General features: G+C 41.3%; 58 protein-coding genes and 1 pseudogene (2 of these 59 cut by a window edge). 9 read left to right on the forward strand and 50 right to left on the reverse strand.

From position 1 onward, the window contains the following. From ACYVD3_RS18880 to ACYVD3_RS18920, 9 genes are all read right to left on the reverse strand, one after another. On the reverse strand, positions 1-493 hold the 5' portion of the coding sequence (locus ACYVD3_RS18880; RefSeq protein WP_460644035.1) for a DNA-3-methyladenine glycosylase. 113 nt of this gene lie to the left of the window's left edge; the window shows 493 of its 606 coding nt (coding positions 1-493); the start codon lies at positions 491-493; the stop codon falls past the left edge of the window. A gap of 63 nt (positions 494-556) precedes the next feature. After that, a complete protein-coding gene (locus ACYVD3_RS18885; RefSeq protein ID WP_460644036.1) occupies positions 557-1,663 on the reverse strand; it encodes a DHHW family protein in 1,107 nt (368 codons plus the stop codon). A gap of 11 nt (positions 1,664-1,674) precedes the next feature. Next, the gene (locus tag ACYVD3_RS18890) at positions 1,675-3,105 is read right to left on the reverse strand and encodes an MBOAT family O-acyltransferase (protein ID WP_460644037.1); all 1,431 of its coding nucleotides are present in this window, start codon (positions 3,103-3,105) and stop codon (positions 1,675-1,677) included. Further along, entirely contained in the window at positions 3,083-3,625 is a 543-nt protein-coding gene (locus ACYVD3_RS18895; RefSeq protein ID WP_460644038.1) for a hypothetical protein, read from the reverse strand. Before ACYVD3_RS18895 ends, ACYVD3_RS18890 begins: the two co-directional genes overlap by 23 nt. A gap of 247 nt (positions 3,626-3,872) precedes the next feature. Next, the gene (locus tag ACYVD3_RS18900; protein ID WP_460644039.1) at positions 3,873-4,277 is read right to left on the reverse strand and encodes a VOC family protein; all 405 of its coding nucleotides are present in this window, start codon (positions 4,275-4,277) and stop codon (positions 3,873-3,875) included. A 174-nt stretch (positions 4,278-4,451) separates the two neighbouring features. Next, on the reverse strand, positions 4,452-5,180 hold the full coding sequence (locus tag ACYVD3_RS18905; protein WP_460644040.1) for an MBL fold metallo-hydrolase: 729 nt from the start codon (positions 5,178-5,180) through the stop codon (positions 4,452-4,454). A 25-nt stretch (positions 5,181-5,205) separates the two neighbouring features. Further along, positions 5,206-5,742 (reverse strand): dCTP deaminase, encoded by a 537-nt coding sequence (gene dcd, locus ACYVD3_RS18910; RefSeq protein WP_460644178.1) that lies wholly within the window; start codon positions 5,740-5,742, stop codon positions 5,206-5,208. Between the two features lie 72 nt (positions 5,743-5,814). Continuing rightward, positions 5,815-6,237: a GNAT family N-acetyltransferase gene (locus ACYVD3_RS18915; RefSeq protein ID WP_460644041.1), complete on the reverse strand. Its 423-nt coding sequence runs from the start codon at positions 6,235-6,237 to the stop codon at positions 5,815-5,817. Positions 6,238-6,395: 158 nt separating this feature from the next. Beyond that, complete coding sequence (locus ACYVD3_RS18920) at positions 6,396-7,088, reverse strand: aspartate/glutamate racemase family protein (RefSeq protein WP_460644042.1); 693 nt, start codon at positions 7,086-7,088, stop codon at positions 6,396-6,398. Positions 7,089-7,508: 420 nt separating this feature from the next. Between ACYVD3_RS18920 and ACYVD3_RS18925 the strand changes: the two genes are divergently transcribed. Further along, positions 7,509-9,191 (forward strand): flavin monoamine oxidase family protein, encoded by a 1,683-nt coding sequence (locus ACYVD3_RS18925; protein WP_460644043.1) that lies wholly within the window; start codon positions 7,509-7,511, stop codon positions 9,189-9,191. A gap of 321 nt (positions 9,192-9,512) precedes the next feature. Here ACYVD3_RS18925 and ACYVD3_RS18930 read toward each other — a convergent pair whose 3' ends face one another. The 6 genes from ACYVD3_RS18930 to ACYVD3_RS18955 all read right to left on the reverse strand — a co-directional run bounded on the left by ACYVD3_RS18930 (position 9,513) and on the right by ACYVD3_RS18955 (position 14,725). Further along, complete coding sequence (locus ACYVD3_RS18930; RefSeq protein WP_460644044.1) at positions 9,513-10,076, reverse strand: methyltransferase family protein; 564 nt, start codon at positions 10,074-10,076, stop codon at positions 9,513-9,515. Between the two features lie 101 nt (positions 10,077-10,177). Further along, a complete protein-coding gene (locus ACYVD3_RS18935; protein WP_460644045.1) occupies positions 10,178-10,477 on the reverse strand; it encodes a hypothetical protein in 300 nt (99 codons plus the stop codon). A gap of 103 nt (positions 10,478-10,580) precedes the next feature. Continuing rightward, complete coding sequence (locus tag ACYVD3_RS18940; protein ID WP_460644046.1) at positions 10,581-11,138, reverse strand: GNAT family N-acetyltransferase; 558 nt, start codon at positions 11,136-11,138, stop codon at positions 10,581-10,583. A gap of 177 nt (positions 11,139-11,315) precedes the next feature. After that, complete coding sequence (locus tag ACYVD3_RS18945; protein ID WP_460644047.1) at positions 11,316-11,912, reverse strand: hypothetical protein; 597 nt, start codon at positions 11,910-11,912, stop codon at positions 11,316-11,318. Positions 11,913-12,494: 582 nt separating this feature from the next. Continuing rightward, positions 12,495-13,505 (reverse strand): FkbM family methyltransferase, encoded by a 1,011-nt coding sequence (locus ACYVD3_RS18950; protein WP_460644048.1) that lies wholly within the window; start codon positions 13,503-13,505, stop codon positions 12,495-12,497. A 56-nt stretch (positions 13,506-13,561) separates the two neighbouring features. Beyond that, a complete protein-coding gene (locus ACYVD3_RS18955; protein ID WP_460644049.1) occupies positions 13,562-14,725 on the reverse strand; it encodes a DMT family transporter in 1,164 nt (387 codons plus the stop codon). A gap of 107 nt (positions 14,726-14,832) precedes the next feature. Between ACYVD3_RS18955 and ACYVD3_RS18960 the strand changes: the two genes are divergently transcribed. Further along, entirely contained in the window at positions 14,833-15,492 is a 660-nt protein-coding gene (locus tag ACYVD3_RS18960; protein ID WP_460644050.1) for a cyclic nucleotide-binding domain-containing protein, read from the forward strand. Positions 15,493-15,524: 32 nt separating this feature from the next. Here ACYVD3_RS18960 and ACYVD3_RS18965 read toward each other — a convergent pair whose 3' ends face one another. From ACYVD3_RS18965 to ACYVD3_RS19015, 11 genes and pseudogenes are all read right to left on the reverse strand, one after another. Continuing rightward, positions 15,525-16,265 carry an SDR family oxidoreductase gene (locus ACYVD3_RS18965; protein ID WP_460644051.1) on the reverse strand — a complete coding sequence of 247 codons (741 nt, stop codon included), beginning with the start codon at positions 16,263-16,265 and terminating at the stop codon, positions 15,525-15,527. A 67-nt stretch (positions 16,266-16,332) separates the two neighbouring features. Further along, positions 16,333-16,935, reverse strand: a complete 603-nt coding sequence (locus ACYVD3_RS18970; RefSeq protein WP_460644052.1) for a class I SAM-dependent methyltransferase — start codon at positions 16,933-16,935, stop codon at positions 16,333-16,335. Positions 16,936-17,039: 104 nt separating this feature from the next. Continuing rightward, positions 17,040-17,531, reverse strand: a complete 492-nt coding sequence (locus ACYVD3_RS18975; RefSeq protein ID WP_460644053.1) for a flavodoxin family protein — start codon at positions 17,529-17,531, stop codon at positions 17,040-17,042. Positions 17,532-17,582: 51 nt separating this feature from the next. Further along, positions 17,583-17,756, reverse strand: coding sequence for a hypothetical protein (locus ACYVD3_RS18980; protein WP_460644054.1), 174 nt, complete (start codon positions 17,754-17,756; stop codon positions 17,583-17,585). 18 nt (positions 17,757-17,774) lie between these two features. Continuing rightward, positions 17,775-18,341 (reverse strand): PadR family transcriptional regulator, encoded by a 567-nt coding sequence (locus ACYVD3_RS18985; RefSeq protein WP_460644055.1) that lies wholly within the window; start codon positions 18,339-18,341, stop codon positions 17,775-17,777. A 141-nt stretch (positions 18,342-18,482) separates the two neighbouring features. Then, positions 18,483-19,001 (reverse strand): annotated as a pseudogene (locus ACYVD3_RS18990) (MFS transporter); the annotation flags it as partial. Between the two features lie 125 nt (positions 19,002-19,126). Next, positions 19,127-19,882 (reverse strand): MerR family transcriptional regulator, encoded by a 756-nt coding sequence (locus ACYVD3_RS18995; protein WP_460644056.1) that lies wholly within the window; start codon positions 19,880-19,882, stop codon positions 19,127-19,129. Between the two features lie 89 nt (positions 19,883-19,971). After that, positions 19,972-20,520: a flavin reductase family protein gene (locus tag ACYVD3_RS19000; RefSeq protein ID WP_460644057.1), complete on the reverse strand. Its 549-nt coding sequence runs from the start codon at positions 20,518-20,520 to the stop codon at positions 19,972-19,974. A gap of 316 nt (positions 20,521-20,836) precedes the next feature. Beyond that, positions 20,837-21,751, reverse strand: a complete 915-nt coding sequence (locus tag ACYVD3_RS19005) for an aldo/keto reductase (RefSeq protein ID WP_460644058.1) — start codon at positions 21,749-21,751, stop codon at positions 20,837-20,839. 151 nt (positions 21,752-21,902) lie between these two features. Further along, positions 21,903-23,081: an iron-containing alcohol dehydrogenase gene (locus ACYVD3_RS19010; RefSeq protein ID WP_460644059.1), complete on the reverse strand. Its 1,179-nt coding sequence runs from the start codon at positions 23,079-23,081 to the stop codon at positions 21,903-21,905. Between the two features lie 35 nt (positions 23,082-23,116). Then, complete coding sequence (locus ACYVD3_RS19015) at positions 23,117-23,968, reverse strand: aldo/keto reductase (protein ID WP_460644060.1); 852 nt, start codon at positions 23,966-23,968, stop codon at positions 23,117-23,119. A 158-nt stretch (positions 23,969-24,126) separates the two neighbouring features. On the opposite strand from ACYVD3_RS19015, the gene ACYVD3_RS19020 reads away from it, so the two are divergent. Beyond that, positions 24,127-24,525, forward strand: coding sequence for a MerR family transcriptional regulator (locus tag ACYVD3_RS19020; protein WP_460644061.1), 399 nt, complete (start codon positions 24,127-24,129; stop codon positions 24,523-24,525). 149 nt (positions 24,526-24,674) lie between these two features. Here ACYVD3_RS19020 and ACYVD3_RS19025 read toward each other — a convergent pair whose 3' ends face one another. Continuing rightward, positions 24,675-25,058, reverse strand: a complete 384-nt coding sequence (locus ACYVD3_RS19025) for a NifB/NifX family molybdenum-iron cluster-binding protein (RefSeq protein ID WP_460644062.1) — start codon at positions 25,056-25,058, stop codon at positions 24,675-24,677. Positions 25,059-25,157: 99 nt separating this feature from the next. Next, complete coding sequence (locus ACYVD3_RS19030; RefSeq protein WP_460644063.1) at positions 25,158-25,535, reverse strand: DUF134 domain-containing protein; 378 nt, start codon at positions 25,533-25,535, stop codon at positions 25,158-25,160. A 226-nt stretch (positions 25,536-25,761) separates the two neighbouring features. Here ACYVD3_RS19030 and ACYVD3_RS19035 point away from each other — a divergent pair, with 226 nt between their 5' ends. From ACYVD3_RS19035 to ACYVD3_RS19050, 4 genes are all read left to right on the forward strand, one after another. After that, a complete protein-coding gene (locus ACYVD3_RS19035; RefSeq protein ID WP_460644064.1) occupies positions 25,762-25,977 on the forward strand; it encodes a helix-turn-helix domain-containing protein in 216 nt (71 codons plus the stop codon). Positions 25,978-26,059: 82 nt separating this feature from the next. Then, complete coding sequence (locus ACYVD3_RS19040) at positions 26,060-26,401, forward strand: GIY-YIG nuclease family protein (RefSeq protein ID WP_460644065.1); 342 nt, start codon at positions 26,060-26,062, stop codon at positions 26,399-26,401. 2 nt (positions 26,402-26,403) lie between these two features. Beyond that, on the forward strand, positions 26,404-26,676 hold the full coding sequence (locus ACYVD3_RS19045; protein WP_460644066.1) for a DUF2087 domain-containing protein: 273 nt from the start codon (positions 26,404-26,406) through the stop codon (positions 26,674-26,676). Between the two features lie 18 nt (positions 26,677-26,694). Further along, a complete protein-coding gene (locus tag ACYVD3_RS19050; protein WP_460644067.1) occupies positions 26,695-27,390 on the forward strand; it encodes a CatA-like O-acetyltransferase in 696 nt (231 codons plus the stop codon). 8 nt (positions 27,391-27,398) lie between these two features. On the opposite strand, the gene ACYVD3_RS19055 is transcribed toward ACYVD3_RS19050, so the two are convergent. The 12 genes from ACYVD3_RS19055 to ACYVD3_RS19110 form a co-directional block, all read right to left on the reverse strand. Next, on the reverse strand, positions 27,399-27,677 hold the full coding sequence (locus ACYVD3_RS19055; RefSeq protein ID WP_460644068.1) for a YciI family protein: 279 nt from the start codon (positions 27,675-27,677) through the stop codon (positions 27,399-27,401). A 299-nt stretch (positions 27,678-27,976) separates the two neighbouring features. After that, complete coding sequence (locus tag ACYVD3_RS19060) at positions 27,977-28,939, reverse strand: hypothetical protein (protein ID WP_460644069.1); 963 nt, start codon at positions 28,937-28,939, stop codon at positions 27,977-27,979. 349 nt (positions 28,940-29,288) lie between these two features. Then, positions 29,289-30,323, reverse strand: coding sequence for a substrate-binding domain-containing protein (locus tag ACYVD3_RS19065; protein ID WP_460644070.1), 1,035 nt, complete (start codon positions 30,321-30,323; stop codon positions 29,289-29,291). A gap of 167 nt (positions 30,324-30,490) precedes the next feature. Continuing rightward, complete coding sequence (locus tag ACYVD3_RS19070; protein ID WP_460644071.1) at positions 30,491-31,516, reverse strand: ABC transporter permease; 1,026 nt, start codon at positions 31,514-31,516, stop codon at positions 30,491-30,493. Positions 31,517-31,521: 5 nt separating this feature from the next. Beyond that, positions 31,522-33,018 carry a sugar ABC transporter ATP-binding protein gene (locus ACYVD3_RS19075; protein ID WP_460644072.1) on the reverse strand — a complete coding sequence of 499 codons (1,497 nt, stop codon included), beginning with the start codon at positions 33,016-33,018 and terminating at the stop codon, positions 31,522-31,524. Positions 33,019-33,319: 301 nt separating this feature from the next. Next, positions 33,320-34,162 carry an SMP-30/gluconolactonase/LRE family protein gene (locus ACYVD3_RS19080; protein ID WP_460644073.1) on the reverse strand — a complete coding sequence of 281 codons (843 nt, stop codon included), beginning with the start codon at positions 34,160-34,162 and terminating at the stop codon, positions 33,320-33,322. Beyond that, positions 34,152-35,018, reverse strand: coding sequence for a helix-turn-helix domain-containing protein (locus tag ACYVD3_RS19085; protein ID WP_460644074.1), 867 nt, complete (start codon positions 35,016-35,018; stop codon positions 34,152-34,154). The genes ACYVD3_RS19080 and ACYVD3_RS19085 overlap by 11 nt, the downstream gene beginning before the upstream one ends. A gap of 104 nt (positions 35,019-35,122) precedes the next feature. Further along, positions 35,123-35,812: an RraA family protein gene (locus ACYVD3_RS19090; protein WP_460644075.1), complete on the reverse strand. Its 690-nt coding sequence runs from the start codon at positions 35,810-35,812 to the stop codon at positions 35,123-35,125. Positions 35,813-35,821: 9 nt separating this feature from the next. Then, positions 35,822-37,492, reverse strand: coding sequence for a dihydroxy-acid dehydratase (ilvD, locus tag ACYVD3_RS19095; RefSeq protein WP_460644076.1), 1,671 nt, complete (start codon positions 37,490-37,492; stop codon positions 35,822-35,824). 1 nt (position 37,493) lies between these two features. Continuing rightward, positions 37,494-38,261, reverse strand: a complete 768-nt coding sequence (locus ACYVD3_RS19100; RefSeq protein ID WP_460644077.1) for an SDR family NAD(P)-dependent oxidoreductase — start codon at positions 38,259-38,261, stop codon at positions 37,494-37,496. A 299-nt stretch (positions 38,262-38,560) separates the two neighbouring features. After that, positions 38,561-39,961 (reverse strand): DEAD/DEAH box helicase, encoded by a 1,401-nt coding sequence (locus ACYVD3_RS19105; protein WP_460644078.1) that lies wholly within the window; start codon positions 39,959-39,961, stop codon positions 38,561-38,563. A 31-nt stretch (positions 39,962-39,992) separates the two neighbouring features. Then, complete coding sequence (locus ACYVD3_RS19110) at positions 39,993-41,465, reverse strand: DEAD/DEAH box helicase (RefSeq protein WP_460644079.1); 1,473 nt, start codon at positions 41,463-41,465, stop codon at positions 39,993-39,995. 277 nt (positions 41,466-41,742) lie between these two features. Between ACYVD3_RS19110 and rsmH the strand changes: the two genes are divergently transcribed. Beyond that, entirely contained in the window at positions 41,743-42,792 is a 1,050-nt protein-coding gene (gene rsmH / locus ACYVD3_RS19115) for a 16S rRNA (cytosine(1402)-N(4))-methyltransferase RsmH (protein WP_460644080.1), read from the forward strand. A gap of 155 nt (positions 42,793-42,947) precedes the next feature. On the opposite strand, the gene ACYVD3_RS19120 is transcribed toward rsmH, so the two are convergent. The 7 genes from ACYVD3_RS19120 to ACYVD3_RS19150 all read right to left on the reverse strand — a co-directional run bounded on the left by ACYVD3_RS19120 (position 42,948) and on the right by ACYVD3_RS19150 (position 50,245). After that, positions 42,948-43,751, reverse strand: a complete 804-nt coding sequence (locus tag ACYVD3_RS19120) for a hypothetical protein (RefSeq protein WP_460644081.1) — start codon at positions 43,749-43,751, stop codon at positions 42,948-42,950. A gap of 202 nt (positions 43,752-43,953) precedes the next feature. Further along, positions 43,954-45,237, reverse strand: a complete 1,284-nt coding sequence (locus ACYVD3_RS19125; protein ID WP_460644082.1) for a 4Fe-4S dicluster domain-containing protein — start codon at positions 45,235-45,237, stop codon at positions 43,954-43,956. 308 nt (positions 45,238-45,545) lie between these two features. After that, positions 45,546-46,067 (reverse strand): nitroreductase family protein, encoded by a 522-nt coding sequence (locus ACYVD3_RS19130; RefSeq protein WP_460644083.1) that lies wholly within the window; start codon positions 46,065-46,067, stop codon positions 45,546-45,548. Positions 46,068-46,299: 232 nt separating this feature from the next. Beyond that, positions 46,300-47,274 carry an iron-hydroxamate ABC transporter substrate-binding protein gene (locus tag ACYVD3_RS19135; protein ID WP_460644084.1) on the reverse strand — a complete coding sequence of 325 codons (975 nt, stop codon included), beginning with the start codon at positions 47,272-47,274 and terminating at the stop codon, positions 46,300-46,302. An 88-nt stretch (positions 47,275-47,362) separates the two neighbouring features. Next, positions 47,363-48,397: a FecCD family ABC transporter permease gene (locus tag ACYVD3_RS19140; RefSeq protein ID WP_460644085.1), complete on the reverse strand. Its 1,035-nt coding sequence runs from the start codon at positions 48,395-48,397 to the stop codon at positions 47,363-47,365. Further along, a complete protein-coding gene (locus ACYVD3_RS19145) occupies positions 48,394-49,527 on the reverse strand; it encodes a FecCD family ABC transporter permease (protein WP_460644086.1) in 1,134 nt (377 codons plus the stop codon). The genes ACYVD3_RS19140 and ACYVD3_RS19145 overlap by 4 nt, the downstream gene beginning before the upstream one ends. Next, positions 49,454-50,245 carry an ABC transporter ATP-binding protein gene (locus tag ACYVD3_RS19150; RefSeq protein ID WP_460644087.1) on the reverse strand — a complete coding sequence of 264 codons (792 nt, stop codon included), beginning with the start codon at positions 50,243-50,245 and terminating at the stop codon, positions 49,454-49,456. The genes ACYVD3_RS19145 and ACYVD3_RS19150 overlap by 74 nt, the downstream gene beginning before the upstream one ends. Before the next feature lie 252 nt (positions 50,246-50,497). Here ACYVD3_RS19150 and ACYVD3_RS19155 point away from each other — a divergent pair, with 252 nt between their 5' ends. After that, on the forward strand, positions 50,498-51,532 hold the full coding sequence (locus tag ACYVD3_RS19155; RefSeq protein WP_460644088.1) for a helix-turn-helix domain-containing protein: 1,035 nt from the start codon (positions 50,498-50,500) through the stop codon (positions 51,530-51,532). 18 nt (positions 51,533-51,550) lie between these two features. Here ACYVD3_RS19155 and ACYVD3_RS19160 read toward each other — a convergent pair whose 3' ends face one another. From ACYVD3_RS19160 to ACYVD3_RS19170, 3 genes are all read right to left on the reverse strand, one after another. Next, positions 51,551-53,398, reverse strand: coding sequence for an ABC transporter ATP-binding protein (locus tag ACYVD3_RS19160; RefSeq protein WP_460644089.1), 1,848 nt, complete (start codon positions 53,396-53,398; stop codon positions 51,551-51,553). A 3-nt stretch (positions 53,399-53,401) separates the two neighbouring features. Next, positions 53,402-55,120 (reverse strand): ABC transporter ATP-binding protein, encoded by a 1,719-nt coding sequence (locus ACYVD3_RS19165; RefSeq protein ID WP_460644090.1) that lies wholly within the window; start codon positions 55,118-55,120, stop codon positions 53,402-53,404. An 80-nt stretch (positions 55,121-55,200) separates the two neighbouring features. Next, positions 55,201-57,671: the 3' portion of a PEP/pyruvate-binding domain-containing protein gene (locus ACYVD3_RS19170; protein ID WP_460644091.1), read on the reverse strand. It continues 79 nt past the right edge of the window; 2,471 of the gene's 2,550 nt are visible here — the last part of the coding sequence; its start codon lies off the right edge, out of view; the stop codon is at positions 55,201-55,203.

Raw genomic sequence — 57,671 nt, forward strand, 5'->3', positions numbered from 1 at the left:
TGCCTTCTTCAAAATACACCTGATCACCGCATAAGTCCATGCCGTTAAAGCTTCTGTCCAGGGATAATGCCCTGCACAGCTTTCCCGGCCCATTTAAAAAACCTTTGCGCTGGCTCTTAGACAGCTCCTCATAGGGCTTTCCATATCTGTTTTCTGCCAGCCGCTGGATTCCCTCCAATGGTTCGGCTCCTCTTATTAAAACCGCCTGGGGAATGCCCTTTTCCCTTGTCACCACGTTAAAACAGAAGTACATCCCATAAATTTGAAACATATAGGCAAAACCAGGGTCTCCATACATCACTTCCACCCTTTTAGTCCTCTTTCCTCCGTACGAATGGGCCGCCTTATCCTCAAGGCCCATATATGCCTCTGCCTCCACAATCCTGACCGAAATTCTCTTTCCTTCCCTTTCGTGGACAAGCACCTTTCCTAATAGATCCCTGGCAACCAGGATGGAATCCCTGTTATAGAATTCTCTGTTTAGCTTTCTCATCCCGCAATTCCTCCTTTCGAATTATAATGTTCATAAGCCTTTGAAAGCAGGTTTTGATCCGGCCTATTTAAGCATTGCACTGGAATTTAGCACCGAAGTACTGTATACAAAAAGCACGTCCTGATCATGAAAGGTTACGTAATCACCGATCAGATCACTGGAAATGTAACGGATATCAATCATGGTCACTTTGGAATAACCGTCAAGCAAAAGCGGCGCCAGGCTGCTTCCGAAGGAATCCCGGAATATCACCAGCTCCTTCCCGTTTTTTACACCGGGATTGTCAATTACCAAAAGGGCCGCCGCACCGGATAAATACACATCATAAGGATCATTTCCCAAAAGCTTTTCCCTATCATAAACGGGAGTAGTTTTCCCTGTTTCCCAATTATATACCCTGCAATCATCAATAAGGCCGCTGGTAAGGTATTTTATTTTATCCGGCTTCATAGGCAGGGCAGAATGTCCGTAATATACTCCGTAAAAAGGGTTTTCCACTTCTATCTCCCTGTACTCCCCGGCATGTTCTGTCTCTGTTCCCAACGCCCTCTTAATTTTATCTGCCACCTTAACAAGACGTTCCTGCTTCCAGTGAATATCTGTCTTATAGTAATCATCAATATCTAAAATATCCCATATACCGATGTACTCCCCAAAGCCTGTATTTTCCTTCATAATTTCCATCAGCTTAAAGTAATCTATGGAAGGATAACCGTTTGTTTGTGAGAGAAAATACCCCTTATCAGGAACAATGGTAAGGTATGGTTTTATATTCTCATCCTGCATATATTTTTCATAAAGATACTGAAATTTATCCGCCGCCCTTTGGATCGAAGCTTCATTTAACGGGTATTCGATTTTTACGGCATAGCCATCCTCCATATAGATGCCGTTATTATCTTTCTGCCCCAATAGATAAAACCTGACATACGCCTTTGCTGTTCGGAATAAAAAGCGACATGGAAACTGGTCCTTGGCATACTGTTCAAAATCCTCCATAAAATCCCCCGTAACCACACTTTTTAACGTGAATTCCGGAAACCCGGCCAGCCTTCTTCTTTCGCTGACTGAAATTTCATGAGTTGGCGAAAGCCAGGAAGAAAGAGCCAGAAGAAGCCATACTGCTCCAACCAGAACCACCAGGATCCGGTTCATTTTTTTATCCTTCATTCCTGCCCTCCCTAAAAACGAAAATACAAAAACGGATTAAAAGAAGCGTCTATGAGATAAGCCGTTGTCAGCAAAAGCAGCACCACGCAGACAACAGGCTCCGCCCCGTTGAGGACGGCGGCTCCATAAGGTATTTTACCAATGCGCCCTATGATTTTCCTGGGTAAATCCGTGCTTCCTATGACAGCTATGATAAATACGACCAGATAGCTTCTTAAGTAATAGGCTGACTGGACGCCTGCAAAGGGCAATCCGTTCAGTCCGAACATAGAACGAAGCCGCTCTGCCGATACTGGCAGATCCGGAGCATCGAATATGACAAAGCTTATTATGACAAAGAACATCACATATATATGGGAAATGGCTTTGGGCATTTTCTTAAGGAAACTGCCAAGCCACAGCTTCTCCATCATCAGAAGAACGGCAAAAAGCATTCCCCAAATGACAAAATTCCATGAGGCGCCGTGCCACAGACCGGTGAGCAGCCATACCAGGAAAATGTTAAAAAGCCAGCGCATCCTTCCCACACGGTTTCCTCCTAAGGGAATGTACAGGTAATCCTTAAACCAGGTTCCCAGGGACATATGCCACCTGCGCCAGAATTCCGTGATGCTTCTGGAGATAAAGGGATAATTAAAATTCTCCTGAAAATCAAAGCCAAACACCTTGCCTAAACCAATTGCCATATCACTGTATCCGGAAAAATCAAAATAAATCTGTAACGTAAAGGCCGCAGCGTAAAGCCAGTAGAATAATACGTTTTGTTCCCGGGAATCTGTAAAGATCCTGCACAATTCCCCAAGTGTATTGGCGATCAGCACCTTTTTTGAAATCCCAAATAAAAACCTGCGCATCCCCATGCGGGCTCTTTTTAAGCTGTGCTCCCTTTTTTCCAGAGCTTGTGCAATATCCGTATATCTTACAATGGGTCCTGCGATCAACTGAGGAAAAAATGCCACATAGGCAGCCAATGCCACCAGGTTCTTCTGCGCCTTCGTGTTTTTACGGTAAACATCAATGGTATAGCTGAGGATCTGAAAGGTATAAAAGCTGATGCCAATGGGAAGGACCGTTTTCACCATTGGGACTGATAATCCGGTGAGAGAATTAAAGTTCGCAATAAAAAAATCCGCATATTTAAAATACCCCAGCATTCCCAAGGAAAAGACCAGGGAAGCAACCAGCCATGCCCTTCCCCATGGGGAACCGGAATATCGTTGGATCAATAAGCCAAGAACATAATTTACCAGGACGGACAGGACCATAAACAGGATATACCCAGGCTCTCCCCATCCGTAGAAAATAAGGGAAGAAAAAAGCAATACACCGTTTTTCAGCCTTTTCGGACATACAAAATATACGCCTATAGCCAAAGGCAAAAAATAATATAAAAAGGTTATACTTGAAAATACCATGCCATTACTTTGATAACTGAACGTCAAAATCCCTTCCGCACATTTCCCGGAAGGCATCCACAAGCTTTTGTGAGGTGACGTTATCTTTCATGGCGGAATCAACCATAACAAGCATTACCAGATCATTGTAGGTAACCACCTGCATATCATCCGCCATGACACAGATCCACTTCCTCTGATCAATACCATCCCGCATATCCTTTGCAACCTGTTCTGCATCGCTGGTATCCTTAACACGGACCAGCACAAGAGAATAGGCCTGGGAGCTGATCAATGCCTCGGACACAACGGCTTCCTTTATTTTAGAAGCGTCCTCCAGGCCCATGTTATATTTCACCATATCTTTATTTGTTAAATCTATGGTTGTATTTTCCACATTCAGATCGGCCTTTGCTTTTTCGTAAACCGTCTCAATGATGGCAGTTAAGTCTCCATTGAGGACCTCCTGCTCCTTACCGCCGCTCTCTGTCTTTTTACAGCCCGCAAGGAACACCATAACCATGGCTGCCAATATAAATACTGCTGATATTTTGTTTTTCGTCTTCATGAATATTTCCTCCATTTTTCACTGAATTAATACGATATAAGAATTTGATACTTCCCATCCGTCTCCGGGGTTAATGCCTCCATAAATAAAAATCGTCCCTTGTGAGGACGAGTCCGATTCATTGGCTGAAACATTACACCAGGTGCTTTGACATCCTTACCGGCTCACATAACACAGGGAGCCGGTAAGATCATCTTCAAATGCCAAGGATTCCCGGAAAACTCACCTTGCCGCGGCAAGGCCCTATCTATTTCAATGCCGTGAACATCCAGTTGATGCCATACTTATCCCGCAAAGACCCATGGAGAACCGCAAAAAATGACGGGCCAAGCTCCATATATATTTCTCCGTCCTGCTTTAATATGCTCCATGCCTTTTCCACCAGCTCAGCATCCTTTGTTGTAATGGAAACATACATATTATCGCCCCTGGTACTTTTTTTGGAGCTGTCGGCACACATGAGTTCCATACCGTCAAGGTGCATCCGGGCATGCAAAACCAGATTTTTATCTTCATCGGAAATAGGAAAAGCGGGATTTGGCGGCATGTCGCCATATTTTTGCATCTCAACGATCTTCCCGTCAAATGCTTTTTCATAAGTTTTAACTGCCTCTTCACAGTTTCTGTTAAACATCAAATAATGTCCCAGCATGGAAAAACCTCCTGTTTTTATCTGTTTCATGTGATTATTAGTCATAACTGTTATTTTCTGCTTTCCCTTTTTAAATATACCATGAAAACAGATGATCGCATACAAAAAGATTTCTGACAGATTTCTTAAGCCCTGTAAGATGCCGCCCACGCTTTTCATGGGCTATTTACGCTATCATGAGTTTTCCTGGCGTTCCAGAAGAGAATGCATGATGCTTAAAACCTTTTCCTTACTCATGGGCTCGGTATGACCCATGACACAAATATCAAAATCAAATCCTTCCATTGCCCCGATCAAGGAACGCAGTTTGTCCTTATCTAAAAAGCAGTTATTATAATAATCCACCCCAACCGCATCTCCAATAAATAACACTCTTTCCTCAGGGATGAATATGCAGACACAATCTTCGCTATGGGGAGACTCCACATGATGTAATTCTGCGGCAACATCTCCCAAATCAATCTTCATGGCTTTTTCGAATGAGACATGGGAAGTCACCACCTGTATCTCTGCAGGCAGGGGGTATTCTTTTCGGATGCAGGTGTCAGCAAATTCAATCTCAACCTTTTCATCCAGTCTCTTTTTCATCTCAGAATCCGTCCATTCCCACCTTGCCATTTCTCTTAATTTATCATTTGTCTTCTCATGAGCGATGGTGATCCCTTCCACTGAATGCATCCCAAAGGTGTGATCCCAATGCCAATGAGTGACTGCAATCATATCCGGCTTTTTTAAGCCTTCCCGATCCAGAGCTTCATGAAATGATTCAATATGTTTTTGGGAATTGCCTGCATCTACCATTAATGAATATTTCTGCCCTTTAACATATCCAAGAACCGGCCTGTCGGCCTCTTTATCATACATGCTGTAAAAAATCCGATCTGTCAACTGTCGAAATTCCATAAATAAAATTCTCCTTTCAAAACCATCACGTTGTCTCTTTATCCATAAACACCCTGGAACCTGTTGCACCCTTTTGTCCCTGGTATTTTCCCTGATAGGGATTTAAAGCCATCTCATCCATCTGCGCAAAAACAAGCTGTCCCACCCTGCGGCCGGATTGCAATTCTATTGCACAGCGATTGGCATTAAATAACTCAAGAGTGATTTCTCCTTCAAACCCGGGATCAACCCAGCCTGCATTTTGGATAAATAAGCCCATCCTTCCAAGTGAACTCCTGCCCTCTACAAATGCCGTAAGGTTATCAGGCATCACGAAATATTCCAATGTAGTGGCAAGGACAAACTGTCCCGGGAGAAGAAGATACTTATCCGCCTGGATCGTTTTATATCTGATTTCATTTTGCATTGTAATGATCCCATTGGGTGAGTCTTCAACAACACTAAATGTAGTTCCAAGGCGAATATCCACACTTGCCGGCTGTATTTGTTCTTCCTCAACAGGCTCTATTAATAGTGTTTTTTCTTTTAACATTCTGATAATTGTTTTATCCGATAAAATCATAGTAAAATCCTTTCTTTCCATAATATCAATAAATCCCAGCCCAAGGCTGCAATAGAAACCATAAACCGGATTTTAGCAATTGCTGTTCTCTTTGCTCTGCCTCCGCACCATTCCGCATTTGTCTTCCGGCAGGTATTCAAATTGGTGCTTATGGTAGAGCAGGTCAGCCGGGCGGTTTGCTATCAGGCAGATATAGCTGTCTTCATGAGTATTCTCTTCAAAGTAACCGTCAATGGCCTTCATGATTTCCTCCCCATAGCCTCTCCGATGATACTTCTTATCTACCATAATATCACTTACAATGTAAGTGATACCTCCATCCCCCGCTACCCTGCCAAATCCCACCAGTGTTTTATCATACAGGCATACTGTAAACAGGGAATTTCTTAAGGCGGTCTGACTTCTGTTTAAATCTTTATTTCCCATACCGGAACGTAACCGGAGGCTTATGTAATCCTGGGCTGACGGAACTTCATAAACTATTTTTATATCCATTTTTTATCCTCCACAAACCTGTGATTTTATAAAAGAAACATCTTTGCAGAATACGGAAATAAGTTGATATTTATGTTTATAACAGATCATCTTTGGTAATGGCTGTTTATTCACAGTTAATATTTCCACCACTTTTTAAACACGCGAAAAAATGGTATTTACCCTTCTAAGGATAGCCTTGCAGCCTTTTCCCCATGGATCCGCGCCGTATCAAAAACAGGCAACTCCACATCCTTTTGCTGAATCAACAGGCCGATTTCCGTACACCCCAGAATTACCCCCTGTGCGCCTCGCTCTGCAAGGCCCTGGACAATATTGAGGTATTTTTCCTTTGATGCCTCTGAAATAATTCCCAAACATAATTCATTATAAATCACATCGTTTATGGTCTCAACTCCCTGTTCATCTGGAATAAGAACCGTAATTCCTGCATTTATCAGCTTTTCCTTATAAAAATCCTGTGTCATGGTATACTTTGTTCCCAGCAATGCGACCTTTGTAATGTTATGGCGTTGCAATTCGTCTGCCGTTGCCTCAGCGATATGTACAATGGGAATGTTGATGCTCTTTTGGATCTGGGGGACAACCTTATGCATGGTATTTGTGCAGATCACAATAAAGTCTGCTCCTGCTTTTTCAAGATTTTCAGCCACTGTTGATAAAATAACAGCGCTTTTATCCCAGTCTCCTTCTGCCTGGCATTTCTCTATTTCAGAAAAATCCACGCTATATAACAGAACCTTTGCCGAATGCAATCCGCCCAACTCTTTTTTTACTGTTTCATTCACGATCTTATAATAAGTGACCGTACTTTCCCAGCTCATTCCTCCGAGCAATCCAATGGTTTTCATTTTTACCGGCCCTCCCACTTCTTTTTTGTTGGTATTATATCATACTTATCTTTTTTCGTCTTTACCTGAATCACATCTATCCCTGAATTCCCCGGCATTTAAAATCCAAAGGCTGTTTAAAAAATTTAATACCAAAGCGGTTAATATAATGCTTTTATTCCTGCCATGAAAAGCCTGAGTCCTTCTTACGCAGAATATTGCCGGAAAATAAAAACCGCAACATTGTGAAAAGCAGGAACAGGATTTAGCTGCTCCTGACAACCATGAGGCCGCCGCTCCATTTTTCTGCAACAATCACCCTGACCGTCCGCTGATAAACGTTATATAATACCCTTTTATCCCCATGCCTGCCCTATTTTGTTATATTCGGTGAAGGTTTTCAATATATTACTACTGTAATAAAATTGCGAGGTATAATTAATGGATGTCCCATTAAATCAGGTAACCAGCCCCACGGATGAACAGCGGCGCGAAATGATCAGGAATTCATTAGAAACGGAAGGCCGTCCGGAAGATTACGAATATATTGTCAACTTACTAAGTCCTCCCCCTGATATCATAAACTACGCATCCCCGGGAGAATTAAAAGGAGTAAAAATCGGCGTCATCGGAGGAGGGCTGGCCGGTTTATCCGCTGCATTCGAGCTTCGTAAGCTGGGAGCCGATATTAAAATCCTGGAAGCCAATGAAAACAGAGTCGGAGGAAGAGTCTATACCTATTATTTTGATCGGGAAGGAAAATACTACAGTGAATTCGGCGCTCATAGAATTCCGGTAACCCATGAAACCACCTGGCACTATATCAATCTGTTCGGTTTAAACACCCGTCCTCTGTCCGTAAGGAGACGCAACAATTTTATATACGTACATAATACCCGTTTGAGAACAACGGACTCCATCGAGCAGATACTTTATCCTTTATACGATCTGACCCCTCAGGAAAAAAACACTCCATGGGCAGAACTTAATGATTATGCCTTTCTGTATCTGATGAAACAGCTTCCGCCCAGTATCCGGTCCGAGCTGATACGGATATTACCGGAATATTCCCCGGAATATCTGACTCTTACAAATTATTCCGTCCGCCAGACCTTGGAGAATTTAGGATTAAGCCAGGGGGCGATCAGTCTAATCTCAGGAGTCGATCCAGGTACCGGTGCCCTTCTGCAAATCAGCTATGATGAGACCACACAAGAGGAATATACTCTCGACTACCGAAACACCTATACCATTGAAGGCGGAATCGTAAATCTGCCATACGCCTTTATCCAATCCTTTCTCACCGAAAACCCACCCCAGTATGAAAATATTCCAGGTTCCCAGCTTGGTACCGTCACCTATAATCCCGGTCAGACAGTCACTGGGATCTATCAGCCTCAGAATGGCAGCCAAATAATTCTGACTTATGACAATGTGAGGGATTCCAGGAGAACTGCCGAGGTTTTTGATTATGTCGTATGCGCAATTCCCTATTCCACGCTGAGGGAAGTTGAAATCAAACCATACTTCAGCAATATTAAGATGCAGGCAATTTTAGAATTTAACTATGTGAATTCCCAAAAAACGCTTTTCCTGTGCAAAGAACGTTTTTGGGAACAGAACGCCGATTACGGACGAATGGTAGGGGGATTTTCCCCGACAGACCTGCCCATTCAGTCCATCTTCTATCCGGGAGATCATTTACTTTGCCCCGATGTCAACTCCTGTTCGCCGGATGATCCCGGGGTGCTGGTAGCATCCTATAATTATCATTTAAATGCAACGAGGGTGGGGAATATGGAAGCCTCCTTGCGGTATGGACTGATAAAGGAGAATGTGGAAGAGGTTCACGGATTGCCAAGGGGCTTCTTAGATTATATTGTGGTAGACCATAAAACAGTGGTGTGGGATAACCAGCCCAATAACCGGGGGGCCTTTGCTTCGACTCTTCCAGGTCAGAAAAAATTATTTGCCTATGAGATGTTAAAGCCAGAATTTAATCAGCGGATCTACTTTGCCGGTGAACACGTATCCACAAAACATGCATGGATGCAGGGTGCATTATATACCGGCATGACAGCCGCCAATCAGTTAGCAGATCATTTTCATAATCATTTTCAGTAATATCATGATTACACAAAAAGGAGGTTACTAAGCCCATCAGGGCGAGGCCATCAACCGTCCATGGCTTAATCGTCCATATAAACAAATCTTTTTGTCAGGCTGTCTTTTCATTGGTTGGAATAATATTCAGACACAACGAACTACCCACCGAGCAACGGTTTTATCTTTTTCCGCTTGCGCGGTGGGTAATTTTGCAATTTGCCCATTAACGAATAATTGACTTATTCCTGATCTTCAACAGTTAAAAAGGAATTATAGAAAACAGTTTCAGAGCCAGCTCTCTTAAAGCCCTTTATCCTTCAGCTCCGGCTGTCCACCCAATCAAAGAAACCGCCTGACCTTTTTACAGTATACCGTATATGTTTCACCGTATATTCTTTTCAAGGATTGTTCCTCAAGCAGGATCTGCCGGTTGAAAAGCCATATTCCGGCAAAGACATAGATCAATATTATCCAATTGGGAATAATCAGAAATATTCCTATCAGAACCAGTCCAAACGCCGTATATATGGGATTACGGCTTATGGCAAATGCACCGGTGGTTACAAGTTCACCAGGATGGTTTTCATCCAGACCGACACGAAAGCTCTTTCCAAATGAAATCAGAGCATATAGGAACAATAATATCCCCATTACGCATACAGCCGCACCTGTCCAGCCGGCAAGTGCATTGTTAAACAATTCAGCACCGAATTCAGGCAGACCAAAGGCTCCTGCAAGTACAATGTAAAATAATAGGAATGCAAACGGGGGAATTAAGAAATCCTTTTTATCCATCTCGCCAAACTGAATGGCTTTTATTCCCAGCCTTTTTAATTGGAATGACCGGGCTGTAACAAGCATTACAAGCAAGATCAATGTTGCCGCCCCAATATATTTCGCCATATGTCTGACTCCTCTTCCAAACCCACCACAGTGCACGTTCCGTACAGGCGGTAGATTTTATATTATACAGCCATAAGTATTTCAAGAAATCAAGGTATAGCCTATTCCAAACCGTTTTCCACAAAAAGAGACGGATCATTTTTGTTGCAGTACAAAAATCCACCCTTCCAATAACGGTCATCATCCACCTTGTTTACCTGCCCGTCATCCTTCATTTTCAGCCGGCTTCCGCCTTGACCAACCTTTCCCCCAAGATAAATGCAAATCCCAAAAATAACAACCATAAAAGCAAAGGAAAGAACCATCATCAGTTTTTCATTTAATACGTACAGCATAGTAAGCTGAATGAAGGTAAACATGAGCATAACCATTAATCCCATAACGAATAAAGAAATACTCATTATCCACCGGAAGGCCTGAGCCCTTTGGGAATTCCCATGATTCCCGGATATGCCAATGCCAAGGTTGACTCCTGCAAACAGCAGGAACAGGAAGAATTCTCTTTTACCGGACTTTATCGTTTAATAAAACCATATGGACATGGTCTTGCCATATGCCGTTGATCTTTAAGTATTTGCGGGCAATGCCCTCATTACAAAACCCCAGTTTTTCAGTCACTCTCAACGACCGTTTATTTCTGGGAATTATATTTGCTTCAATCCTATGCAGTCTGTATTCCTTAAATACAATATCGATTCCTTTTTTAATTGCTTCTGTCATATAGCCTTGATTGACTTCGCATTGATCCAATTTGTAGCCAAGATAACAGGATAAAAAGGAACCCCAAACAATGTTAGTAAAACCCATAGTCCCAATAATCCGGTTTTCGTTACCCCTTTTAAAAATCCAGAGTCTTAATAAGTTCCTGTTTTTTGTCATGGACAAGTCATTTTCAAGCTGCTCTTCATGGTATGCCTTTGTATAAAACGCCCTACTCCTGGCAGGCTCCCACTCTTGTAAAAAAGACCTGTTTCTCAGATAATAATCTAAAACCATCTCTGCTGAAGATTTATCCAGCACTTTTAGAACTAATCTTTCCGTATGATAAATCTGATTCCCCATAACGATCTCCTTTTGTTCTTTTCTCATATAACAGCAGAGCACACCAGCATCTTATTCTTATTTTCAGTTTCTAAAATTACAACATTACGTTCCACATACCCATACTCTTTTCCATCTTCCGAAAACTCTATATGGTTTCAGGTACAAAACGTCATGGAAAGCATTCCCCTGACTTCTTTATTGAATCAAAACCATTCCGCCATTGCGCTTAAAGCCAGTCTCCCACAGCTCATTAAAAGACATCCAGTGAAATTCTCCATAGGTTGCAATCTTCACATAAATCTCATTTTCCAATTCTTCATATCCTATGAGCATGAACCAATGCCAGACAAGATCTTTGAATTTAACATTTTTATGCTGCAGCAGCAAAAAAGGGATTGGAATTCCATTATCAATTTGACTTATTAATTTCTTTGCCGCTTCCATTACAGGAACCTCTCCCGGACAGCTTTCCAGCCGTATATCCTGCTCCCCCACATCTTTTAGATATTCGTAAAACCCATCTATAAACACTTCCAGCGTATTAATTCCCTGAAAGCGGGGCCTGAGATATGGCTTCATTTTCTTAGAAAACCTGATATAGTCTTCCTTGCCAAGTCCTTGAATATCATAGGGATACAGGTGGTTTTTATTGTCATAAAGCGCCATATTAATACAGGCGTCACATGCCGCAGCAGCTCCGCAGCCTCCCAGATGCATCATGGGGTCCCGGAACCAGCTCTGATTTCCGCCAAATGAATTTTCAATTGTAAAATAAGGTAATTCTTTCTTCATTTTTTCCTCCTTGCTTACTCCTTATTATAGGAGCATTATAGTACCAGTCTTAGCTTTCGTAAAGGAAAATAGTCATTTATGGGGAAAAGCCGTTAATCGGCCGGCAATGAGCGGCACAAATGATGGTATATATAATTTATGTATCATTTACCTAAGGCATTATGATTCCTTGAAAATATCTTTCCGGCAAGATTGTTGAGAAAAACACCGCAGGGATTGCCTTTGGGGCTAAGGGCGCCGGAGAAATCACTGCAATCACATTTGCCCCGGCCATTCAGAATGCATACTTTCAAAAGGATGGGGTGTTCCGCACCAAGCTTCCGCTGGAGGATACGTTTTATGGGAAGTAAAAGCTGCGGCTGTTTGCAGGCTGAATCTTCCTGTCCATGATTACTGTCCATAATTACACATATAATTACCAGTTCCACGTTACATAAGGAATGCGCTGGTATAAAACCAGCGCATTCCTTGTTGGCAGTCCAGGCTTCCGTAATCACTGCCTGACAGCCACGGCTATGGGGCCTGCCTCCACCCTCCGCATAAATTAATATGCAAGCTGTTTTGACCGGCCTAAAAACACTCCTAAACGGCGTACAAAACGTATTCCGTGGGAAAAATTGTGGATCCATAATAGCGTATATAAAAATTATAGGAAGGATCAGCTTCGTAAATGATACGGGCCAGTTTCCAAATGTCTTTGTGATTATGATATATGCTTAGTGCGAACTTTGGATGATTTTTCTTGATCTTTTCCAGGCAGCCTAAAAGGGCCTCCTCTTCTCCGCCTTCTATGTCCATTTTTATAAAGGTTACGTCTTCTTCTATATCATCATCTATTTTTGTTATGGGCACGGCAATGGCTCCGTTTTCAGAAAGCTGGCTTACAGAGGATAAAACATTAGAAGAAAGGTACATAGTGCCATTTCTACTGCTTGCTCCCTTTTTCCTGATAATTACATTATCCAGCTTAAAGAGCTCCACATTCTTTTCAATATATTCTATATTTACAGGTACGATTTCATAACAGTACATCCTTTTATAGCATTTGCTTCCGAAAACCTTTGAATAATTGACAACAGTATCTCCGATATATGCCCCAATGTCCACAAAAACCTCATTTTCACTGCACGTTACAATATCAAGGTCAAAATATTGGTCAAATGATTTTTCATAGATCTTCTCTATTCTTTTGGGATCCGACATAAGCCAGTAGCAAAGTATATTAACGAGAATTTTTTTTGAGCGATAATCTTTAAGGATTTTATAGAGCCATTCAAAATCTTCCCGGTGTTCAACAAGAGCATGAGCCCTGTTTTCTGCAAGCTCATAATCTCCCTTCTCCGGGTAATAAGTTCCCCAAAGCTTATGCAGATTTATGAAATTAATAGTGCTATAATACAAACGGCTATCTGTTGCTTTAAAATGTCTTAAATTTTGTTTGACAGCCTCCGTCATTTCATAAACATTTTTTTCTTTCATGTACCCTATGAGGCGTTCAAATTCTATATCAATTTGGTTAGACATGGGAGATAAGGAAAGGCCGCCTATATGGTCAGGGCGATTCATTACCAAAGGTTCTGATTGAAAGGACATTTTCCTTTCATCCTCCTTTATTTTTTTGTATTCTAATTATCATATGTAAATTCAGGCTAAATTGTGTAATTACAGGATCTGTTGGTACCATTGTTCCTGTTTTTTGTTTCACCCGCTTCATCCCCAAATACAAATTTTACATTGCATTTATAGCCGAGACAAAAATTCCGGTCAGAAGGTTGTGCCGTCCAGCAGTAAGGGCAGCATATCCCTTTTTCAGAGCGTGTTTCAAATACCACGTCTTGAAATGAAGCGATTGGCCCGCTGGCAAGTTCTAAGAGATGATTCTGATGATCTTCTTTTAAGCTGTTGATCCTTTCCCAATATTTCTTATTTTTACTTTCTTTATTACTTAATACCTGCTCATATATCATATTTAAAGCGATTCCGGCAGCAACCAGTCCTCCGCCAATAAACGTTGTCCCTGCGTATTCGCTTTTTGTAAACATATCAATCACAATTCCCATAAACACCTGGCCAACAAACGTTAAAAGCGTTAACCGAAATGCTGCAATTCTGGGAACTGTTATATTGCACAAGCATACGGCAGTGACCCCCAATACCCCTCCCAAATATATCCATAGTTCAGGCGAAGGCGACTGGAAGATAAAAAAGAAATTGCTTTTTTCAAGAATAACTGCGGCTGCAACTGCAATTGGAAGCCCTACCACATGATTTATAAATGAGCTCTGCATCTCGCCAACGTGCTGGGACAGTTTCGCATTTACTGTTCGTGAAAGGACAATTGTAATTCCTGCGCAGAAAGAAAACAGTACGGCATATAATGCTGTATCCACGGAATCATCCAGCATTACAAGAATACCTGTCAGAGAAAAAGCCAGCCCCACCAGGGAGGACTTCCTGAAAGAATGCTTTTTCATGCCCAAAAGCCCCAGGCAGTCAATAAATATGGAAGCTGCTGTCTGGCCAAACAGCCCTAAGGCTATGATACTTGTTAAGCTGATCTTCCCATATGCAAAGTTATTAAAAACTGTTGTCAAAACACCAATGGCTCCCCCCAGATATAGCCAGGCAGGCAACCGGTTCTTAAAGAGAATCCTTTTCTTTGTCAGCCTGCAAAAGAAGAAGGCAAATACAGCACCAACCACATGAATGATGACTGTGGCATTAAAATTGCCGTATTGAAGCGTAAGCCTGCCGTTGATTGCAATCATAACTGCAATGACTAATCCTGTTAATAAAGACAGTATATTATACATATATTCACCCCCATAAAGTCATTGTATATTACAAATTGACATTCCTATAGGACATATGTCATACTGGTTATATTATATATACGGTATAATGGAGGGGGGGTAAATCAATGAAAAGCAGTCAATTAAAAAAAGAACATCTTAATAAATTAGAAGGATATGGCATAAGCAATATGATCCTGGATGCCGGATTATGTCTTAAATTTGACGCCGGTGAAACCATTTTGCATGAGGGCATGGCAATTTTATACCTTTTAATTGCGGTAAAAGGAAAGGCTAAAGTGTGTACCATTGCAAAAAATGGCAAAGATCTGGCTTTGTGCTATTATATTTCCCATGGTCTTATAGGCGATATTGAATTGATGACCAACACCAGTATTGCATCAAGCAGTGTTATAGCCATGACTGATTTTGAATGCATCGCACTGCCCTATAAAAATTATGCCGCAGATTTAAAAAACAATCTTACCTTTTTGAACCGGCTTGGAAGTGAACTTTCTGTCAAATTAATACGCAGTTCAAAAGATTATGTATCCACTGCTTTGTGTTCCGGAGAGGAACGCCTGTGTTCCTACATTTTAGAGTCATCAAATAATGACGTATTTAATGAAGTTCTGGCGGATGTGTCCTCTTCCATCGGCATGAGCTACAGGCATATGTTCCGCCTGCTGAACCAGCTCTGTATTGACAGGGTGTTGGACAAAAAAGATTATGGGTATCTGATTATTGACCGCCATGAACTGATCCGCAGATCTGCTGATTCTTTTTAAAATAAGCCTGCTGTTTGTATAGGTGTCTGGCTTCAGTCGGCATTATAATGCCAGTTCCAGTCCCCATGATAGATCATCCTTTTATTCATTCCTCCATCCACAGTGATGGTCTCCCCTGTAATAAAATCCTGTTCACATAAAAACAGCACCATATCCGAGATATCCTTGGGAGTTCCTATTTTTCCTGCGGGAATTGCCAAACGGTCCTCCCGGCTGAATTCCTGCTGCTCCGTGACATTGATCCAGCCTGGGGCAATACAATTGACAAGAACATCCGGCCCCAATGATACCGCCAAAGCATGTGTCAACGCAACAATTCCGCCTTTGGCACTTGCATATGCTTCTGTATCAGGCTCTGACTGAAATGCACGTGATGAAGCAATATTAATGATTCTTCCTCGGTTTTTGATTAATTCGTCCTTACATAAACGGCTTAATTCATATGGAGCCTTTAATCCGACGGATAAGGTATAATCATATTCTTCATAAGATGAACCGGACAAAATACCTCTGTTTCCACGGCAGGCATTATTGACCAGAACATCAATCCGTTTAAGCTTTTCAAGGGAAAACTCAATGAACCGTTTTAATGTCAGAGGGTCCGCCACATCTCCCAAAAAGTAAAACAGGTTTGAATTCCCTTCTGCAAAATCAGCCGATTTCTTTTCCTCTATATCAATAAAGCAAACCTGATCACCCGCCTGAATGAAATCCATACATATTTTTTTTCCTATGCCATGGGCGCCTCCGGTGACAATAATTCCTCTATTCATAATATCCTCCTATGTTTCGTAATGATATCTATCTTTTCCAAACAGGATCCATTACCTTCCTAACCGCTTATTTCTGTGAATCCAGTATGAATAGGTCTGCATCATGGCCCATGAATATTTTACTTCCTTTATGGAATGTTCTGGACCATATATTTTTGTATCCTATTTCTGATAAGATAGTTGTCAGCTCCTTCTGATCAAAGCCATTATGAACCATATATGAAACTATTTCATGGTTTTTATTAAAATCAATAATTATCAAATGTCCTCCCGGGTTCAAAACATCATACAGCTTTTCTAATACTGACTTATAATCTTTGATATGGAGTAAAACCTGGACCATGAAAATATAGTCAGAATGTAAATCCCCAAGACTGTCCTTTTCAAAGTCAAAACATAGCGTAGCTGCATTCTGTATATGAGAGCCGGAAATTTTTTGTTCTATTTGATGAATCATGTTTTGTGATGTATCGAGAAACAATATTGACTTAAAATCATCCAGCAGATTCATGCCAACAAGGCCAGTTCCGCAGCCAAAATCAATGGCACTCTTGTTTTTCCCATCAACTACATATTCAAGAATGGCGTTTGATGATACCTTTGCAATTTGGATTCTTTCAGAAGTGTCATATTTATCAGCTATCATTTCAAACTTATCCGTATTCCCCATAATTACATCTCCAATCTGTCTTAATAAAAAACTACTGCCAGCCTGTCATGTGCCCAGCCGTTTTCCATGGGTAACAACTGGCAGCAGCTCTATGGCAGGCAATCCTATGCGGTTTGTGAGATAGACAGGTCCTTGGCCCATTTGACCGCTTTAGAAGAATTTTCTTCTGTATGTTTCTTCGGTTCAACAAAATCTATTTCAGAGATGAATTCATTCCCGGAAAGCTCTTTCTTTAGTTTTGCAAAGCACTTTTTGGCTCCGCCGCCTCCATGGCTGGCAAACAGTGCGATCCGCTTGCCCTGGATTTTGTATTGGCTGATAAAACTTTTTATGGGTGGAGTAAATGACCCGGCCCAGATGGGCGTTCCAATAAGAATCGTATCATACCGGTTTAAATCAATGGGTTCGTTTATCAACTCTGGCTTTTCACCAAAAATAACGCTCTTTCCTCCCCAAAAGTACTTCTGAAATCCTTCCGCCGGATACTTTTTGCTTATTTTTAACTCCATGATATCGGCGCTTATGGTTCCTGCAATGGTTTCTGCAATGAATTTCGTATTGCCCTTAAATGAAAAATATACAACCAGAGTGCTCATAGTAATTCTCCTCGTAATATAAGCTCATATACCAACAAATCAGTTATAGGCTTATTCTTTTTGTGATATAGATAAAATAACCGCCTCTAAAGGCATTCCCATTTTCCTTATCTCATCCATACAGCCAACCGTTACATAGTCAATCGGATATTCGCAATGACCAAGGGGCAGAACCTTTAAATTCCCAAACTTCTCTTCTGTTGTCAGGAACAAAGTATCCGGCATATTACGGACCCCTTTGTTTCATGATTGATCATCACCTTTCTCAGAAATAATTTTCTTTGCCTCAACAGCCCAATCCCTCATTGCAGAATAAATATAAACGCCGCAAAGGGCGGTTAGCTGACTGTAGGAGCAGTCAATCTCCTGCTCTTTCAACTGCTCGGAAAGCTCAACATAGCAGTTCATCTCCTGGACCAGCTTATCATTCCTTTTGATAAAATCGTCCAGATGCCCAAGGAGAACCTTTGGTTCCGTGTTATCTCCAAAGGAGATTTTGAGTAATATCTCGTACCTTATCTTCTCGATTTCAGGCGCTTCCCTCAACCAATGGGAAAGCTCCTTTCTGCCTGCATCGGTGATGCTGTATTGAATCTGTCCGCGCCCGTTTTCAAGCGGAATATTATTGGAGGTGACGGCAAGACCCTCGGCCACCAATTTCTTGAGAGTGGGATATATCTGACCGAAACTCTCCTGCCAGAAATGGCTATATTCGTTCTCTATCCATTTTTTTATGGTATAACCGGTCTGCGGCATGCGGGCAAGCATTCCCAGAATGACATATTTGGATTTTCCTGTATTTTCTTTCATTGGTACACCTTCTGTTCATTTTATATATCACAATGATATATCATAATAATATGTGCTGTCAAGACCTTTTGATTACAAAAATACATCAACTCTCTGAGATTGTACTAAACCCGCTGATTTTGAGCCAAGCAATCATGAATTTTATAAATCTAACTTTCTGACATCATTTACCATGGGGCAAATGACAGCAATTCCCATAATCAAAATACCTGATATTAGAAACCAATGATTAACACCAATCCGGTCTGCAAAGAATCCGGAAAGGATCAAACCAATGGGCATAGCCAGAGACATGAGGCTTCCTGTCAGAGAAAACACACGTCCTAGATATTCCGGTTTGATCTTTTCCTGAAAAAGAGCGGTTTGAACACCGCTGTAAAACGGAACGGAAAGCCCCATAATGACACAGCAGACGGCAAATATAACAAATCCATCTGGAGGAAGCAATCCCGAAACGGTCAAACTGGCTCCCATCATAAAAATAGAGGCTGTTATAAATAAGACCCTCTTCTTTAAGTTACCAAATAAACCTAACAGCAAACTGCCTGCCAGCATACCCGAGGCATAAGCAATCTCAGTAATAGAGACATGTACCGGTGTCCCGGCAAAATATTCCATGCTGATCAAAGGATAAAGTGCATTGATGGGCATATAAACAAACTATATCATTCTAAAATAACTAAATTCATTTTCCATCTCACTGCTCTCTCATTTTTATTTGCTATCAAAAAAAAGCTCACCTGCTGAAAAACAAGTGAGCTTTCTATCCTTTGCCGTCTATGAAATTATTTGCAGTATACGGCTACTGCGTCCCGCAGAAACACTGCACAGCCAGGTGCAATTTTATCGTAATACGCAGTAAAACGGGGATCATCCACATACATCTGTGTCACTCCGATATGGGCTTCTTTGCTGTAAGCATCCCAATAAAAGCACAGCCATTTTTTATGCAGCCGGCAGGCTTTTTGCGCCAATTCGCCGGCAGGGTCACCTTGCTCAAAGGCAGCCTTTAATGTTTCATTTAAATCTTCCGTCAGTTTTTCCAATTCAATATACTGCTCCTCGCTCATGTTTAAAACCTTGGCGTTGGAGCGGCTGACGCTCTCATCCCCGTATTTTTCCCGGGCTTCTTCTCCATACTGCCGTTCATTATCATCCACCAGCTTTTGAAGGAAGCCTTCAAACTTCTCCTGATCACTCATTGTAATTTCTCCTTTCATGGTCTTAATTGTCTTCTCTACATTGGCGACAAGCAAATCCAATTGCTCTCGCCTGACAAGCAGGGCAGTCAAATGACTCTCCAACGCCGAAAGCCCGTCAAAGTCCTTTGAAGCCAGGATATTTCGGATTTCTTCCAGCGATACCCCCAATTCACGGTAAAAAAGGATCTGCTGCAGCCGGTCGACCTCCTTTTGTCCGTAAATCCGGTATCCATTGGAACTGGATCGGGCGGGCGGGAGCAATCCAAGTTCATCGTAGTACCGCAGTGTTCTTGTACTGACGCCCGCCAATTTCGCCAGCTTATTAATGGTGTATTCCATCACTTCACCTCCCTGTAAAACCACTATAAACTATTACGTTGCGTTAATGTCAACAGTTTTATAACGTATAAAATATTTATCCTGGATACTTAACTATTACCATTACATGTTTTAAATATTGAACCGACTCTGCTCTTTATGTCAAAATACCCGGAATCCATTAATATTGTTGGCTTAACCTTCAAAGCATCTGGTCTTCCATTTTCCAGACATTCTTCATTTGCATATGCAGCAACAATTTCTCCTATAAACATTGTAAAATCAAATATAGGAATTGTTTGAACTACTTTGCAAAGATAATTTATGGGGCATTCTTTTATCATTGGTGCATTTCCTGCTTTATCGTAAAATGACTCAAAAATGTTTGATTTATCTTCTTTCTTGCCGGTTACAGTTCCACAATAATCAGTTTTTTCTATATCATCAGAAGAGGGAATGTTTACAGAGAAGTATCCGGTTTCTATGACTCCAGTTGTTGTATAATGGGAATTTTTTAACGAAATATAAAGCACAGGCTTTTGACTTACAACTCCATACGCTCCAATGGTGGCATAGTTTGGCTTTCCCTTAACAGAAGCTCCGGCTAAAACAGTAATATATGGTCCATAAGGAATATTGGCTATCTTTGTCTTTGTCATATTTATTCTCCTATCAGTCTTTTATATTTTTGTTGCAACAGTGAAAATTATATAACAAAAATTTATAAATATATAGACTTTTTCTTTCTCATGGGTTATCATATAGATAGAGTGTGCCCCAAAGGCATACTCTTTTTTGTTTTGTCCCTTATGTCTGTTTATGATACCTTCAGCGGTTCTTTTTCTATTGTTTAACGTTCAATCCTCTATCCCCTGTTCATTAACCTTTCAGCCATAAACGTAAACCTATGTACCGGCATAAATAATGCCGCCATTGCTGGCGGCAGATAATTACTGGCTTTGGTACTTCCTGTTTTTAGGGTAAAATGTTCCCGGCACTCAGGTAGATCTCATACCATTCTTCGCGGGTAAGCTTAATATCAGCAGCTCTGACACAATCCTTTAAACGCCCTGCATTCATGGTCCCGGTCACAGGCTGCATGTGGGCCGGATGGCGCAGCAGCCATGCCATGGCAATGGTCGTACTGCTGACCTCATATTTCGCAGAAATTTCATCAATCTTGGCATTGAGTTCCGGGAATTTTTCATTGCCCAGGAATACACCCTCAAAAAATCCGTACTGGAAAGGAGACCAGGGCTGTATGGTGATATCATTTATTCGGCAGAAATCCAATACGCTGCCATCCCGGTTTACTGCCTGTTCATCCAGCATATTGACATGCTGACCCTGGGAGATCATATTGGCATTTGTAATGCTCAACTGTAACTGATTAGCCACAATCGGCTGCTTAACAAACTTTTTCAGCAACTGTATCTGCATGGGATTTTGGTTGGAAACCCCAAAATTACGTACTTTACCTGCGTTTTGCAGGATGTCAAACGCTTCGGCAACCTCTTCCGGTTCCATCAGCGCATCCGGACGATGCAGCAATAATACATCCAGATAATCGGTTTTCAGCCTCTTTAAGCTGCCGTCCACTGCTTCTAAAATATGCTCCTTGGAGAAGTCGAACGCCACGCCTGGGCGGATACCGCATTTGGATTGCAGAAGCATCTTTTCCCGCACTGTCGCGTTCATATGAACCGCATCTGCAAATATTTCCTCACATGCACCTCTGCCGTATATGTCTGCATGATCAAAAAAATTAGCCCCCATATCCAGGGATTCCTGTACAAAACGCTCCGCTTCGGACTTTTCCAGTTTATTGATGCGCATACATCCCACTGCAATCGTGGGCACCTGCAAATCCCCTAACTTAACTGTTCTCATAATATTGAACCTCCTTAACAGATTTAAACTGTATACAATTAAAACCGCTGTAAATGTTCTTTTCCTAAAAAACCCATGACCTCTCCGTCAGGTCTTGTCACCAAATGCGTTGCTTACCGCCATTGTATCCGGAAGAACATCCTGTGTTTTCCTATTGCGCCAATTTGTAAATCTCCAACACATCCTGCCAATACAGCTTTTTTAAGCCGCCAATGGGCGTCTCATTTCCAAATGCGGCATTTGTGGCCTTTTTAGCCATTAATTCCAACTGGCTTGAGTCGATGCCCAGTTCCCCAAGGGTTGTGGGAAGTCCCATCTTACGGAAAAATTCACCCAGGCGCAAAATGGCTTCCTGAATTATTGAGTCCGGATCCCGATAGCTGCCTTCCACACCCATGACATTAACTGCAAACTGCACGAACATGTTCACATTATCCTTATAGACATACTGCATCCACGCAGGAGTCAGTACAGCCAGACCTGCTCCGTGGGCCACATCGTAAATGGCGCTGAGCTCATGCTCCATGCCATGACAAGCCCAGTCCTGCTCACGCCCCATACCCACTAAACCGTTATGGGCAACAGTACCTCCAAACCCCACCTCGCACCAGGCATCGTAGTTTTGGGGATCTTCAAGCACAAGGGGAGCGTTCTTTATGATGGTCTTTAATACCGTTTCACATAAGCCGTCCGTCAGATCAGTATGGGTTGTGTTGGTAAAATAGCGTTCAAATACATGACTCATCATGTCCGCCACGCCGTTGGCGATCTGGTTCTTTGGCAGGGTAAAAAACAATTCCGGATTCATGACACTGAGCAAAGGCCGAAGGCGGGGACTGCCATAACCGTATTTCAGTTGTTTTTCTTCATTGGTTATAACGGTATCGCCGCTTGCCTCGCTGCCGGCGGCAGGAATGGTAAGAATTGTGGCTACAGGCAGTGCTTTTTCGATTTCTTTGCCCTGTTCATAAATTTCCCAGACATCACCGTCATAATATACACCCATTGCAATGGCCTTGGCAGAATCAATGGCGCTTCCGCCTCCAACAGCCAGGATCAAATCCACCTTTTCTTCTTTGCACAGGGCAATGCCCTCATGTACCAGGGAAAGGCGGGGATTTGGCACTACGCCCCCTAGTTCTACGTAAGAGAGTCCGTTCTCCTTCAATGAATTGACCACAGTGTCATATAGTCCGCTCTTTTTAATGCTGCCTCCGCCGTAATGCAGCAGAACCTTGCTTGCATGGGGTTTTAAAAGCGAACCAATCTGTTTCTCCATGTCTTTTCCAAAAAGTATACGTGCCGGTGAGTAAAAGTCAAAATTAAGCATTTGTTTTCATCCTTTCTTTGTGTTTGTTACTTGATTTACCATGTGATCGTATCAGGATCGGCAGAATATCCGCAGCAGCCCTTTAAGCCGGCAATCACCTGCACGTCTTCAGGGGAAAGCTGGAAATCAAACACATCTGCATTTTCCCCCATGCGCTGAGGCGTGACGGACTTAGGCAGGGGCAGATATCCACGTTCCAGGCTCCACCGCACGCAGATCTGGGCGATGGACTTGCCGTACTTTTGTGCCAGTGCCTGCATTTGCGGAACTTCAAAAATCTTACCTACGCCAAGGGGACTATATGCCTCCAGAAGAATCGAATGGGTCCTGCAATAATCCACCACCTTATCCTGTGTATCGCCGGGACAAAGCCGGATCTGATTGACCATTGGCTGGATCGTGGCCGTCTCCATAAGCGTCTCAAAATGATGAGGATGGAAATTGCTGACACCGATGGCGCGAATGAGCCCGGCTTTGTGCAGCTCTTCGAATGCTTTCCAGGTGCCGGCATTGGCCTCCTGCCACTGGCTGCGGAACTTGATTGGATTGGGCCAGTGAATCAGGTAAAGATCCAGATACTCCATATCAAGATTTTTCATCGTCTGCTTAAAGGCCTTCATGGTATTTTCATATCCATGCATGTCATTTTGCAGCTTGCTGGTGATAAAGATATCCTCCCGGGCAATGCCGCTTTCCTTTACTGCAATGCCGACGCTTTCCTCATTACCATAGCCTGCGGCGGTATCAATATGACGATAACCGCACTTAAGAGCTTCTTTTACCGATGCAACGGCAATATCCCCGTTTTGCACCTGCCATGTACCAAAGCCAATACATGGGATTTTAACACCGCCTGAAAGTTCGTAACAATCTGTTAATGTTTTCACTATATTCTCCCCCAATCTGCAATTTGACAAACTGTTATTTTGATAGTATATTTGTATCATAAACCTTAACCTTAACTCTAAGTCAATATGTAATTTCAAAAAGTTTACTATTTTTGAATAATAACAAACAATTCCAAAATAAGGGGGATGATATCCATATGGGTTATACAATCAAGCAGGTATCAGAGCGAACAAATCTAAGCGCACACGTACTGCGTTTTTATGAAAAAGAAGGTCTTTTGTCCAATATCAACAGAAGCAAAAGCGGCATACGCAGTTATTCTGAAGATAATCTGGAATGGCTGGGACTGATTTGCTGTCTTAAGAACACGGGCATGTCCCTTAAACAAATCAAAGAATTTGTAGATCTAAGTGCAGAAGGCAGGGAGACACTGAAACAACGCTGTGACATTTTGATCGAACACAAAAAGAATGTGGAAGCTCAAATTCAGGAAATGAACAGGCATCTGGAAAAGGTATCTTATAAAATCTCCCATTATACAAAGCAGTATAATGAATACAAGTATGGCGGATCTCATCAAAATACAGAAACTTAAGAGATATAAACCAAGTCAAAATCCATAGCGGTTTCATTACAAGAGCCTGCTCCGATATACATCGGACAGGCTCTTGTACATTCCGTTTTAACCAGTACCCTCTTTATCTCATTCATCATATCCTGCACAAGCTCCTGTTTGCCGTGTTTTCAGTGATGAGTACCATGGCCATGTCCCTCACAATTATGTCCTTCCTCGTGGTGATGGCCACATTTGACATCGGAATCGTATTTCAGCCGATTCAGGAGATAATCTTCCACAGCTTTGTCTGCATCGCCAATTACTCCGCCAAAAAATTTAATGCCGTTTTGAGTCAGGGAATTTTGGGCACCGCTGCCAATGCCTCCGCAGATCAGCACGGAAACCTTCCTGTTTTTAAGAATACCAACAAGCTCGCCATGTCCGCGGCCGTCTGCAGAAAGGATTTCTTCACCAGCAATTCTTCCGTCACTCACTTCATAAATTTTGAAAGCTTCCGTTTTCCCGAAATGTTGAAACACCTGTTTGTTTTCGTAAGGTACTGCAATGATCATAGTTATAATCCTCCTGTTTTATTTATTAAATTTATCAATCAAACTGTCTTGCGTTGGGCAGTTTCATTTTTACCGTTCACCATAGGCATGGTTTTGAATTTATTCGTCTTTTTCTTTTAAAACCGATTCTTCCGGATATTGTTTCCTATGGCAATGTCTGCAGCCGCAATGTGTTGGGCGGTCATTGCAAACCACATAATTACCGCCGGCAATGTGCAGTTCCTTTCCCGCCACAAGGCATTCTGCCAGTTTCCTACGGGCACTGTTATAGATTGCCTGTGCCGTTGTTCTGGCAACCTCCATTCTCTCGGCGCATTCTTCCTGTTTCAGCCCTTCAAGATCGATCAGTCTGATTGTCTCGAATTCGTCAATGGTCATACTGATTACATGGGCACCTGATTCAGGTGCATCCAGGGGACCGAAGATCTGGCTCTTTGGCATACAACAAACCCGTCTGCATTTGTGAGGTCTTGGCATAGATTCTACCGCCTTTCTCAATCAATCACATAAATGGCATATGCCATTTATACAAGCATTATATCTTTATTATCGGCATATGTCAATAACTTAATTATTATAAAGTTAATCAGCCAGATAGTCTTTGCACACCAATGGCTAATAAATACACCCATTGGCAACTCTACGGAGCGTTTATTGAAAAACCGGGAAGCAAGAGCTACAATTATTTTGCAGGAGGAAAGCCATGCAAAGGAATAAGGCCGGTAACATCATCCGCAAAGCACGTTTGGAACAAAAAATGACGCAAAAACAGCTTGCGGATAAAATAGATATTAGTGATAAAGCAATTTCAAAATGGGAATGCGGATCTGGCAATCCGAATGTATCTTTAATTATAAAGCTTTCAGATATTCTGGGCATTGATGTTCGGGAGCTGTTAAAGATGTATGAAAAACCGTGAGCATCTCATCAAAGGCAATACAGCACTGCCTCAAGTATTATGAACTCAAAATTTAATTAATTTACATGGATGGTGAAAATAAATGGAAAGACTTTCAAAAAAAGATCTGAAAGAGCAATATAAAAACAGAGTACTCATTGGTGGAGTGTACTGTATTAAATGCAATGACAATATTAACTTTGGGATTCGGGCAACAAAAGATATGCAGGGTTCCAAGAATCGTTTTGCATTCTTCGTATCAACTGATTCTTGCCCTGAAACATCCATGATTGAAGCATGGAAGCAGTTTGGGGCATCTGCCTTCTCTTTTGAAATACTGGAGGAGATACAAAAGAAAGAAACACAAACAGAGCGTGAATTTTCAGATGATGTAAATACCTTGTTGGAGATGTGGACTGAAAAGTTAATAGAAGAGAGAAAATGAATATGGAACATAAAATCGAAATAAATAAATTTCTTGATGATTCCGGAAAAATCAAGCAATTATCCCAAAAGAAAATTCTCAGAAATGCAACCCTCTGTTATCTGGCAGAAAAATTTGAATCAGACCGTAATTATACGGAAAAAGAAGTAAACTTCATCTGTGAACAATGGCATACCTTCGGAGATTATTTCCTGCTCAGGCGGGAACTGATTGATCATGGGTTATTATGCCGCCAGCCAGACGGTTCCCGTTACTGGAAACCTAGATCTGAATGAAAGAAAGAAGAAAACCATATGTCGAATAAAACAGAGAAAGATTTAAGTTTAAATACTGCCTTTCATCCAATTGATTTCCATAACTGGGATAGAAAACAGTATTTCTATTATTTTACTAAGATGTTACCCACCGGATATTCCATTAGCATAGAAGTAGACATCACCAACACCTACAACATGATAAAAAAGCAAAACAGGAAATTTTTTCCTGCCTATCTATACTTGGCTTCCAAACTAATCGCTGAACAGCAGGAATTTTGCATCTCCAATTTAAATGGACAGTTGGGGTATTATGAGGTTTTACATCCCTCCTATGCTTGTTTTCATGAAGACGACAAGACCATGTCAAATATGTGGACTGAGTATCATCCAAATTTCGGGACTTTCTATAATAATTACATGGAAGATCAAAATAATTATGGAAATAACCATGGTATATTGGCAAAGCCTGATATGGCACCGGAGAATAATTTTATAATAGGTATGCTGCCATGGATCAAATTTACAAGCTATGCACCGGTTCCTTATGCCAATAGCAATGGTTATTTCCCCATATTACAGGCAGGGAGATTTTCTGATAGAGAGGGGAAGATAATAATGCCTCTTTCTATTACGGTTCACCATGCTGTGGCTGATGGATATCATGTGGGTTTATTTTTAGAAAAGTTCCAGGCCGGTATGGCTAACCCGGAGAACTGGGTATTGTTTAGATAGCCACCTCTCTATTCTGTCAATAGATAATTATTTTCGTCATTAGCTGCTTCCAGCGTTCTAATCTCAAAAGATTTACATCCTGAAGCAATAAAAGGATCAGCTTTTGCAATATTCATGGCTTCATCCAGATCCTCAGCCAGGAAAACAACCATTCCTCCCGGATAATCTGTGAATGGCCCGCAAAGTACAAGTTTGCCTTGGCTCTTTAATTCTTTTAAATGCTCAACGTGGCTCCTTATGATCTCCTCATTGAGAGGCTTTATGTTTTTCATTAAGTATACATACATTCTTGTTCCAGCTCCTTTGTATTCATGTAATAATGAACTTGTTAAATCTTATCAATGATTCTCTGTAATGTTCTATTAATTCCTGTATTTTCATTTTAAAAATGCGCAGACCTGTTTGTTTATAAAAATTCTCTCCATAGTTCTCCTCCCTGCCATCTCGCAAAACAAACCGTCTCAACATGCCTTAACGGTCAAAAAGGAGGAGCATGAACCTTGTGATCCCTTGGCGGAAGAATATCACCCAGCAAAACATTTACCTCGGTAATTGATTTAAATAAAAACCAGGCACAGGAAGGCGGCTAGAATTTACTTAAAAGATAATCCGTTATTGTCCTTATATCTTTATTATTACCTGAATCATTGATTTCCTGATCCAGCTCATAGTCATTGGTAAACGACCCATCAGCCTTTTGCATAAAAACAGTTGCTATAGGTTTTCCGGAAGAACCGTCATAATTATCTTCAGCTATAATGATTATATCCTTTAATCCATCCTTGTCCACATCTTTAAATGAAACCGCTTTAATATCTATACTGTATGGAAGCGTTCCATTGAAATCATAAAGTATATCTCCATCTTCATTGGTTAAATAAAATACTGCGGGTATATGGCTGCCTGCTGTTAATTTCCCTGATACAAATTTCACATTCCCCCATGAATTCAAATCCACCATAAATGTCTGATCCTCTATCAGGGCAAAGCCTTCGATATTTTTAAGATTGTAAGGAGTAAATTCAAACGTTCCTTCAGGAAGACTCATCACTGTATCTCCCGATCTCTCAGTTATTATGATCGTTGCCACAAGAGCATTGTCAGGTTTAAATAAAAATTCAATGGTTCCCTTATTTTCCCTGGAATCATTCACAAGCCGGCACTGCGCAGTATCATTATTAACGGTTCCTTCAAATTCCGCTGTGTCCATATTGTAAGCCGGGCCTTTGCCCACCGCACAGATATTTCCTTGAATGGTTCCATCCCCAAGCCTTGATATTGAAATGGACAAACCGCCATTGTCAGGAAAATTGGTGTCCGTATCTCTGATCCAGGACTTTTTTATATATTGCTTATAATCAATTGCATATTCGGTTGTTGTCGTTGATGACGTACTTTCTTCTGAAGATTCTGAAGCTGCACCATTATTGGCAGAAGTTGAAAAAGACGGCTTCTCCTCTTGGGGCAGACGATTGTTTGATTCAATTTTCCCGCAGCCTGCAATAAGGAACGAGACTGTAATAATTGTAAACAGAAATCTTTTATTCATTATTTTCTCCCATGTCAGTTCTGACAGACCTTGTTGATGAACAGTATTCTGTGAAAATGCAGCATTCCTATTATACCATTATCTCTTTTGGCTTTCACCTCTAAATTTTTATCAGTCAAAAAAGAGGCCGCTTAAGCCTGGTTGAGATTTGTCAGAAAACTATAAGCCTTTATTACGATCATTTCTCTATGAAAAATATTAAACTGCCATTTGAACATTATACCACGTTTTCAACCGGCCTGCATCCGGCATAAAGTATTTTTCTTTTCATAGAAAAACCTCCAAACCGAATCCGTAATGGCCATCGGTTTGGAGGTCTTCATAGGTTGGGGAATCTTACCCGGACCTTTTATTCTGCATAGCTTCCCATAACCTCTTTATAGGTATCTGGCGTCACAACAATTGCATCTACCGCAATTTCCTTTTCCACTTCTTTTCCATTTATAATATCCAACAATACCTTTACGGAACCAGCGCCTACTGATTCAGCCGAGAAATATGCGGAAGCTTTTACACAGGTTTCTTCAGCTCCCTTATTATTCCACTCGTCTTTTGACATATAAGCACCAAGCCCTACTACGCACGCCTCTCCGTCAAGCCCTGCACTTTCCAGTGCCCGTGCTGCACCAATACAGCCTTCCTCATTTGCACCGGTTACCAGCCATTTTTTAATCTGTGGGTTAGCAGTAATAACTGCGGCTGCAGCCGTATTTCCTTTATCGGTGGTTCCGTCGTAATCCGCTTTGAAAATATTGCCGGTATTGAAATCCGGAACCAGTTCTTTGAACTTATCCAGCTCGCCTTCTGCTCTGGGCACACAACTGGATACAGTATCCATGGTCATAACCATCAATCCAACTTCTCCATTGGAAGAAAGATTATTATCTTTTACGTATTTCCCTAACCATTCTCCATTTGCTTCACCAATTTTATAAGCGTTGATTCCAACCCAGGGTGCAAGTTTTTCACCGGCACCATCCTGAAGGGCATCATCAGCGGCCACAATGGGAATGCCTGCTGCCTGTACTTTGTCAATGACCGCCTGGGACATGGTTTGATCCGGAATACAGGTTACAATACCGGAGGCATTGTTGGCAATTGCGTTATCAATGGCCTTTAAGTATTCCTCTGGATTCATCTTTGCATCAACATAGATAAACTCTCCTCCTGCTGCCTCTACAGCCTTTTTTGCAGCTTCTCCTTCATCAATAAACCAGGTCTGGTCTCCGGCTTTATAAATACCGTAAACAACTAATTTTTCATCCCCCTGAGTCTTTTTTGCCGCACTGGTTTCCGTCCCAGTTGTCTCCCCTGTACTGCAGCCGGCTAACATTGCCCCCGCCATGGCTGCACAAAGCAATACACTTATCAGCTTTTTTTTCATCTTCTATTCCTCCTCTAAGAATTTTATACCAATCCACATTCTCATGTGAAATGTTACCGAATACGGTATGTATCTATACTGCATGTTTCTATTCTGCATTTTTACTATTCTGCATTTTTTCTATTCTGCATTTTTTCTATGCCGCATTTTTCTATGCCGCATTTTTTCTATGCCGCATTTTTCATGCTTGCCGCTAATAACTCCTTTTCCCGTCTTTCCTTTCTGACATAGTCCGATGCCAATGCAAACAGCAGCAAGGCTCCCCGGGCTACATATTGCCAGAAACTGGGCACATTAACCATAATCAGCCCTGTATTAAATGCCTGAATCAGAATGACACCTAACACGGTTCCGCCCATGCTGCCCACACCGCCTAAAAAGGAAACTCCGCCTAATATAACCGCCGTAATGGCATCAAACTCCAGATTAATGTTGGCTGACGGCTGGCCTGAATTCATTCTTGCGGAAAATATGATTCCCCCTAAAGATGTAAGCACACCGATAATAATAAAGCAAAGAGTGTTCATTCTCTGGGGATTTAATCCTGCTAATCTTGCGGCTTCCGTGCTGCCTCCAATTGCATAAATGCTGCGTCCGAATTTTGTTTTTGACAAAATGAATCCAAAGATTACAAAGGATAGGATCATACACCAGACTGCCAGCGGAATATTCAAAATTCTTAGTTTTCCTAAAAGAATAAAGGATTTGTTACTTATTGCAACCGGCTTTCCGTTGCAGATGATATAGGCAAACCCTCTCACAATTGCCTGGGTGACCAGGGTGGCAATAAACGCTTCCAGCTTAATTTTATTAACCATCCAGGAATTAAAGAATCCTACCGCCACCCCGCTGCATAAGGTAAGAGGAATGGCAGCCGGCAGGGGAACTCCCCAGTTAAGCAACAAGGCTACAAGGACTCCGGAAAATGCTGCCAGGGATCCTGGAGACAGATCATTTTGTCCTGCAATAATCAGATAGGTATGGCCGACTGCTACCATTCCAACCAGGGAGGCGGCTACCAGCAGATTAATCATGTTCTGCATACTTAAGAAATTTCGGTTTAAGGAGGTAAATAGTACAAATACCACAACAATCGCAGCAGTCAGGACTAATTTATCCTCTCCGATTCCATTGACAATTCGTTTTACAATACCGTTTTTCATGGGGTTTTTCTTTCTCTCATTTTTGTTCATGACCGTTATTCTCCTATCATTCCTAATCTTAGTAATTCATCTTCCGTTGCTTCTTCACGCTTGATTTCCCCCGATATACGCAACGATTTCATAACAATAATTCGATCAGAAAGACCAATTACTTCGGGCAGTTCTGAGGATATTAAGATGACTCCAAGCCCCTGCTTTGCAAATTCACAGATCATGCTATAAAATTCAGACTTTGCTCCTACGTCAATTCCTTTGGTAGGTTCATCCAGGATCAATACTTTTGGATTTGTGGCAATCCACCTGGCAACAATGCATTTTTGCTGATTGCCTCCCGATAATTCCACAATTTTCTTATCCGGTGAAGGAGTTTTTATCCGAAAGTCTTTTATGCTCTTTTCTATTTCTACTTTCTCTTTCTTTGCATCAATTACACCAAACTTATTGGAGTTTTTATCCAATAAGGATATATTAATATTGCCGGAAACACTTAAGTTGGATAAAATCCCTTGAAGTTTACGGTCTTCCGGCACAAGAACAATGCCGTTTTCTACCGCATCTCTGGGGGAACGGTTAGTAATCTTCTTTCCCTCCAGATAAATTTCTCCGGTCCGAAGTTTATCTGCCCCTAAAATTGCCCGCATTAATTCTGTTCTGCCGGCTCCCACCAGTCCGGAAAATCCCAGCACTTCACCTTTTCGCAGGGTGAAGGAAGCTTTTTTCACATAATCGGAAGAAACTTCTTTTACTTCTAAAAGAACATCCCCTATTTGCTTATTCCGGTCCAGATTTTTGAAAATATCACCCAGATCACGGCCAACCATCATCTTGATCAGCTTCTTTTCCTCAATTTCTTTGGTTATTACCGTATCCACATAACGGCCATCCTTGAAAATTGCCACCTTGTCCGCGATCCGCTGTATTTCACTCATTCGATGGGAAACATAAATAATGATCTTTCCCTGCTCCTTTAGTTTTCCTATGATCCGAAACAGGCTGTCAATTTCCGAATCACTTAAACTGGCTGTGGGTTCATCAAAACAAATGACCTTTAGATTTTCCCTGCTGTAGGCCTTCATGATTTCAACCATCTGCTGATAGGCAATGCTTAAGTCCTTTACTTTGGCGGCCGGCGCAATAGGCAGGCCAAATTCATCAATAATTTTCTGTGTCATTTTATTGGCTTTGGCTGTATCAATCACGCCCAGCCGGTTAGCCGGCATTCTTCCCAGAAAAATATTCTCCGAAACACTTAATTCCAGTAATATCTGCCTTTCCTGATAAATGACACTGATTCCCTCATGAATTGCTTCATGAGGAGTGTTAAAATGCTTTTGAACCCCGTCAAGCAGGTACTCTCCCTCCGTTGGCTGATAATCTCCATTCAGCACCTTTAATAATGTGGATTTTCCCGCTCCGTTTTCTCCCAGAAATGCAAGCACCTCTCCCCCAAATGATTGGAAGCATATCTGATCCAGCGCCTTCACACCTGGAAAATATTTTGAAATATTTTTAAACTCAAGTATATGGCCCATGTGTATTTTCTCCTCACCCAATGACAAACCATTGTGACCTTTTCATATTTCACACTTATTCCTGTTAAATTCCTTAAGAAAGTCATGTGTTATGCAAATCAGATAAAACACACTCATGTTTTATGACTTTCTATAGACATTATATCAAGCATTCCCATGATTCTCTTTAACTCACAGGAACTTTATCTGATTTTTTGTGTACTTTTCGGAACTGTTTGATAATAATTTTACACACAAAAAAGACAAGGGAATTTTCCTGTCTCTTATTCCCTTGTCCTCTTCTTCCCGTCAAGCCATAAAGTTAATACCACTCATCCTGTATATGCTCCCTGGAAAACACATATACCTTTCCGGAATTCTCATTTTCATCCCGGGCTGTGGTTACAAATAACAAATTCTTGTGAGCTCCGCCGATTACGCAGCAGGATACATATGGATCCGGTACCTTCACCTCTTTGATCTTGGTTCCCGTACCGGGGTCATAACAATTAATTTTTCCGCCGCCCCACATTGCAACCCACAATTGGCCGCGGCCATCCATGCACATTCCATCGGGAGCCCCCTCCCTCTCATCAATGGAAACCGCGGTTTTTTTATTGCTCAAAACACCTTCCTCCACCACGTCATATACATCGATCTTTTGGGTTGGCGTATCAATGTGATAGAATTTATCCCCTGATGGATTCCAGACTAATCCATTGGATATGGTAAACCCATCGTATTTTGAAATGACCGTTCCTTCTTTGATGCAGTACAGGGATCCCGCCCCATGGGCCTTGGGATGGGTCTGATCAATGGCCATGGTACCCACCCATAAATTTCCATATGGATCCAGCTTCCCATCATTGAAACGAATATATTCGGGCTGGCTGATCTCTGTAACCAGTTCTTGCTTCCCGGTACTTAGATTTATACGGATGATCCTGTTTCTGACTGCTGCAATCAAGTCCCCCTGATCATTTAAGGCAATACAGCCTACATAATCTCCCATATTAATTTCTTCTATGGTTCCATCATCCAGGGAATAAGAATATACGGTATATCCTTCAATATCTACAAAATGCACTTTATTTTGTGCCTGATCCCATATACAGCCTTCCCCTAATTGAAGACCTGTGGCAATGACATCCCTTCTACATTTCATCCGCAGTTTCTCCTCTCCACATCTCTCTGTAGTCAGCCGGTGTCATATCCGCATATTTGCGGAATACACGGCTGAAATACTGAGAACTGCTAAATCCTGTCTGCATGGCAATGTCAGTAATACTTTTATTACTATTCCAGAGCAATTCTTTGGCTTTTGCTATGCGGAGCATGGTGATATAAGTTGTGCAATTCATCCCAAGATATTTATTGCAGTATTTTCGGATGTATCTGTCACTTACATGGTACTTCCTGGAAATCTCCTCCATATTGAGTTCTTCTTCTATGTGATCATTGATATACCGGATCACCTTTCCTACCACCCCATGTAATTCCGAATCTTCCTGTTCTTCCATTTTAATATACTGCTCCGAAAACACGATGTACATCTGAGCCAGAGCCAGCTCCAACTGTGCGCTTGTATATTCATTTTCTTCTGTTTGTTCCCGGAAAACTCTGCTCACATTCTCCAGGGCTTTACACAAATTCTCGCAGGATACCACCTTCGTATAATCCCCTGTCTGATTCAATGCCGGGATTTTCCCTTCAAGTTCTTTTGGTATTGTTACCGAATATTCCAACTGGGTTATGCAGCATGCGTTGCTCATGTCAACCATAAAAGAATGTCTTATATAAGGACTGATAATCATGCAGTCACCCGCTTTTAAGGGAACATATTCATTATGAATTTTCATGACACAGCAGCCTACGTTTATATAGTTAATCTCGTACTCCTGGTGCTTATGCATCTCAAATTTATAATTTCTTTGGAACTTATATTTACCGGCTTTTCGTATTGCCACTTTATACTCTTCATGGTTTAATAATGTATAAATGTTTTTCATGATTCCCTGCATATGATATCTCCTTTGACTCCCTTTGTGTAAAACATCCAAAATGCAGCAGAGCAATATTTGGTATCATAATATCATAACCGGTCAGAGATAGCAATTCCAGTTGTTTACATAATCCCAAACTTGTCAAAGGATTCTTTTGCACCCATTCCGCCTTTTATTGCTTCCGCCACCATCTTCTCTCCCGTAGCTTTTTCATATGCCCTTTGTATGACTTCCTTTTCTACCCCTTTGGGAATTACCACAACTCCCTCCAGATCCCCGAAAATAATATCTCCCGGATCAATGCGTACTCCCTCGATTTCAATGGGCACTCTAAAGTCAATTACTTTTCCCCTGGGAGCCTGGTCCTGGGCGTATCTGCCATAGGAGAAACAGGGGAATTTTAATTCCTCTATTCCGTTTGTATCCCTATGGAAACCATTGGCCACCGCACCTGCCGCACCTAATATCTGCATTCTGGTACACATCAGTTCTCCCACCAGGGCATAGGAAGGGGAAGATCCTGTACAGATATACACTTCATCCTTTTTTAAATCATCCAAGGCCTCCAGCATCAGCCCGAAAGGCTTCTTCATAATGGGATTTTGCCCATTGGAAAGCTCTTCAAAGGAATCGGCCTCCAGCACCGTCATTGCACGTCCCGCCACTACCATTCCGGGATTGATTGGCTGTATTCTCTGGGGCAGAAACTGATGAAAATACCCCATTTTATCTAAAATATCACCGATTACGGCTGAATACATATCACGCCTCATTAATTCAAATAATTCACCATCATTATTCCATTCAATCATATTATGCTCCTATTCCACCACTGCGCCTTGTGCCGCTGATTGGCTGATTTTTTTATAAGTATTTAAATATCCGTCTAAAATTTCTTTTTCCGGGCGGATCCAACATTTTTTTCTTTCCTTTAATACAACGTCTTCCACCAATAAGGTTAACTCTCTTTTGTCCACATCAATTATAATGATATCGCCATTCTCCACCAGGGCAAGGGTTCCGCCTTCGTAGGCTTCCGGGGAAATATGGCCTACAAAGCATCCCCGGTTGGATCCGGAAAATCTTCCGTCTGTAACCAATGCACAGCTATCCGATAAATTCATGCCTTCCAGACATTTCATAGGACGATACATTTCCGGCATACCAGGACCGCCTTTGGGCCCTTCATAGCGAAGTACGATTATGGTGTTTTTTTCCACCAGTCCATGTAATATGGCATGGCAGGCCTCCTGTTCGCTCTGGAATACCTGGGCCTTTCCCTCTATTCTCATCAAGCGGTCCGGTATGGCGGCCGGTTTTACAACAGCTCCAAGGGGTGCCAGATTTCCTCTTAGGACTGCTACTCCCCCTGTTAAATGAAAGGGGTCACTGGTGGGCTTGATCACCTCCCTGCGCTGGGAAAAACCGAACTGCTTTAAAGATTCCTCCAGAGTACTTCCGGTAACATTAAGGCATTCCAAATGGAGCAGAGGCTCCAATTCTTTCATGACCGCAGGCACGCCCCCAGCTTCGTAAAAGTCCACCATATCATAGGGGGATGCAGGATAAACCGAAGCTATCTGGGGTATTTTTCTGCTTAATTCATCAAATAAAGCCAGAGGCAATTCCCCTAATCCTGCTTCTTTGTGTATGGCCTGTAAATGCATAATGGCATTGGTGGATCCGCCGATTCCCATTAAGACGGCCATGGCGTTATAAATGGAATCTTTTGTAATGATCTGGCGGGCTGTTATATGTTTTTCAACCAGATCAACAATTGTTTCTCCCGTGGTGTATGCAATCTGCATGCGTTTGGAATGAATGGCAGGCACGACTGCGCTTCCCGGCAAACTCATGCCCAATGCTTCCGCCATACAGCCCATTGTATTGGCAGTTCCCAGCATGGCACAGGAACCAACACAAGGCTCCGCAAGATTTTCGATTTCCCGGAATTCCTCCTGTGTAATTTCTCCCCGCTGTTTCCAGCCGATTGCCTCTGTTACAATATTTCCGTCATAATGCTTATCCTTATACACCGCAGGCATCATGGGGCCGCTATTGCAGAAAACAGATGGGATATCCAGCCTTGCAGCCGCCATCAAAAGTCCCGGTACAATTTTATCACAGGAACCAAGCAATACCAGTCCGTCAAATTTATGAGCCCTCACCATGCATTCAACCGAAGAGGTGATCAAATCCCGGGCCGGTAAAATATACCGCATCCCATCATGCCCTTCTGCTATGCCGTCACACGGTGCAATGCTTCCGAACACCATGGCCGTACCGCCTCCGGATTCGATTCCTTTTTTGACCTGTTCACACATTTCATTTATGTTATAATGGCCCGGCGTTGCATTGGTGTATGTATTGACAATGGCGATCAAAGGCTTTTCCAAAGCGGAATCCGTAAATCCCATGGACTTATACAGCGCTCTTTTTAAGGCGCCTCCATCCCCTTTTAAAAGCTGATTGTAGTATTGATACTCCTCCATTCTACTTTACCTCCACAAAGTCATTGGCTGCAACCACAGGAAGGGTGGCCCCTCCTTCTATCATTAAGGAAGTCCCTGTAATATATGCCGCTTTATCCGATGCTAAAAAGACTACCGCCTGAGCGATCTCCTTTGTAGTCGCAAACCGTTTGAATGGGAGCCGTTCTGCCGCTTCCAACCGGATATCCCCAGGCTCCCAGCCCACATCCGTATAGCCTGGAGCCACTGCTACCATGCGTATTCCCTTTAATGACAGCTCCATAGCCGCATTTTTGGTAAACTTGGTAACAGCCGCTTTCGTCGGTGCATAGATGGTAGCTCTTGGCCAGCACCCTTCTACCTGATTGGAGGAAATGTTAATGATAACTCCTTTCACATCCTTTTCCACCATTCTTTTCGCACCAAACTGACTGCTGAAAAACAACCCTTTCCAGTCAATTGCAGTCATACCATCAAACATCTCTTCTGTTGCATCCAGAAAATATACTTCACTGCTGATTCCTGCGTTGTTCACAACCAAATCTATCACATCAAATTTTTCAAAGGCAATTTGATACATTTGCTCAATGTCTTTGACGCTTCCCATATCCGCATATATCGCCAGGCTCTCTACGCCATACTCATTGGCCCTTTTGCATATCTCATTAGCCGATTCCCTGTCATTGTGATAATTCACAACAATATTGTACCCTTCTTCTGCCAAATCCAAAGAAATCTGCTTCCCAATCCCTCTTGCTCCACCTGTAATCAGCGCTGTCTTTCGATCCATCCCTGTTCCTCCTCGTTGTTTGTATAAACCCTTTTTCTTTATTGTAATTTCTTTTGTATAAACCTGCTTTCACAATATGGCACTTTCTTAAGGTCTTTGTGTATTATTCGGAACTAAAAGACGCAGCCCTGGTTTTTGGACTGCGTCTCTCCTGTTTCTTAAATTTATGAATGATCATTGTACGCCTTAAATAAATGCCGTATGCAAATCCATATTAATCTTCACCTTACAAGTTTTTGAAAAACCAACCCTCATTCTCCCTTTTTCCAGTAACTTATCACGCTTTTACATATTAAAATCTACCATTTTTTGTCTTTCCTTAAAAATTTATCAGAATTCCTTTTTTCTTTCAATTTTCCATCTGCTGTCATCCGATACTTTTTCTTTGATGAGGAAGCTGTTTGTAATGACTCTTTCTTTGATGATAACCCAGATCTTAATGAAGCAGTCTGGGATGATGTTTTTGTTTTTAAAAGTGTTTTCTTCGGACGTTCTGTTTTAGATTTCGCTGTTCTTGCTGTATCTTTTCTTGGCTGCGTGGCCTTTATCGTCGGAAAGTTGTTCATTAATGGGTAGGGATGATCTTTTACTTCTATCAATTTCTTCCCGATCAAACCTTCAATATCAACAAGTTGTTTTTTTTCATCAAAATCGCAGAAGGAAATTGCTGTTCCGCTAAGTCCTGCCCTGCCTGTCCGTCCAATGCGGTGTACATACGTCTCTGGTATATCCGGTAAGTCAAAATTAATAACATGGGTTAGTTCATCTATGTCTATTCCTCTTGCTGCGATATCTGTTGCAATCAATATTCTCAACGTTTTGTTTTTAAAATTGTTTAATGCCTTCTGGCGCGCTCCTTGTGATTTATCACCATGGATTGCCTGGGCAACCACGTTATCCCTTGATAATTGCTTAATAATACGATCAGCCCCATGCTTGGTACGTATAAATACCAGTGTTGAAGCTATATTTTTATCTTTTAGTATGTGAAGAAGCAAATCCTTCTTATTATTTTTATCAACAAAATACACATACTGTTGGATAGAATCCACGGTTGATGATACCGGAGTAATTTCTATTTTTTCAGGAGTCTTAAGAATCTTACCTGCCAGCTTGGCAATGTCTGGCGGCATCGTAGCCGAGAAAAGCAATGTTTGCTTTTTTAACGGTGTTTTTGCAATAATCCGTTTCACATCGTTAATAAATCCCATATCCAGCATGCGGTCAGCTTCGTCCAATATAAATATCTTAATATGTTCTATATTTATAATCTTTTGATCGATTAAAGCCAGTAGCCTTCCTGGTGTTGCTACCAGTATATCTACCCCTTTTTTCAAATTTTCCTCCTGCGGTTTTTGAGATACTCCCCCAAAGACAGCACAACATTTTAAATCAGTGAATTTACCATAAGTATTAAAACTTTCATAGATTTGCAGAGCCAGTTCTCTGGTGGGTGTTACGATCAGAGCCCTTATATTTTGTTTTTCCCAATGAGGTACTTTTTCTTCGCTGAGCAGTTGAAGCGTTGGAATAGCAAATGCGGCAGTCTTTCCGGTACCTGTCTGGGCACAACCAAGTAAATCCCTGCCGCTTAATATAACTGGTATTGCCTCTTCCTGTATGGGTGTAGGAACTTCGTAGCTTTCCTTTTCCAATGCCTTTATAATATCAGGCATAATATTTAAATCTTTAAATTGCATAAGCTCTCCTTATAATCGGTATTGTTTAATTTTATCTCTTATCTGATGCTATTGATACTTTCAACAGTTTATTGCAAATCGTTGTATCTTTCATTGTTTCCAGTACCAACGGACCTTTTCCGTTGAGTATTTCTACATATGTCAGGGTATCTTGAATGGAAATTATTCCGATGTCCTCGGCTTTAATTCCTTTGATATTAGATATTACTCCAACAAAATTGGTTGCTCTGAGTTTCTTTTTCTTTCCGCCATTAAAGCGCAATTTCATGATTTCCGTACAAAGCTGGTCACTTTTCATTATCTTGATCTGAGGGGCTGCTTTTATTTTTGCGTCAAAGTCGGCTTTCTTAATAAGCACTTCTTCTTTGGAAGGTTTCACCAATTGGGGGATTTCAAACCCAATATATTCTTCGATCTCATGTAAATACCGGCTTTCCCTTTCTCCAACAAAGGTAATGGCTTTTCCTTTTAGGCCTGCACGCCCCGTTCTTCCTGTGCGATGGACATAATTTGCCTTATCATAAGGTATATCATAGTTAAAAACCAAAGAAACATTCTCTACATCAATTCCTCTTGCAGCAACATCAGTAGCAATCAGGTAGCGGAATTCTCCTCTTTTAAATCGCTTCATTGTGGCTAACCGATCGTCCTGTTCCATGCCGCCATGAATTTTATTACAGGAATAACCCATATCAGCAAGCTTGGCATATACGATATCTACCTGGTCCTTGGTTCTGCAAAAGATGATACAGCTATCAGGGTTTTCCATAATTGTGACATCCTTAAGCAGTTCAAACTTATCTTTTTCATCAACAAGATAAAGAGCATGATTAATTTCGGCTGAGGTAATATCCATCTCATTTACATCAATATTAATTGGATTTTGCATGTAATTTAATGACATATATTTCACTTTTTCCGGCATGGTAGCTGAAAACAGCATTGTCACCCGCTCACCTGGCAACTCTTTTAAAATTGATTCCATCTGTTCTATAAAACCCATGTCAAACATTTTATCAGCTTCGTCAATTACTAAGTAGTTAATTTTAGTAAGCGCTAATGTGCCTCTCTCTATGTGATCCAAAACCCGTCCCGGTGTACCAACAACTACATGTGTTTTTTGCTTCAATTCTGTTTGCTCAATGGAGAATGAATGTCTTCCATAGACTGCTGCTGCTTTAATCCGTTTGAATCTGCCGATGTTGACAAAATCCTCCTTGACCTGAACCGCAAGTTCTCTCGTCGGCGTCAAAATAAGTGCCTGTGGTTTATTTTCAAGCCATTCTATCATTTCGCATATGGGAATCGTATAGGCTGCCGTCTTACCGCTTCCCGTCTGCGCTTTAATAATAAGATCATTTTTTTCTAATGCTAAGGGAATGACTCTGTCTTGAACTTCCGTAGGTTTATCAAGCTCTAATCCATTCAGTGCCTTTTTTATATCCTCACTTATATTAAAATCACGAAAACTACCTCTGTCCAAATCAAAGCCTCCAATATCCATAGTGCATCCTTGGTTTCTGTTATCACATATCCTGCCTAAGGAATTTCTTTTTCTCATTATCATTTAAGCTCAGTCTATCATTGTATCGCATATAATTCATTATTTCAAGGTAATCTTTGAAAGTAGAACAAAGAAAAAATCCCCTTTGACTACAATAGTTTGCTATTTTCCCATGTATTTGATATTATATAATTTGTGGAAATATTCAAAGCCGTCATCTTGGCAGACGCTTTGAATCCTATATTAAAAATAGATATTTTAAAAGGTGGAAGCAAGAATGAATCCTCAAGAACAAAAACATCAGCGTCGTCCCAGATACAAAGGTACTCACCCAAAAGCGTTTAAAGATAAATATAAGGAACTGCAGCCAGAGTTATATGCTGATTCTGTAGCAAAGGTTATTCAAAAGGGAAGCACTCCTGCTGGTATGCATCGTTCTATTTGCGTAAATGAAATATTAGAATTCTTGCAAATCACTCCTGGACAAACCGGATTAGATGCAACCTTAGGTTATGGCGGTCATACATTAGAGATGCTTAAATGTTTAAATTCAACAGGACATTTGTATGCCACTGATGTGGATTCTATTGAATTGCCCCGAACAAGGGTACGTTTGGAGCGCTTGGGCTATGGATCGGAGATTTTAACGATCAGACAAACAAACTTTTCCAATATAGATCAAATCACTTCGGAATCGGGACCATTGAATTTTATATTGGCAGATTTGGGTGTCTCTTCCATGCAAATAGACAATCCTGAAAGAGGATTTTCTTTTAAGACAGATGGGCCTTTAGACTTACGGCTAAATCAATCAAAAGGAATCTCTGCAGCAGATCGTCTTAAAACTATTTCCCAAGAGGAACTGCAAGGAATGTTGTCAGAAAATGCAGACGAACCTCATTCCGCTGAAATCTCCCGTGCCATTGTTTCTGCCATAAAAAAAGGAACAGACATTATAACAACAAGTCAGCTCCAACAAATTATCAAAGATACGCTGAAATTCATTCCTGAAAAAGAAAGAGACAATGAAATTAAAAAATCATGCCAAAGATGCTTTCAAGCGTTGCGAATTGATGTCAATAATGAATTTGAAGCGTTATATGAATTTTTAGAAAAACTTCCTGCTGCCATGGCAGAAGGCGGACGCATTGCTATCCTTACTTTTCATTCCGGGGAAGACCGTCTCGTAAAAAAATCTTTCCGGCATTTCTATCGGGAAGGTATCTATCGCGAAATTGCGTCTGAAGCCATTCGCCCCTCAGCCGCCGAATGCAGCTCCAATAGCCGTGCCCGATGTGCAAAATTGCGTTGGGCTATAAAAGCATAAAATAATCTGACCAATGGCTCAAAGCTTTATAGGATCAGACTAAAATGAAGAGAAAAAAAGCATGGGCGGCAAGTTTATTCTGCCGCCCATGCTTTTTGATTTCTATACTTAATAATTCAATAAACCAATGGCTTCCAAATCAAGACTTATTAATTTCAATAATTGTAGTTATACTCATAATTATAATCATAACCATAGTAATACCATGAAGACAGCTCATCAATATAAGGTTTATATCTTTGTTCTATTTGAGAAATCGCTTTATTCATGTTATTTATATCCTCAGCATATTTTGCTAATTTATTATTTTTTAAATCTTTCGATAATACTGGCAGGTAGTTTAAGTATGTCTGCCTGCATTCTTCCAGATAGTATCCAGAAATTCTTAATGCAGGATTATTGGATATCATAAGTTCAGAAAATGATGATTTGCTTAAAAATCTCTGTACATGATCACATACTGCTGCATAATATACGGTATCTTCAACAATCGTATTCAAATCATTAGGAATTAAACTAGTATAACGATCGATTTGGAAAATATCATCCGAATTATAGAGATCGTTAATGAATGAATACTTTTCGCTTGCGCTTATTGTTTGAATTGACACTAAGGTAGGAAGACCTGTTGCCGGCATTTCAAAAATACGTGCCCCATCAGCACCAACTTTGTAATTATCTGGTGTAGTTGTATTTATAAGACATGCACCATCGGCATCCAGGTAATACCACGTTTCGGAGACATTGATCCATGCGTTTGACTCCATATAACCGTTATCATCAAAGTGATACCACTTTCCATCAACTTCTATCCATCCGCTTTTTGTATACGTTCCATTCCCATCCTGATATCGCCAGCCAGCTTCATTCTGTGTCCACTCACCGGCAAAGGAAGTGAATGAAGGAAATGCTGTTAAGATAAATAGTCCTAATATTACTGATAAAATCTGCTTTTTCATAGTAAATCCCCTCTTTTTTATTATTTTGCACTTCAAACTGAATAAATGATATTTGATGAAATCAACTTTTAGTTCATCATAGTTTCATAGTTAACACTTTACCATAAATTTCCATATTTTACCATGTTTTTATTAAGCCGATCACTTCCTTTCTGTTTTTTTGAATTTCCCAAGGGCTTTCTTCCTAATATCTGCAGGCATTTTATTGCCTTTTAACACTTTTATTTGATAACAGCTTATCCAAATATATGGACTTAAACTGTTTACTAGCCATCATTTGCTTTAAAGGGGGTAATTTAAGGATAACTCCAAGTACTGCCGCCATGGCACGATGATTGGCAAATGCCTGGTTATCAAATATGAGATTTTGGAGCGTTCCTTTTTCGATTGCTTGCAGTACAAATCTATGGGTACTGTTTACCGGTGTAATGACTTGAACCTTTCTCCGCACTAATTCAATGGCATTTTTAGGGCAGCTCCGCACACATACCCCACAACCAAGGCATACCTCATGATCTACTTGAGCTGCCGGCTTACCTTCTTTGTTGTTTTCCATAGAAATTGCTAATACCGGACATACCTTTTGGCATTTGCCACATCCTACACATTCTTTCGAAATATCAGGTATATAATTCGTGGTAGCCACTGGCTGCATTGGGCTGAATTTTCTTGCTGCTTGCAAGGCTTCGCAGCAGCAACCGCAGCAATTGCAAATAAATGCCGGGGCTTCACGAACATTTTCCCCAATTTGCACCAGATTCGCCGCATAAGAACGTTCTAATACATCCATTGCCTCTTTCTTATCAATTAATCTCGCATGCTGCCCATGTTCCGCAAGAGAACGGGCAACATTTCCAAGGGTGAGGCAAACATCCAGCGGGGCATTTATTTCACATGGGTGGCCTGCATGTAACATTTTATGTCTGCAATAACAAGTTCCAAGGCCTATATAATCTGCTTCCTCAATAATATGGCTTGCTCTTTCATAATCCAAAATATGAATTGTGTTATCATTGGTCAAAACCGGCTCCTGCACATAGACTCGTCCAAGATACGTCTCTGTTGCAAAAAATAAATCCTTAACAAAGTTTTCTTCAACATTCATATATTGATAATACAATTCGCTTAAATATTTCTGATCAATGTCGCCCCTTGTACGCATCAATGCAAATTCAATAAACCCTGCCATTGGCGGAGGCATTACAAACTGACGTACTCCATTATAAAATGAATCCACAAGTAACGCCTTCTCACAAAGACGCTCTAAAAAAGCTTCTGCTTTCCCTTCACTGGTATTCCAGATTTTTGCTGCTTTTTTTGCAGTAAATGGACGGACCGGCAACAGGGCGACCCATTTGGCTTCATTTTCTTTATATAGAACTTGCAAAATTTTATACAGACTGTCCGATGGCGGAGCCCCTTGTGTAAACCAATTGATTCTTTCTTCTAAATTTTTATAGGCATCTTTACTCGTTATATGTCCCATGGATTCACCTTCCTGATATTAAGTTTGGATAGACTCACCGAATTTGCCTGTTCCTTCTTTTCTGTCACTTTGAGCCCACTGAAAAAATTCTCAAAATGCCTGAACTTTAGGATTTTTAAGTAGTATCACTAATCAAAATCCACAGCATACACCGTTTCAGGCTTATGCTCCTGGTAACATGTGAGCCGGTTTACCGTTGAAATTCAGATAATTCCCTATCCAGAACCTGCCCCTCCTCAATAGTGGATCCTATAAATTTCCTGTAACCTTGTTTCAATCCCCTTCCATCATTGGTTTATTTATTGAATTTAAAACTTGTCAAAATGAAGTTTTTGATATTGCAGCGCATTTTCTTCATAAGGCTTTTTTTCCTCCCCAGGATAGCCAATGGCAATCATACATTCAACACTATATTGCTCAGGTATCCCCAGTACTTCTCTAATATATTCCCCCGCAGTCACTTCCTCTGTGTGGAATCGTTCTCTTACCTGGATCCAACATGACCCCAGATCCAAATCTTGTGCCATCAACTGAATAATGGCTGCTGCTATGGAAGTATCCTCAATCCACACATCACTTGAATCTTTATCCCCTATTACTGCAATTGCTAAAGGCGCACCTGCCAAAAACCCAGAACCAGGTTCCCTGCACAGGGAGAGCTGCCGGATCAGTTCCGGATCAGTGACAGCAATAAACTGCCATGGTCTTATGGCCCGGGATGACGGGGATAGCAGGGCGCTTTTAAGAATTACATCAATCTTCTCCTTTTCAACTTCTTTGTTTTGAAACTTTCTGATGCTTCTTCTGGATTTTAAAATATCAAATAACATAAATTACTCCTTTCTGAATTTTATAAATTTATTTTATTCTTGCCATCAAAGAAAGTCAATGATACAAGTATGAGGCAATCTGATATCAGACAGGAAAGGGAGATCCGGAAAAAAGGTGCTCACTGAAAAAATCTCATTCCAAGTCCTGGCGTATTGTTTTTGGCATAAGAAAATACCTCCTGTACTGCAATCTACAGTCAGGAGGTATTCTGCTCTTTATAAACGCATAATATTATTTCATTGTATTTATTATGGAATCTGTTACGATTTTCAACTGTTGCAACACAGCTATGGGGTCATAGTAATAAACCTTATCAAACGATAATTCAATTACCCTGTTATTTTGTACCGCAGGAAGGCTCTTCCATACAGAGGTTTTTTTCATCTCCTCCACATCTTTGCTTGGTTCACCATTTGCAGTGTAAACAGTAACAAACATATAATCCGGCCCATACTGTGAGAGTGCTTCAATGGAGATTTCTGCCCAGCCCTGTCCGTCACTGACTTCCTGTAACTTTTCCTGCAGCTTCAGCCCCAGTCCTGTTGTTAAAACCTGACCGCCTCTTCCCATATTATCGCCGAATGCATATACTTTCCCGTTGGCAAATTCAAAAAGACCTACACTGGCATTCATATCCATGCCGGCTTCCTTTAAGCGTTCTGCCTGTTTTGCAGCTTCTGTTTCAAATTCAGTAATCCAGGCTTCTGCTTCTGGCTGCTTATTTAGCATTTCCCCAAAATAACGGATAGAGGACTTAATATCCCTATTGGTATTAAAGGGTATAAAAACAGTTGGTGCTATTTTCTCCATTTCAGCCAATCCTTCTTCTGAATCTGTAATAATGAGATCAGGTTCCAGAGCAAGAATTTCTTCGATATTCATGGGGTAACCAACATCTTTTATCTGAGCCACTTTTTCCTTATCAAGATAAGGGTTGCCAAGACTCCATTCTTCACTTCCTACAACAGGCACTCCTAATACCATAACTTCACCAAGATAAGTACGTACTACAACTCTCTGGGGAGCATCAGGGATTTCTATCTCTCCGTTTACTGCCTTAAATGTATGGGTTCCCTTTTTTTCAGCTTCAGAAACATTCTCTGCCTGTGATGGGCCAGGTGAAGGGATTTCCGTTTTCCCTCCGCAGCCTGTGAGAATAACAGCAATCAAACCCAGACCTATAAACATACCAGTTAACCGTTTCATTTTCAACACCACATACTACATCTTTTCGTAGTACAGCCGCATAAATAACTTAGCGGCATCCTTTCTTTAAATTAGCATAATAAAACCTTTAATTATATTTTACAATCAAATATATAAAATAGGGCGCCCCTACCATGGCAACCATTAACCCAATGGGTATGCCGTCAGGGGAAAATATTAATTTGGCACATACATCTGCAAGCAAGGTGATTCCGATCCCAATGGATGCGGCAACAGGCAGGTAGTATTTACTTAATCCTCCTGTAAGCCTGCGTGCAATATGAGGCGAAAGAAGTCCAAGAAAACTGATGGTTCCCCCTGCTGCCACCGCTATGGAAGCAAAGGCTACAGCCGTTAGCAAAAGGAAGAAACGGCTCTTTTCAGTCTTAACACCTAAGGTTGTTCCCCACTCATCACCCAGTCTCAGAATATCAAGTTCTTGCGTCTGCCGGCTTAAAAGGATGCACAGGATCAGTGTCCAGCCCCCAAGAAGGGCAATCAAGGGCCAGTCTGCTTTCCATATATCGCCGGATAACCACGCCATTGCCCTGTTAAAGTTGTATTCATTCATTTTTAACTGAAAAATCAGAATCAGGGCATTTATGACAGCATTTATGGCTACGCCTGTAAGCAGCAGCCGTATGGCGGATATTCCTTTATTCCAAGTCAGTCCATAGACGATCATAGCCGTCAGCAATCCTCCGGCGATGGCTATAACAGGAAGCATCCAATACTGGGCGGCTTTTACTATTTGTGAATCGCCGCCGGAAAAGAAAATATATAAGACAACAAAAAGTCCTGCCCCCGAATTAATCCCCATGACTCCGGAATCAACCAGATCATTTCTGGTAATGCCCTGTAAAAGAGCTCCGCTCAGTGCCATACCTATACCCACTATTAAAATCATTGCCAGCCTTGGCAGGCGGAAAGAAAACAGTACCAATTGATTTTTAGGCGTTCCAAACCCTGCTAATGTCCGGATCATATCTCCTGGAGAGATAGAGATGGCTCCCATGTTGAGGGAAATAACAACGGTAATAACGATCAGTAACATACCAATGGTCAATATCCGCCTGGACCTTTTTGCAGCAAGATATCTCACATCCTTTTGTTTTTGTTTCACGGTGCAGTCCCTCCTCCGTTCTTTTTCTGAGTTTTTGCCAGGTACAAAAAGAACGGTGCACCCACAAGAGCTGTAATGGCACCTACGGGAATTTCAAGAGGCGCACTGACAGAACGTGCCATTAAATCTGCTGCCCCCAGCAAAAATGCCGACATAACGGCAACAACCGGGAGTAAAAAAGAAAAGCGGCTGCCAAACAACAGTCTTGCAATATGAGGGATACACAGTCCGATAAATCCTACATTCCCGATTACGGAAACACTGATTCCCGTGCCGATCACCACCACTAAAAGTCCTGCTTTGCGTGCTCTGTCTACATTGGCCCCCAGCCCTGTGGAAAGCTCATCCCCTAAAACCATCAGGGTAAAATCTTTCCGGTAGTAAAGAATAATGAGAAGAATAACAGTTAAGCTGACCGCTAAAAACAGGATGTCTGTTGCATTAATACCTGCAAGGCTGCCTGCTATCCAAAAACTCAAGCTTCTTGAAGTTCTGCTTCTGATTCCTATTATCAGGGATAAGCTGCCAAAGAAATTAGAAACAGCCGTTCCTGCAAGCATTAATTTAAGAGGATCCGTTCTTCTTCCCATTTTATCGGATAAAAGGCTGACAAATAACATGGCCAGTCCTGCTCCTGCCATGGCAATTACGGAACGCTGTATGGAACCGATGTTCATGCTGATGGCATAGCAAATTGCAATCACCAGACTGGCTCCCCCTGATACCCCAAGAAGAGAAGGGTCTCCTAAGGGATTGTTACTGATGCTTTGCATAATAAGCCCACAAATACCAAGTATGCAGCCAGTCAATAATGCACCTATGATTCTTGGAAGGCGTACGGTATGTATAATCTGATGCGCCTGTTTTAAAGGATCATATGCGGTAACGCTTTCCCACAGGGTTTTAAAGGAATAATTATTTAAACCCAGCAGTAAACTGGCTGTTATCAGAAAGCATATAAGGATACCTAAAGCAAATATCAGCCCATACAGCCTCCTTTGTAAGTCTTTTGAACTATCTGTTTTTTTCATGTATTTATTTTTATACTGCATCTTTTTATGCCTTTTCAACTTGATCATAGGATAGGAATGCCGGCCGGTTGCTTCTTGGGTCAAGAATGATTTCTGCATCTATTTGAAATACATCCCTCAGCATTTCACTGGTAAATACATCCTTGACTTCTCCTCTGTACAAAATCTCCCCGCTTTTTAAACAAATCAAATCGTCTGCAAATCTTGCCGCCTGATTTAAATCATGAATAACCAGCACAATCGTCTTTTTAAACTCCTGATTTAATTTCTTTAAAAGCTTAAGTATTTCCAGTTGGTGAGTTAAATCCAAAAACGTGGTAGGCTCATCCAGTAATAACACTTTACTGTCCTGGGCCAGGGTCAATGCGATCCAGGCTCTTTGCCTCTGGCCTCCGGATAAAGCGTTAATATCCCTGTCACGAAATTCCCAGGTACCGGTTAATTTCATTGCCTCTTCCACTTTTATATAATCTTCTTTTGCCAGATTGTTTTTATATCCTTTCAGATAAGGATACCTGCCAAAACAGACCAGCTCAAAGACATTGATTCCAATGGGTGCTTGAGGACTTTGGGGTAATAATGATAAATGTCTGGCTATTTCTTTTGTATCATAAGCTGCCAAAGGTTCATCAAACAGTAAGACCTCCCCGGCTGAGGGTTTTAACAGCCTTGCAAAGCCTTTTAAAAGGGTGGACTTTCCGCTTCCGTTTGCACCGATCAATGCTGTAATTTTTCCTTCTCTAATCCCCGCATCAAGCTGATGTACCACTTCTTTCCCCTCATAACACAGGGAAAGCCCTTTTGCACTTAATTCCATGGATCGTCCTCCCAATCTTTCTATGCTCTGCTGGCTGCTGCACCCATTTTTTTATCATAGTTTCTTTACATGCTAATAAAAATAATCTATAATACAAGAGTTAGAGTAGACTAACCGACAGAACAGGGTTGATTATAGCGAATAAGATATGGGTTGTCAAGTGCAGCATCTAATTGGGATATATTTTCTCCTGCTAAGGGCTAAAATGAGTAAATACAGAGAAATACAAAGAATGCAGAGGATTTTACAATTATGATATATAAAAATATGGATGATTATCATGCCGGTTTTTTCAGGCATCTTCAATTTGAACAAAAAAACATGGGATTTTATTCCCTGTATTCTCATCCCCAAAACCCGGATTTGGGAAAGATTTATTACTTTGAGAAAGAGGGGTATTATAAGCTGTTTATCAGTAATTATACTCCTGACCGGACTTTCTCACTAAAGTTTTCCATTGAAGAACATTATTTTCAGATGAGCAATCTTTTAAAAGGAGAAGCTGAATATCAGCTTTTAGGACAGCCTTTATTCAGGTTATGCCCTAATTCATTTTTATTAACAGGAACCGGCAGAGAAGGCTCTCAGACCTGGAAAGCGGGACAGCATTATCATGCTGCGGAGATTGTAATAAGAGAGAAATACTTTAGGGAATACCTGGCTGAAGCTTATGCCCCTTACTGTGTCAGATTTGAGGATCTTCCTCCAAATCTTTTACAAAATTCACTTTCTCCCATACTGCTGCAGCTTCTCCAAAACCTTGAATATAATGCAAACCTTGGCACTCTTACTCCTATGCTTATAGAAAGTAAAGTTTTAGAAATCATATCAGAGCTAACCAAAACCTACTCTCATAAGATCATTCCAAAAACTGTCCCAGAGCCTTCCCAGCTAATAATCACCTTACCCTCCGGGAAAAATATATTGTTAAGTGAAGAGGATCAAAAAGCCCTTCACGAAGCACACAACATTCTCACTCTGGAAGTATGTACTCCGCCCACCATTAAAGAACTGGCCGGGCGGGTGTATTTAAATACACAGAAATTAAAGGCAGGATTTTCCCATCTGTATCATATGTCCATCCATCAATATGTGACCTCTCTTCGAATGTCCATTGCCTGTAATCTGCTAAGTGAATCCTCTCTCTCTGTTGCCAGTGTTTCAAAGCAGGTGGGATACCATAACTGCAGTAAGTTCATTACTATGTTCCAGCGTCACCATGGTATGACTCCGCTTAAGTACCGAAATTCCTTATCAGAGGTAATTTCAAATAATAAAGCGGATTAATCATAGCATATGACTGTTTCATCCCTGGAATGTCTTTCCCATCTGGCTCATAACCATTTCATAATAACGGCCTTGCCGGTTCATCAGGCTTTGGTGATTTCCTTTTTCCAGGATCTGTCCGTCACCAATCACCATAATGTGATCCGCATCACGGATTGTTGAAAGGCGATGAGCGATCAAAAAGCTTGTTCGGTTCTGCATGAGGCTGACCAAGGCCTTCTGTATTTCTTTCTCCGTCTTTGTATCAACACTGCTTGTTGCTTCATCAAGGATCAAAATCGGGCTGTCACAAAGAACTGCTCTTGCAATGGATATGAGCTGTCTCTGCCCCTGGCTTAAATTATCGGTGGCTGCAGATACATGTGTCCCATAACCTTTGGGAAGTTTGTTTATAAAGTCATGGGCATGGGCAATTTTTGCCGCTTTGATCACTTCTTCCTCTGTGGCATCATTCTTAGAGTAACGGATATTGTCCATAATCGTTCCACTGAACAGGCTGGTATCCTGAAGCACAACGGAGAAGCATCTTCTTAAACTGTTCCGTTTAATATGGGTGACCGGTACCCTGTCAATCATAATTTCACCGCTGTCCCCATCATAAAACCGGGTCAGCAGATTGACAATCGTCGTTTTACCAGCACCGGTTTCTCCCACTAATGCAATTACCTCACCTGGATTTACATGAAAACTTACGTTTTTAAGAATCGGTTTTGTCTTATCATAAGAAAAGCATACATTATGAAAGGAAACCTCTCCCATGGGGTGTTGGATTTCTATTGCGTCTATAGGATCTTCGGTTTCTTCCTCATAATCCAATATTTCGAAAACCCGCTCGGCTCCGGCCAGTGCAGATTGTATGGTATTAAACATTCCTGCCACCGAATTCAACGGTTGGGCAAATTGCTTTGAATAACTTAAAAAGCTCACAACTGTACCAACCTTCAGGCCATAGCTTACGGATAAGATACCGCCTAAGATCGCAACAACAGCAAATACAAAATTATTAATGACATTCATCAGCGGCATCATATAACCAGACCAGACCTGAGCTTTATTACTGCTTTCACATAAACGTTCGTTGATTTCTTTAAACTGCCAAATGGCATCCTCTTGTCTGCCAAAGGCTTTCACCATTTTCAAACCAAGAATATTCTCTTCAATGACGCCGTTCAGTGCTCCAAGACTTCTCTGCTGTTCCAAAAAGTAAGCGCGGCTTTTGGAGGCAATCGTTTTTGTTAATAAGGAAACCAGCGGCACGCACAGTAAAACCGTAAAGGTAAGGGGCAGATTCAGACCAATCATAACTGCCAGAGAACCTACAAGCGTTAAAATGCTGGAGATGAGCTGTGTTGTTGTCTGTGCTATGGTGGAACTGATATTATCCACGTCATTTGTAATTCTGCTCATTGTATCTCCATGGGACCGTGTATCATAAAATCCAAGGGGAAGTTTCTGCATTTTCTCAAAAAATTCAGTACGAAGGGTAAAAACCAGCTTCTGGGAGATTCGCAGCATCATTACACCGTTTATTAAATTAAGCAGCCAATTGACCAGATATAAACTTAATATGATGAGCAGAAGTGAAACCAGCCTGCCGGAGTCCACACTCCTGTTCCGGATATCAAAGGTATTAAATGTCTTACCCACATAATATGGAATCGCGACTGATATAAAGGAAGAAATGACTGTCAGAAAGATTGCCGCGAATATGGTCTTAGCCCACCGCATATAGATTTTAACAATCCGAATCAACGTTCCTTTTGCATTTTGCGGTTTTGCAGCCGGGGCAAAACGATTCCTTCCAGCTCCCAGACGGCGGCCCATGGCCGGTACTTTTGGCTGCTGCTGACTGAATTTTTCTGCCATACCTTATGCCTCCCTGCCGCTTTCAATCTGTGTATGATAAATATCCTGGTAAACTTCACAGGACTTCATCAATTCTTCGTGTGTACCGAATCCCACTTTCCCGCCATTCTCCATAACCAGAATTTTATCCGCGGACATAGCCGTTCCGCAGCGCTGTGTGATCATAATGATTGTCTGATCAAATTCTTTGCTCTTAAGATTTTCCCGTACCTTTGCCTCGGTAACGGCATCTAATGCACTGGTTGCGTCATCTAAAATCAGTACAGGGGCTTTTCTCAGTATCCCCCGGGCGATTGAAAGGCGCTGCTTCTGTCCTCCGGACAAATTAACGCCGCCGCTTCCAAGAAGACTATCATAACCATCAGGCATCTCCATGACAAAGTCTGCCTGTGCTTTTTCAATTGCCTGCCCCAGCTCATCAATGGTGGCGAGTTTATCTCCCCATTTAAGATTTTCTCCTACTGATCCTGAAAACAGCATTGGTTTCTGGGGAACTATTGCTACATTGCTTCGGACCTCATCTGCGCCCAGCATTTTTATATCATAATCATCCAGAATTATTTTCCCCCTATCCACATCATAAAAACGAAGCAGCAGCCAGGTAATGGTTGATTTACCGCTTCCGGTGGGGCCGATAATTGCAAGGCTTTCTCCGCTGTTTACGGAGAAAGAAAGCTCTTTGATTGCCGGAACTCCACTGCCCCCCGGATAAGCAAAGGTGACATCTTCAAAGGTGATCTTCCCGCTCAGTCTTCTACCTTTATTACTTCCTGAATAATCTTCTTCACAGTCAAATACTTCACCGATCCGGGCTGTAGAAGCTTTGGTGCGTACGAACATAGTAAATACATTCGTTATCATAATCAGAGAAGTGAGTATCTGTGCCATATAGATTGTAAACGCCGTAATATCTCCCGTATTAGCCAGGTTCATGGCAAATAGTCTGCTTCCAATATAAATCACAACACCTGTTCCGGCTCCAACAGCCAGTGTTAAAAAAGGTGAGATAACTGTAATGACCATTTGAGACGATATTCCCTTCTGCATTAAATTCAAGTTAGCCTCTTCAAATTTATCTGTTTCCTTTTCAAAAGTACCAAATGCCTTGACAAGCCGGACACTGATTAAATATTCCTGTACCTTTGAATTAACCTGGTCCATGGCCTTTTGCAACTGATAAAATTTTGAATAGCTGATTTTCATACTAATATAAATTAATATGGTAACGGCAGCCACTACTCCATAGATAATGAGACTGAGCCGGATGTTGAGCAGGCTTGCCAGTACAATACTGCCGATACAGACAATAGGAGCCTTAAGGAAAATACGCATCACTCCATTTACGAATTGTATAATTTGAGAAGTATCATTTGTCATTCTGGTTATAAGTGAACCGCTTTCCACTTTATCTCCGCTTACTTCCGAAAAAGACATAATTTTCTCAAATAAGTCTGCCCGTAAATCTGCACCCATTCTTTGAGAAACCTGGCTTGACAGAATGTTTCGTGAAACGGCAAAACAAGCGCCTATCAAAGTTACAATGAGCATCAGCATCCCCCAGTAATAAACCTTTGGCAAAGAGCCTTTTTCAATTCCGCTGTTTACGATATGTGACATCAGCGTAGGCCCTAGCAAATCGCAGACTGCTTCCAGTGTCACGCACAAAACCGCTATGAAAAACGGTGCTTTGTATTTTCTGAAATATTTACCATAAAGCTTCATTATTTATACCTGCTTCCGTTATGATCTTATTCCTGAAATCATGGCCAAACGTGATAAAACCTGTATTGAAATCTGTGACCTTATCTGCATAGCAGCCTTTGTGTTACAATATCAGAATATATCTCCATGCCACTGGTTTTACTAATATGGATTACATCTGAAAGCGCTTTGCTTTTGGGGAAGAAAGAGGTCAGCATATTCTCCTCTGTAAGAATGCGGTCAGGGTTAAATATAACATCTTTATGCCCATCAAAAATGGCCACATAAAAAATCCCTGCCTCAACTATATCTTGAAAAAAATGACTTCCATAGGATAGCTCCGGCATAAATCCTGCCTTTTTCGATGAATACTCACAAATGACCGTTATGTTGCTCAATTCAGTATAATGCACTGGTATCCCTAACGACGGTGTTGTACTTCCCCATCTGCCCGGACCTGCCAACATGACATTTTTCCCTTTCATTTCTTTGTTTATCAAGCCAATCTGTCTTGCTACGGCATATTTCCCCTGCTCGTTCAGCTCCAGGTATGTATTCCCCTGAATAAATACAACAAAATCAATCCACAGCCGTACACTTCCCCCCATAAAGTTTCCTTTTCCAGAGAAAAAGCAATCCTTACTATCCGTCAATTCCGGAATTTTCACTGTATTACCTAAGCCTTTGGTTTGCAGTGGGCGACATTGCAGGAGATTGATTTTGAAAAGATTGTCTTTGTTTAAATTAGCTGTAAATTCAATATCAACAGGATAATCATATGCTTTGGACAATAATGCCAGCATTTCTCTCATTACAGAGGTAATTTCCGTATCAGTGAACAATTTTTTGAAATCCAAAATATAAGGAGTCTTCCTGTCCGTATATCCCAGCTCACGTATACGAGCCTCTGTTATATAGTCAGGACTCATAAACAACTTCTTATCTGTTTTTAAATCCAGCAATAGGATTTCATCCAAGTCTCTGCTTACTAAAGTATTATCCGAAAAGGAAAGAATATCTAACCGATGCTGGGAGAATTTATTCTGATCTTCATAATCCATTGGGGGAATTCGCAAAGGATTATCCAAACATACCACTTTCGCATAATCACCATCCGTCCGGTTAACTGCCCTTGTACCAAGTCCGAATACCAGACGAAGCATCCCCGAATTCATATCAATACTCTCATCCCAAACATAAAGATTAGAGGAATTTCCCACACCGGCAATGTGTGGAAAAAAGTATTCTCCATACTGATCGCCTGAAACGCGCTGGACCAATATTGCCATTTGTTCGTCCAGTTCAAAGAGTCCCCTGTTCAGTCTGTAATCAAGTGCCTCTTCATTCATTGTACTTGCGTAAACAGTACGAATGGCCTGTTCAAAAGCTTCATACCGATCCTCAGGAGTCCCTTGATTCACACAGAAAATACTTTCATATTTCCCTGCAAATGCATTCCCAAAATTATCTTCAAGCAAGGAGCTGGAACGTATAATAATCGGAGACTGACCGAAATATTCCAGTATTTGAACAAACTGTTCTTGAATGTCCTTAGGAAACTCTCCGTGTAAAAGCTTATCTTTGAGTTCAGGTGCATACTTATAATATCCCTCCCTCGTCTTTTGCTTTGCACGAAGTCTCCACCAACCGTTTTGTACAATATAGGTGTAAAAAACATCCGCCCCAATATAGAAGGAATCGTGGGGTTCCAATAATGGTGTAAAACGGTCTTTTCCTTCAATCTCCAGAATTTTTCTGGCCAAAAGCATACCAACACTCTTTCCTCCAATAAAGCCGGTGCCGATTTCTCTGGATGCAATCATCAGAATATCTTTTAAAGTCAAATATCGGTCACACAACTCAAACATTCTGGAATCACTGCCTATCAGCATATACATTAATCGCTTCTTTGCTGCTTCCTGCTGCTTAAGTGAAAAGTTCAGCACTTTTTTTGCTCTGTTAAAAATAACATTCCAATAATCAAGCCGATTTTCACCCCGTTGAATGTTGGTAAACAGTTCAGAGGCGTCAGAACTGGCCGTAATGCAGACAGCCTCCTGGCCTTGAATCAAATGGGGGAAAAACATGGTAGGCGAATAACGCTGCCATACCTTAAGCGGATGAATATATGTTTTATTATTTACCTGATATATATCAAGTAAAAGCTGAGTCGTTTCACGGATACCTGCAATTGTGCTATAGGTATGAAAGTTTCGTATGATAGCAAAATATGCTACCGTATCCAACTCATACAGATATGGACAGGTGGCCTTAAAAAAATTACCAATCATCAAATCCGAATGCCAGTATTTTAACAGATCAGTCAGACAATCAAAGACATACAAGACCCTTTTGCCCTCTTTTTTAATCAGGTTGTATATTTCTGTAGTAAAACTTTCAAACCCTTTACTGGCATCGATAGAATAAACCTTAATATCCTGGCTGTCATCCAGTATCTGTTCATGGCTGGCAAAGCGGATGTAAACCAGCCTCATATGATCCATCTTAGCCTTTACAACAAAAAGGTCAACCATTTTCTTATAATCCGAAACCGAATCCGCCTGCCAAACCA

The organism is Lacrimispora brassicae (assembly GCF_054772055.1).

Bases quoted from the DNA above. Each gene is read 5' to 3' on its own strand.
- ACYVD3_RS18885 (WP_460644036.1), bottom strand. From the start codon at position 1,663: ATGAAGGATAAAAAAATGAACCGGATCCTGGTGGTTCTGGTTGGAGCA.
- ACYVD3_RS18895 (WP_460644038.1), bottom strand. From the start codon at position 3,625: ATGAAGACGAAAAACAAAATATCAGCAGTATTTATATTGGCAGCCATG.
- ACYVD3_RS18900 (WP_460644039.1), bottom strand. From the start codon at position 4,277: ATGCTGGGACATTATTTGATGTTTAACAGAAACTGTGAAGAGGCAGTT.
- ACYVD3_RS18905 (WP_460644040.1), bottom strand. From the start codon at position 5,180: ATGGAATTTCGACAGTTGACAGATCGGATTTTTTACAGCATGTATGAT.
- dcd (WP_460644178.1), bottom strand. From the start codon at position 5,742: ATGATTTTATCGGATAAAACAATTATCAGAATGTTAAAAGAAAAAACA.
- ACYVD3_RS18915 (WP_460644041.1), bottom strand. From the start codon at position 6,237: ATGGATATAAAAATAGTTTATGAAGTTCCGTCAGCCCAGGATTACATA.
- ACYVD3_RS18920 (WP_460644042.1), bottom strand. From the start codon at position 7,088: ATGAAAACCATTGGATTGCTCGGAGGAATGAGCTGGGAAAGTACGGTC.
- ACYVD3_RS18925 (WP_460644043.1), top strand. From the start codon at position 7,509: ATGGATGTCCCATTAAATCAGGTAACCAGCCCCACGGATGAACAGCGG.
- ACYVD3_RS18930 (WP_460644044.1), bottom strand. From the start codon at position 10,076: ATGGCGAAATATATTGGGGCGGCAACATTGATCTTGCTTGTAATGCTT.
- ACYVD3_RS18935 (WP_460644045.1), bottom strand. From the start codon at position 10,477: ATGAGTATTTCTTTATTCGTTATGGGATTAATGGTTATGCTCATGTTT.
- ACYVD3_RS18940 (WP_460644046.1), bottom strand. From the start codon at position 11,138: ATGGGGAATCAGATTTATCATACGGAAAGATTAGTTCTAAAAGTGCTG.
- ACYVD3_RS18945 (WP_460644047.1), bottom strand. From the start codon at position 11,912: ATGAAGAAAGAATTACCTTATTTTACAATTGAAAATTCATTTGGCGGA.
- ACYVD3_RS18950 (WP_460644048.1), bottom strand. From the start codon at position 13,505: ATGTCCTTTCAATCAGAACCTTTGGTAATGAATCGCCCTGACCATATA.
- ACYVD3_RS18955 (WP_460644049.1), bottom strand. From the start codon at position 14,725: ATGTATAATATACTGTCTTTATTAACAGGATTAGTCATTGCAGTTATG.
- ACYVD3_RS18960 (WP_460644050.1), top strand. From the start codon at position 14,833: ATGAAAAGCAGTCAATTAAAAAAAGAACATCTTAATAAATTAGAAGGA.
- ACYVD3_RS18965 (WP_460644051.1), bottom strand. From the start codon at position 16,265: ATGAATAGAGGAATTATTGTCACCGGAGGCGCCCATGGCATAGGAAAA.
- ACYVD3_RS18970 (WP_460644052.1), bottom strand. From the start codon at position 16,935: ATGGGGAATACGGATAAGTTTGAAATGATAGCTGATAAATATGACACT.
- ACYVD3_RS18975 (WP_460644053.1), bottom strand. From the start codon at position 17,531: ATGAGCACTCTGGTTGTATATTTTTCATTTAAGGGCAATACGAAATTC.
- ACYVD3_RS18980 (WP_460644054.1), bottom strand. From the start codon at position 17,756: ATGCCGGATACTTTGTTCCTGACAACAGAAGAGAAGTTTGGGAATTTA.
- ACYVD3_RS18985 (WP_460644055.1), bottom strand. From the start codon at position 18,341: ATGAAAGAAAATACAGGAAAATCCAAATATGTCATTCTGGGAATGCTT.
- ACYVD3_RS18995 (WP_460644056.1), bottom strand. From the start codon at position 19,882: ATGGAATACACCATTAATAAGCTGGCGAAATTGGCGGGCGTCAGTACA.
- ACYVD3_RS19000 (WP_460644057.1), bottom strand. From the start codon at position 20,520: ATGACAAAGACAAAGATAGCCAATATTCCTTATGGACCATATATTACT.
- ACYVD3_RS19005 (WP_460644058.1), bottom strand. From the start codon at position 21,751: ATGAGAACAGTTAAGTTAGGGGATTTGCAGGTGCCCACGATTGCAGTG.
- ACYVD3_RS19010 (WP_460644059.1), bottom strand. From the start codon at position 23,081: ATGCTTAATTTTGACTTTTACTCACCGGCACGTATACTTTTTGGAAAA.
- ACYVD3_RS19020 (WP_460644061.1), top strand. From the start codon at position 24,127: ATGGGTTATACAATCAAGCAGGTATCAGAGCGAACAAATCTAAGCGCA.
- ACYVD3_RS19025 (WP_460644062.1), bottom strand. From the start codon at position 25,058: ATGATCATTGCAGTACCTTACGAAAACAAACAGGTGTTTCAACATTTC.
- ACYVD3_RS19030 (WP_460644063.1), bottom strand. From the start codon at position 25,535: ATGCCAAGACCTCACAAATGCAGACGGGTTTGTTGTATGCCAAAGAGC.
- ACYVD3_RS19035 (WP_460644064.1), top strand. From the start codon at position 25,762: ATGCAAAGGAATAAGGCCGGTAACATCATCCGCAAAGCACGTTTGGAA.
- ACYVD3_RS19040 (WP_460644065.1), top strand. From the start codon at position 26,060: ATGGAAAGACTTTCAAAAAAAGATCTGAAAGAGCAATATAAAAACAGA.
- ACYVD3_RS19045 (WP_460644066.1), top strand. From the start codon at position 26,404: ATGGAACATAAAATCGAAATAAATAAATTTCTTGATGATTCCGGAAAA.
- ACYVD3_RS19050 (WP_460644067.1), top strand. From the start codon at position 26,695: ATGTCGAATAAAACAGAGAAAGATTTAAGTTTAAATACTGCCTTTCAT.
- ACYVD3_RS19055 (WP_460644068.1), bottom strand. From the start codon at position 27,677: ATGTATGTATACTTAATGAAAAACATAAAGCCTCTCAATGAGGAGATC.
- ACYVD3_RS19060 (WP_460644069.1), bottom strand. From the start codon at position 28,939: ATGAATAAAAGATTTCTGTTTACAATTATTACAGTCTCGTTCCTTATT.
- ACYVD3_RS19065 (WP_460644070.1), bottom strand. From the start codon at position 30,323: ATGAAAAAAAAGCTGATAAGTGTATTGCTTTGTGCAGCCATGGCGGGG.
- ACYVD3_RS19070 (WP_460644071.1), bottom strand. From the start codon at position 31,516: ATGAACAAAAATGAGAGAAAGAAAAACCCCATGAAAAACGGTATTGTA.
- ACYVD3_RS19075 (WP_460644072.1), bottom strand. From the start codon at position 33,018: ATGGGCCATATACTTGAGTTTAAAAATATTTCAAAATATTTTCCAGGT.
- ACYVD3_RS19080 (WP_460644073.1), bottom strand. From the start codon at position 34,162: ATGAAATGTAGAAGGGATGTCATTGCCACAGGTCTTCAATTAGGGGAA.
- ACYVD3_RS19085 (WP_460644074.1), bottom strand. From the start codon at position 35,018: ATGCAGGGAATCATGAAAAACATTTATACATTATTAAACCATGAAGAG.
- ACYVD3_RS19090 (WP_460644075.1), bottom strand. From the start codon at position 35,812: ATGATTGAATGGAATAATGATGGTGAATTATTTGAATTAATGAGGCGT.
- ilvD (WP_460644076.1), bottom strand. From the start codon at position 37,492: ATGGAGGAGTATCAATACTACAATCAGCTTTTAAAAGGGGATGGAGGC.
- ACYVD3_RS19100 (WP_460644077.1), bottom strand. From the start codon at position 38,261: ATGGATCGAAAGACAGCGCTGATTACAGGTGGAGCAAGAGGGATTGGG.
- ACYVD3_RS19105 (WP_460644078.1), bottom strand. From the start codon at position 39,961: ATGCAATTTAAAGATTTAAATATTATGCCTGATATTATAAAGGCATTG.
- ACYVD3_RS19110 (WP_460644079.1), bottom strand. From the start codon at position 41,465: ATGGATATTGGAGGCTTTGATTTGGACAGAGGTAGTTTTCGTGATTTT.
- rsmH (WP_460644080.1), top strand. From the start codon at position 41,743: ATGAATCCTCAAGAACAAAAACATCAGCGTCGTCCCAGATACAAAGGT.
- ACYVD3_RS19120 (WP_460644081.1), bottom strand. From the start codon at position 43,751: ATGAAAAAGCAGATTTTATCAGTAATATTAGGACTATTTATCTTAACA.
- ACYVD3_RS19125 (WP_460644082.1), bottom strand. From the start codon at position 45,237: ATGGGACATATAACGAGTAAAGATGCCTATAAAAATTTAGAAGAAAGA.
- ACYVD3_RS19130 (WP_460644083.1), bottom strand. From the start codon at position 46,067: ATGTTATTTGATATTTTAAAATCCAGAAGAAGCATCAGAAAGTTTCAA.
- ACYVD3_RS19135 (WP_460644084.1), bottom strand. From the start codon at position 47,274: ATGAAACGGTTAACTGGTATGTTTATAGGTCTGGGTTTGATTGCTGTT.
- ACYVD3_RS19145 (WP_460644086.1), bottom strand. From the start codon at position 49,527: ATGCAGAAATCATTCTTGACCCAAGAAGCAACCGGCCGGCATTCCTAT.
- ACYVD3_RS19150 (WP_460644087.1), bottom strand. From the start codon at position 50,245: ATGGAATTAAGTGCAAAAGGGCTTTCCCTGTGTTATGAGGGGAAAGAA.
- ACYVD3_RS19155 (WP_460644088.1), top strand. From the start codon at position 50,498: ATGATATATAAAAATATGGATGATTATCATGCCGGTTTTTTCAGGCAT.
- ACYVD3_RS19160 (WP_460644089.1), bottom strand. From the start codon at position 53,398: ATGGCAGAAAAATTCAGTCAGCAGCAGCCAAAAGTACCGGCCATGGGC.
- ACYVD3_RS19165 (WP_460644090.1), bottom strand. From the start codon at position 55,120: ATGAAGCTTTATGGTAAATATTTCAGAAAATACAAAGCACCGTTTTTC.